The 55,186-nt window shown below is 67.5% G+C and carries 55 protein-coding genes (2 of these 55 running past the window's edge); 31 read left to right on the top strand and 24 right to left on the bottom strand.

Annotated elements, in window-relative coordinates; all coding sequences use genetic code 11:
- From JL37_RS09365 to JL37_RS30370, 7 genes are all read right to left on the bottom strand, one after another.
- Window positions 1-511, bottom strand: partial view of an ABC transporter ATP-binding protein gene (locus JL37_RS09365; protein ID WP_043543549.1) — the 5' portion only. It extends 239 nt beyond the left edge of the window; the window shows 511 of its 750 coding nt (coding positions 1-511); its start codon is at window positions 509-511; its stop codon lies off the left edge, out of view.
- Window positions 512-518: 7 nt separating this feature from the next.
- Window positions 519-1,361, bottom strand: coding sequence for an ABC transporter permease (locus JL37_RS09360; protein WP_081955015.1), 843 nt, complete (start codon window positions 1,359-1,361; stop codon window positions 519-521).
- A 47-nt stretch (window positions 1,362-1,408) separates the two neighbouring features.
- A complete protein-coding gene (locus JL37_RS09355; protein WP_043543548.1) occupies window positions 1,409-2,386 on the bottom strand; it encodes an ABC transporter substrate-binding protein in 978 nt (325 codons plus the stop codon).
- Window positions 2,387-2,466: 80 nt separating this feature from the next.
- Window positions 2,467-3,273 carry an enoyl-CoA hydratase gene (locus tag JL37_RS09350; protein WP_052097011.1) on the bottom strand — a complete coding sequence of 269 codons (807 nt, stop codon included), beginning with the start codon at window positions 3,271-3,273 and terminating at the stop codon, window positions 2,467-2,469.
- An 18-nt stretch (window positions 3,274-3,291) separates the two neighbouring features.
- Window positions 3,292-4,488 (bottom strand): CaiB/BaiF CoA-transferase family protein, encoded by a 1,197-nt coding sequence (locus JL37_RS09345; protein ID WP_043543547.1) that lies wholly within the window; start codon window positions 4,486-4,488, stop codon window positions 3,292-3,294.
- 10 nt (window positions 4,489-4,498) lie between these two features.
- Window positions 4,499-5,875, bottom strand: a complete 1,377-nt coding sequence (locus JL37_RS09340; protein ID WP_052097009.1) for an amidase — start codon at window positions 5,873-5,875, stop codon at window positions 4,499-4,501.
- Window positions 5,872-6,057 carry a hypothetical protein gene (locus JL37_RS30370; RefSeq protein WP_129526210.1) on the bottom strand — a complete coding sequence of 62 codons (186 nt, stop codon included), beginning with the start codon at window positions 6,055-6,057 and terminating at the stop codon, window positions 5,872-5,874. The genes JL37_RS09340 and JL37_RS30370 overlap by 4 nt, the downstream gene beginning before the upstream one ends.
- A gap of 93 nt (window positions 6,058-6,150) precedes the next feature.
- On the opposite strand from JL37_RS30370, the gene JL37_RS09335 reads away from it, so the two are divergent.
- From JL37_RS09335 to JL37_RS09310, 6 genes are all read left to right on the top strand, one after another.
- Window positions 6,151-6,813, top strand: a complete 663-nt coding sequence (locus JL37_RS09335) for a GntR family transcriptional regulator (RefSeq protein WP_043543546.1) — start codon at window positions 6,151-6,153, stop codon at window positions 6,811-6,813.
- 110 nt (window positions 6,814-6,923) lie between these two features.
- Window positions 6,924-7,193, top strand: a complete 270-nt coding sequence (locus JL37_RS09330) for a XapX domain-containing protein (RefSeq protein WP_043543545.1) — start codon at window positions 6,924-6,926, stop codon at window positions 7,191-7,193.
- Window positions 7,194-7,272: 79 nt separating this feature from the next.
- Entirely contained in the window at window positions 7,273-7,965 is a 693-nt protein-coding gene (locus tag JL37_RS09325) for a hydrolase (protein WP_043543542.1), read from the top strand.
- 77 nt (window positions 7,966-8,042) lie between these two features.
- Complete coding sequence (locus JL37_RS09320) at window positions 8,043-9,659, top strand: MFS transporter (protein ID WP_052097007.1); 1,617 nt, start codon at window positions 8,043-8,045, stop codon at window positions 9,657-9,659.
- A gap of 99 nt (window positions 9,660-9,758) precedes the next feature.
- Window positions 9,759-11,630 carry an amidohydrolase gene (locus JL37_RS09315; RefSeq protein ID WP_043543853.1) on the top strand — a complete coding sequence of 624 codons (1,872 nt, stop codon included), beginning with the start codon at window positions 9,759-9,761 and terminating at the stop codon, window positions 11,628-11,630.
- Window positions 11,631-11,640: 10 nt separating this feature from the next.
- Complete coding sequence (locus tag JL37_RS09310; RefSeq protein WP_043543540.1) at window positions 11,641-12,054, top strand: DoxX family protein; 414 nt, start codon at window positions 11,641-11,643, stop codon at window positions 12,052-12,054.
- Window positions 12,055-12,088: 34 nt separating this feature from the next.
- Here the strand turns inward: JL37_RS09310 and JL37_RS09305 are convergent, their stop codons facing one another.
- On the bottom strand, window positions 12,089-12,988 hold the full coding sequence (locus tag JL37_RS09305) for a LysR family transcriptional regulator (protein WP_043543539.1): 900 nt from the start codon (window positions 12,986-12,988) through the stop codon (window positions 12,089-12,091).
- A 167-nt stretch (window positions 12,989-13,155) separates the two neighbouring features.
- Here JL37_RS09305 and JL37_RS09300 point away from each other — a divergent pair, with 167 nt between their 5' ends.
- Together JL37_RS09300 and JL37_RS09295 are read left to right on the top strand one after the other, a co-directional pair.
- On the top strand, window positions 13,156-14,052 hold the full coding sequence (locus tag JL37_RS09300; protein ID WP_052097006.1) for a helix-turn-helix domain-containing protein: 897 nt from the start codon (window positions 13,156-13,158) through the stop codon (window positions 14,050-14,052).
- Between the two features lie 446 nt (window positions 14,053-14,498).
- Complete coding sequence (locus tag JL37_RS09295; protein ID WP_043543538.1) at window positions 14,499-15,224, top strand: META and DUF4377 domain-containing protein; 726 nt, start codon at window positions 14,499-14,501, stop codon at window positions 15,222-15,224.
- Between the two features lie 19 nt (window positions 15,225-15,243).
- Here the strand turns inward: JL37_RS09295 and JL37_RS09290 are convergent, their stop codons facing one another.
- Together JL37_RS09290 and JL37_RS09285 are read right to left on the bottom strand one after the other, a co-directional pair.
- The gene (locus tag JL37_RS09290) at window positions 15,244-15,921 is read right to left on the bottom strand and encodes a DUF1971 domain-containing protein (protein WP_231570320.1); all 678 of its coding nucleotides are present in this window, start codon (window positions 15,919-15,921) and stop codon (window positions 15,244-15,246) included.
- 156 nt (window positions 15,922-16,077) lie between these two features.
- Window positions 16,078-16,797, bottom strand: coding sequence for a Crp/Fnr family transcriptional regulator (locus JL37_RS09285; protein ID WP_043543535.1), 720 nt, complete (start codon window positions 16,795-16,797; stop codon window positions 16,078-16,080).
- A 61-nt stretch (window positions 16,798-16,858) separates the two neighbouring features.
- Between JL37_RS09285 and JL37_RS09280 the strand changes: the two genes are divergently transcribed.
- The 6 genes from JL37_RS09280 to JL37_RS09255 all read left to right on the top strand — a co-directional run bounded on the left by JL37_RS09280 (window position 16,859) and on the right by JL37_RS09255 (window position 22,551).
- Window positions 16,859-17,860, top strand: coding sequence for an ABC transporter substrate-binding protein (locus tag JL37_RS09280; protein ID WP_043543534.1), 1,002 nt, complete (start codon window positions 16,859-16,861; stop codon window positions 17,858-17,860).
- A complete protein-coding gene (locus JL37_RS09275; protein WP_052097005.1) occupies window positions 17,857-18,657 on the top strand; it encodes an ABC transporter permease in 801 nt (266 codons plus the stop codon). Before JL37_RS09280 ends, JL37_RS09275 begins: the two co-directional genes overlap by 4 nt.
- Window positions 18,650-19,339, top strand: coding sequence for an ABC transporter ATP-binding protein (locus JL37_RS09270; RefSeq protein ID WP_043543533.1), 690 nt, complete (start codon window positions 18,650-18,652; stop codon window positions 19,337-19,339). Before JL37_RS09275 ends, JL37_RS09270 begins: the two co-directional genes overlap by 8 nt.
- A 42-nt stretch (window positions 19,340-19,381) precedes the next feature.
- Window positions 19,382-19,825 (top strand): CopD family copper resistance protein, encoded by a 444-nt coding sequence (locus JL37_RS09265; protein WP_043543532.1) that lies wholly within the window; start codon window positions 19,382-19,384, stop codon window positions 19,823-19,825.
- 67 nt (window positions 19,826-19,892) lie between these two features.
- Window positions 19,893-22,022 (top strand): TonB-dependent receptor domain-containing protein, encoded by a 2,130-nt coding sequence (locus JL37_RS09260; protein ID WP_043543530.1) that lies wholly within the window; start codon window positions 19,893-19,895, stop codon window positions 22,020-22,022.
- An 85-nt stretch (window positions 22,023-22,107) separates the two neighbouring features.
- Window positions 22,108-22,551: a CopD family copper resistance protein gene (locus tag JL37_RS09255; protein ID WP_043543529.1), complete on the top strand. Its 444-nt coding sequence runs from the start codon at window positions 22,108-22,110 to the stop codon at window positions 22,549-22,551.
- A gap of 26 nt (window positions 22,552-22,577) precedes the next feature.
- Here JL37_RS09255 and JL37_RS09250 read toward each other — a convergent pair whose 3' ends face one another.
- Window positions 22,578-23,483, bottom strand: a complete 906-nt coding sequence (locus JL37_RS09250) for a LysR family transcriptional regulator (protein WP_043543528.1) — start codon at window positions 23,481-23,483, stop codon at window positions 22,578-22,580.
- 139 nt (window positions 23,484-23,622) lie between these two features.
- Here JL37_RS09250 and JL37_RS09245 point away from each other — a divergent pair, with 139 nt between their 5' ends.
- Together JL37_RS09245 and JL37_RS09240 are read left to right on the top strand one after the other, a co-directional pair.
- On the top strand, window positions 23,623-25,209 hold the full coding sequence (locus JL37_RS09245) for a sulfatase (protein WP_043543527.1): 1,587 nt from the start codon (window positions 23,623-23,625) through the stop codon (window positions 25,207-25,209).
- 20 nt (window positions 25,210-25,229) lie between these two features.
- Window positions 25,230-26,198 carry a tripartite tricarboxylate transporter substrate binding protein gene (locus tag JL37_RS09240; protein ID WP_043543526.1) on the top strand — a complete coding sequence of 323 codons (969 nt, stop codon included), beginning with the start codon at window positions 25,230-25,232 and terminating at the stop codon, window positions 26,196-26,198.
- 69 nt (window positions 26,199-26,267) lie between these two features.
- Here JL37_RS09240 and JL37_RS09235 read toward each other — a convergent pair whose 3' ends face one another.
- On the bottom strand, window positions 26,268-27,764 hold the full coding sequence (locus JL37_RS09235; RefSeq protein ID WP_081955011.1) for a methyl-accepting chemotaxis protein: 1,497 nt from the start codon (window positions 27,762-27,764) through the stop codon (window positions 26,268-26,270).
- Window positions 27,765-28,010: 246 nt separating this feature from the next.
- Here JL37_RS09235 and JL37_RS09230 point away from each other — a divergent pair, with 246 nt between their 5' ends.
- The gene (locus JL37_RS09230; RefSeq protein ID WP_043543525.1) at window positions 28,011-28,439 is read left to right on the top strand and encodes a VOC family protein; all 429 of its coding nucleotides are present in this window, start codon (window positions 28,011-28,013) and stop codon (window positions 28,437-28,439) included.
- 64 nt (window positions 28,440-28,503) lie between these two features.
- Here JL37_RS09230 and JL37_RS09225 read toward each other — a convergent pair whose 3' ends face one another.
- The 5 genes from JL37_RS09225 to JL37_RS09205 all read right to left on the bottom strand — a co-directional run bounded on the left by JL37_RS09225 (window position 28,504) and on the right by JL37_RS09205 (window position 33,613).
- A complete protein-coding gene (locus tag JL37_RS09225; protein ID WP_043543524.1) occupies window positions 28,504-28,794 on the bottom strand; it encodes a DUF4148 domain-containing protein in 291 nt (96 codons plus the stop codon).
- Window positions 28,795-29,019: 225 nt separating this feature from the next.
- The gene (locus JL37_RS09220) at window positions 29,020-30,105 is read right to left on the bottom strand and encodes a LuxR C-terminal-related transcriptional regulator (RefSeq protein WP_043543523.1); all 1,086 of its coding nucleotides are present in this window, start codon (window positions 30,103-30,105) and stop codon (window positions 29,020-29,022) included.
- A gap of 280 nt (window positions 30,106-30,385) precedes the next feature.
- The gene (locus JL37_RS09215) at window positions 30,386-31,516 is read right to left on the bottom strand and encodes an ABC transporter substrate-binding protein (protein ID WP_052097004.1); all 1,131 of its coding nucleotides are present in this window, start codon (window positions 31,514-31,516) and stop codon (window positions 30,386-30,388) included.
- Window positions 31,506-32,915 (bottom strand): sensor histidine kinase, encoded by a 1,410-nt coding sequence (locus JL37_RS09210; protein WP_052097001.1) that lies wholly within the window; start codon window positions 32,913-32,915, stop codon window positions 31,506-31,508. Before JL37_RS09210 ends, JL37_RS09215 begins: the two co-directional genes overlap by 11 nt.
- A gap of 2 nt (window positions 32,916-32,917) precedes the next feature.
- Window positions 32,918-33,613, bottom strand: coding sequence for a response regulator transcription factor (locus JL37_RS09205; protein ID WP_043543519.1), 696 nt, complete (start codon window positions 33,611-33,613; stop codon window positions 32,918-32,920).
- Between the two features lie 182 nt (window positions 33,614-33,795).
- On the opposite strand from JL37_RS09205, the gene JL37_RS09200 reads away from it, so the two are divergent.
- Complete coding sequence (locus tag JL37_RS09200; RefSeq protein ID WP_043543518.1) at window positions 33,796-35,136, top strand: CitMHS family transporter; 1,341 nt, start codon at window positions 33,796-33,798, stop codon at window positions 35,134-35,136.
- Between the two features lie 9 nt (window positions 35,137-35,145).
- A complete protein-coding gene (locus JL37_RS09195) occupies window positions 35,146-35,886 on the top strand; it encodes an SDR family oxidoreductase (protein ID WP_043543515.1) in 741 nt (246 codons plus the stop codon).
- A gap of 45 nt (window positions 35,887-35,931) precedes the next feature.
- On the opposite strand, the gene JL37_RS09190 is transcribed toward JL37_RS09195, so the two are convergent.
- Window positions 35,932-36,897, bottom strand: a complete 966-nt coding sequence (locus tag JL37_RS09190) for a tripartite tricarboxylate transporter substrate-binding protein (RefSeq protein WP_043543514.1) — start codon at window positions 36,895-36,897, stop codon at window positions 35,932-35,934.
- A 44-nt stretch (window positions 36,898-36,941) separates the two neighbouring features.
- On the bottom strand, window positions 36,942-38,273 hold the full coding sequence (locus JL37_RS09185) for an arylsulfatase (RefSeq protein WP_043543512.1): 1,332 nt from the start codon (window positions 38,271-38,273) through the stop codon (window positions 36,942-36,944).
- A 101-nt stretch (window positions 38,274-38,374) separates the two neighbouring features.
- Between JL37_RS09185 and JL37_RS09180 the strand changes: the two genes are divergently transcribed.
- Window positions 38,375-39,283, top strand: a complete 909-nt coding sequence (locus JL37_RS09180) for a LysR family transcriptional regulator (protein ID WP_043543510.1) — start codon at window positions 38,375-38,377, stop codon at window positions 39,281-39,283.
- 11 nt (window positions 39,284-39,294) lie between these two features.
- Here the strand turns inward: JL37_RS09180 and JL37_RS09175 are convergent, their stop codons facing one another.
- From JL37_RS09175 to JL37_RS09160, 4 genes are read right to left on the bottom strand one after another with little or no spacing between them, the layout of a single operon-like run.
- Window positions 39,295-40,089 (bottom strand): ABC transporter permease, encoded by a 795-nt coding sequence (locus JL37_RS09175; protein WP_043543509.1) that lies wholly within the window; start codon window positions 40,087-40,089, stop codon window positions 39,295-39,297.
- Window positions 40,077-40,886, bottom strand: coding sequence for an ABC transporter permease (locus tag JL37_RS09170; RefSeq protein WP_043543508.1), 810 nt, complete (start codon window positions 40,884-40,886; stop codon window positions 40,077-40,079). Before JL37_RS09170 ends, JL37_RS09175 begins: the two co-directional genes overlap by 13 nt.
- Entirely contained in the window at window positions 40,879-41,802 is a 924-nt protein-coding gene (locus JL37_RS09165) for an NAD(P)-dependent oxidoreductase (protein ID WP_043543506.1), read from the bottom strand. The genes JL37_RS09170 and JL37_RS09165 overlap by 8 nt, the downstream gene beginning before the upstream one ends.
- A gap of 19 nt (window positions 41,803-41,821) precedes the next feature.
- A complete protein-coding gene (locus JL37_RS09160; RefSeq protein ID WP_043543505.1) occupies window positions 41,822-42,874 on the bottom strand; it encodes a substrate-binding domain-containing protein in 1,053 nt (350 codons plus the stop codon).
- A 221-nt stretch (window positions 42,875-43,095) separates the two neighbouring features.
- Here JL37_RS09160 and JL37_RS09155 point away from each other — a divergent pair, with 221 nt between their 5' ends.
- The 11 genes from JL37_RS09155 (at window position 43,096) to JL37_RS09105 (ending at window position 55,049) form a co-directional block, all read left to right on the top strand.
- A complete protein-coding gene (locus JL37_RS09155; RefSeq protein WP_043543503.1) occupies window positions 43,096-44,148 on the top strand; it encodes an ABC transporter substrate-binding protein in 1,053 nt (350 codons plus the stop codon).
- A 30-nt stretch (window positions 44,149-44,178) separates the two neighbouring features.
- Window positions 44,179-45,492 carry a histidinol dehydrogenase gene (gene hisD / locus JL37_RS09150; RefSeq protein ID WP_043543502.1) on the top strand — a complete coding sequence of 438 codons (1,314 nt, stop codon included), beginning with the start codon at window positions 44,179-44,181 and terminating at the stop codon, window positions 45,490-45,492.
- A gap of 7 nt (window positions 45,493-45,499) precedes the next feature.
- Complete coding sequence (locus tag JL37_RS09145; protein WP_043543501.1) at window positions 45,500-46,273, top strand: SDR family NAD(P)-dependent oxidoreductase; 774 nt, start codon at window positions 45,500-45,502, stop codon at window positions 46,271-46,273.
- A gap of 24 nt (window positions 46,274-46,297) precedes the next feature.
- Entirely contained in the window at window positions 46,298-47,287 is a 990-nt protein-coding gene (locus JL37_RS09140; protein ID WP_043543500.1) for an alcohol dehydrogenase catalytic domain-containing protein, read from the top strand.
- Between the two features lie 79 nt (window positions 47,288-47,366).
- Window positions 47,367-48,179 carry an ABC transporter permease gene (locus JL37_RS09135; RefSeq protein ID WP_043543847.1) on the top strand — a complete coding sequence of 271 codons (813 nt, stop codon included), beginning with the start codon at window positions 47,367-47,369 and terminating at the stop codon, window positions 48,177-48,179.
- Window positions 48,167-48,985, top strand: a complete 819-nt coding sequence (locus JL37_RS09130; RefSeq protein WP_043543498.1) for an ABC transporter permease — start codon at window positions 48,167-48,169, stop codon at window positions 48,983-48,985. The genes JL37_RS09135 and JL37_RS09130 overlap by 13 nt, the downstream gene beginning before the upstream one ends.
- Window positions 48,986-49,051: 66 nt before the next feature.
- Window positions 49,052-50,134 carry an ABC transporter substrate-binding protein gene (locus tag JL37_RS09125; RefSeq protein WP_043543496.1) on the top strand — a complete coding sequence of 361 codons (1,083 nt, stop codon included), beginning with the start codon at window positions 49,052-49,054 and terminating at the stop codon, window positions 50,132-50,134.
- 36 nt (window positions 50,135-50,170) lie between these two features.
- Window positions 50,171-50,989 (top strand): ABC transporter ATP-binding protein, encoded by an 819-nt coding sequence (locus tag JL37_RS09120; protein ID WP_043543494.1) that lies wholly within the window; start codon window positions 50,171-50,173, stop codon window positions 50,987-50,989.
- An 11-nt stretch (window positions 50,990-51,000) separates the two neighbouring features.
- Window positions 51,001-53,259, top strand: coding sequence for a thiamine pyrophosphate-dependent enzyme (locus JL37_RS09115; protein ID WP_231570319.1), 2,259 nt, complete (start codon window positions 51,001-51,003; stop codon window positions 53,257-53,259).
- A gap of 30 nt (window positions 53,260-53,289) precedes the next feature.
- Window positions 53,290-53,742 carry a VOC family protein gene (locus JL37_RS09110; RefSeq protein ID WP_043543493.1) on the top strand — a complete coding sequence of 151 codons (453 nt, stop codon included), beginning with the start codon at window positions 53,290-53,292 and terminating at the stop codon, window positions 53,740-53,742.
- Window positions 53,739-55,049, top strand: coding sequence for an alpha/beta fold hydrolase (locus JL37_RS09105; protein WP_081955010.1), 1,311 nt, complete (start codon window positions 53,739-53,741; stop codon window positions 55,047-55,049). Before JL37_RS09110 ends, JL37_RS09105 begins: the two co-directional genes overlap by 4 nt.
- Window positions 55,050-55,062: 13 nt before the next feature.
- Here JL37_RS09105 and gcvA read toward each other — a convergent pair whose 3' ends face one another.
- Window positions 55,063-55,186: the final stretch of a transcriptional regulator GcvA gene (gene gcvA / locus JL37_RS09100; protein WP_043543490.1), read on the bottom strand. 788 nt of this gene lie beyond the right edge of the window; 124 of the gene's 912 nt are visible here — the last part of the coding sequence; its start codon lies beyond the right edge, outside the window; it ends in the stop codon at window positions 55,063-55,065.

The raw sequence follows: 55,186 nt of genomic DNA, 5'->3' as shown, positions 1-55,186 counted from the left end.
TGAGCCGCGTTTGCGCGTCCAGGGCGCCGAAGGGCTCGTCCATCAGCAGCACCTTGGATCCCAGGGTGAGCACGCGCGCGATGCCCACGCGCTGGCGCATGCCGCCCGAGAGCTGGATGGGCAGGTGTCGGGTGAACGCCGACAACCCGGTGATGCGCAGCATCTCTTCCGCGCGGCCGGCATATTCGGCCTTGGACTGGCCGGCGATCTTCGGGCCGAAGACCACGTTCTCCCATACGTTCAGCCAGGGGAACAACGCGGCTTCCTGGAATACGACGCCGCGCTCCGGGCCCGGGCGCGTCACCGGCCGGCTGTCGACGGCCAGGCCGCCCGATGTGGGCGACTCGAAGCCGGCGATCAGGTTCAGCAGGGTGGACTTGCCGCAGCCGGAGGGCCCGAGCAGGGCCACGAACTCCCCAGCCTGCACGTGCAGATCGATGCCGTCCAGCGCTTGTACCGGGGTCGCTCCCGGATAGGTCTTGCTCAGGTTGGTGACGGATATGTCGGACATGGCATCCTCAATGATTCTGCAGCATGCGCCAGACCAGGATCCGGCGTTCGATGATGACGATCAGGCGGTCGCTGAGAAAGCCCATCAGGCCGATGGACACCATGTCCGCCAGCACGATGTCCATGCGGCCCACGTAATAGGCGTCCCACAGCACGTAGCCCAGGCCGGATTTCACGGCCACCATTTCAGAGACGATCACGGCCGTCCAGGAAATGCCCAGGCCGATGCGCAGGCCGGTGAAGATGGCGGGCATCGCGGCGGGCAATACGACCCGGCGCAGCAACTGGGCGGAAGACGCGCCCATCATCCGAGCCGCGCGCACCAGGTTGCGGTCGACGTCGCGCGCGCCTTGCGTGGTGTTCACGACGATGGCGTAGAAGCCGCCCAGGAAGATCAGGAAGATCGAGCCCATGTCGCGGATGCCGAACAGGGCGATGGAGAAGGGCAGCCAGGCCGTGATGGGGATCGGCCGCAAGCCTTGTATCAGCGGGTCGAGCGTCTGCGAAACCAGGCGGCTCCAGCCTATGGCCAGGCCCAGGGGTATGCCCAGCAGCATGGCCAGGACGAAGCCCTGGATCACGCGCATGGCCGAGTACTGGACATTGCCCGCCCAGGTGCCCTGGTAGGGATTCAGCCCCATGCCCGGCGGCCCGAAGATCCAGGCATACCAGGCGCGCGCGACCTGGACCGGAGTGGGAACCACGCCCGCCATGTCGGGGGACTGCCCCACCAACTGCCAGACGATAAGAATCAGGACGGGCACGGCAAGCCCCAGCCCCGCCTGGCCGATGGCGCGGCGGGAGCGGCGGGTCGGCGTTGCGCATTTCAGTGTTGAAGCGTTCACCAGCATCTCCTTGGCTCGCGGCGGCCGGCAGGGCCGCCGCGCAAGCCGCGCAATCACATGACTTCCTTGAGGAGCCCTTCATCCCATACCGTGTCGATCTGTCCGCTCACGTCTTTCGGAATGACGCCCAGTTCGTTGAAGGTCTTGGCCTGGCGGCGCAATTGCTCCAGGTCCAATACGCCGCCCAGCTTGATCAGCTTGGCCGATTCGCGGGTGACGTTCAAGGGCAGCCCGGTGTACTTGGAATACGCCTGGGCGAATGCCTCGGAATCCTTGGCGAGCCTTTCCTCTGCGTTCTTGTAGGCCCACAGGAAGCACTTGACCGCCTCGCGCTTGTCGCGCAGCGCGTCGCGCGTGCTGGCGAGCAGGCCCAACTCCGCGCCTACGGCCTTGCTCTGGCTGTACTCCAGGTTCTTGGCGAAAAAGGCGGTGCCGTCGGCGACCAGTTGCGATTCGAACGGTTCCCACAGGGCGACCGCATCCACGTCCCCCCGCTGCAGCGACTGCACGAATGCGGTGCCCCCGCCCTGGATGTTCACCGCGGTGAAGGTGTTGTACGGCACGCCCTTTTCGGCAAGCATGGCCGCCCACTGGAACCAGACGGCCGAGCCCGGCGCGATCCCGATGCGCTTGCCGGCGAGGTCCTTCCAGTCGTCCATCTTGACGCCCTTGCGCGTCACCAGGTATTTGGGCGAGGACGCGACGCCGGACAGGCCCACCAGCTTCTGGCTGCCCTGGGCCAGCGCGATGGCCAGGTCGGCGGGCCCGATGCCGGACACGTCCACCGAGCCCGACAGCAGGGCGGTGCGCGCGTCGGCATAGCGGACGAATTCGACGGGCTTGACCTCCACGTTGCAGGCCTTCAGGTCATCGGCGACGAAGATGATGGGAGAGAGGTGGCCGACCTTGACGTAGCCCACCGTCAGCACCTGCTTCTGGGGCGCCGGCGCCGGACGGGGGCCAACCGCGTGGCTGGCCGAGGCGGCCGCGCACAGCCCGGCGGCCAGGGTCATCCTGTAGAGCGTTTTCATGCATTTTCCCCTTGTTGCTTGATAAACACTGCGAGCGGCGCGGCGGCGCCGCGCCAGGAGGAAATCGAGCCGGACGGCGCTCAGTTTCCGGTGAATACAGGCGGCCGCTTCTCGCGGAAGGCAAGCTGGCCTTCCTGGTAGTCGCGGCTGAAAAAGCAGGCGCGCACGGCGTCGTCCACCTCCTGCGCGGCGGGCGCGGAGGGATCGGCCGCCAGGTGGCGCAAGGCCATCTTCGCGGCGCGCAGGGTGAGCGGCGCATTGCCTGCCACCTCCCCGACGCGCTGCGCCACCAACGCGGTGAATTCCTCGTCGGCGCAGACTTCCTGGACCAGGCCGATACGGGCGGCTTCCGCGCCGTCCACGGTCCTGGCCGTCATGAACAGATCCGCCGTGCGCGCCGTGCCCAGGATCTCGCGCATGCGCTTGAGGCCTTCCATCGAGTAACCCAGCCCGAGCCGGCCCGCCGGCATGCGAAAGCGCGAGCCGCGGGTGCAATAGCGCAGGTCGCAGGCCAGCGCCAGCGCCATGCCTCCGCCCATGCAGATGCCGCGCACCGCGGCGATCACGGGCAAGGGGCAGGCGCCCAAGGCCTGCATGGCGCCCGCGACGGCGGCGTCGTAGCGGGCGATCTGCGCGGGGTCCTTGCGCTGGGAGCCGAATTCGGAGATGTCGGCGCCGGACACGAAGGCGCGGTCTCCGTCGCCCTCCAGCACGATGGCGCGCACGCCTTCCCGGACGCCGGCTTCCCGCACGGCGCGGGCCAATCCTTCCCACATCGCGAGCGACATGGCGTTGTAGCGCGCGGGATTCACGATGCGGATACGCGCGACGCTGCCGTCGAGGGCGACGTCCAGGCGGCCGGGGGCGGGAATAGGGGTCTGGGTCATGGAAAACTCCGCAGTGCGTCAGATGGCGCGGGCGTCGCGCAGCCGTTCGATATCCGCGTCAGCGTAGCCGGCTTCGAGCAGGATTTCCTCGGTATGCTCGCCCCAGCCCGGAGCGGTGCGCGCGATGTCGGCGGGCGTGCGGGCCAGGGTCACGGGCTGCGTGATCAAGGTGCGTTCGCCGCCTTGCCACGCGGGGCAGCTGCGGGCGGCCTGCAGATGCTTTACTTGCGGATCTTCGAACATCTGCGGCACGGAGTAGACGGGCCCGGCCGGTACGCCGGCATCGTTAAGCAACGCCACCCAGTGATCCACCTCCCCATTCAGGAACATGGCCTGGATCTCGCGGTTCAAGCGCTGCCGGTTGGCCACTCGCAGCTTCTCGGTGGCGAATTCCGGGTCCGACTCCCAGTCGCGGCGTTCGAGCGCAGCGCAAAAGCGCTTCCAGTTGCCCTCGCCGGCGGCGCCCAGGTTGAACATGCCGTCCTTGGCATGGAACAGCCCCATGGGACTGCTGGTTGGATGGTCGTTGCCTTCCTGGCGAGGAACGTCGCCGTCGTTCAGGTAGCGGGCCGCCTGGAAATCCATCATGGCGATCTGGGAGTGCAGCAGCGAGGCATGGACCCACTGGCCCTCGCCGGATTCTTCGCGTTCCAGCAGCGCGGTCAGGATGCCCAGCGCGGCATACAGGCCCGTGCTGGAATCCGCGACGGCCAGGCCGGCGCGCACCGGCCCCTGGCCGGGCAGGCCGGTAACCGACATCAGGCCGCCCATGCCCTGGATGATCTGGTCGAAGCCCGGCCGGCGCGCATAGGGGCCGCTCTGGCCGAATCCGGAGATGCTGGCGAGGATCAACCTGGGGTTGATCCGGCGCAGCGATTCGTAGTCCACACCCAGGCGTTGTTTGACGTCCGGGCGCCAGTTCTCGACCACCACGTCGGCGCCGGCCGCGAGACGCTTGAATACCTCCAGGCCCTCCGGCGTCTTCAGGTTCAGGGTGAGCGAACGCTTGTTGCGGTTCAGGTTCTGGAAGTCGCCGCTCCAGCGGTCGGCCGCGAACATCGCCTCGTTGGGGTCGACGCCGGGCGGCGGTTCTATCCGGATCACGTCCGCGCCGAAATCGGCGAGCATGCGCACGCAGGTGGGGCCGGCCCGCACGCGGGAGAGGTCTAGCACACGGAAGCGCCGCAAGGCTGGCGAGGCGGAGAGTTGTGGCATGGTCTCGGCTTCAAGGAGGTGAGGGAAGAAAGGAAGCGGCGTGCGGGCGCGCCTGCTCCACGTGGCGGGCGAACGCCAGCAGCCGGGCTTCCTGTCCGGGGCGGGCGACGGCCTGGACGCTGATGGGCCGCTTGCGCTCATCCAGGCCGATGGGAAAGACGATTGCGGGCAAGTCCAGGTAATTGACGAAAGACATCCAGCAGAACAGGTCCAGCAGGCGGCGCGGTTCGAACGTGCCTTCGCCGGTCAGGACCTGGCGCCAGTCCGGCACGCCGCGCGGCAGGGCGGGCGTCAGCAGCAGGTCGGCGCGGCCCAGCGCCTGAGAGATGAACTGGCGGGTGTGCGCGCTGCGCTGGCGCTGCGCGTCGAGGTACCAGATCGCCGGCAGCGTGGCGCCGGGCAGCGCCACGCCGCGGGTAAGCGGCGTCAGGGCCGGCGCTTCCTGGCGCAGAGCGGCTTGGTGGGTGGCCGCGGTTTCGGCGTGCAGCAAGGTGTCCGCCAGCCGCGTCCAGACCGGCAGGTCCTCGAGCGCCACGGGTGTTTGCCGCGAACCCGATGGCAGGCCGTCCACCAGTTCCTGCAAGGCCCGTCCAATCCCGGCGTCGAGCGATACGGAGGGATTCGGGTGTTCCCAGCAGGTCGCGATTCGCCATGCGACCGTGCCGGACTCGCGCGCCCAGGTGTCCGCGCCTTGCGGAAAGAGCCGCCGCGCCTGCGCGGGGGCAACCAGGGTTTCGAGGATGAGCGCGGCGTCCGCCGCGCTGCGGGCCAGGATGCCCGCGGTATCCAGGCTGGGCGCCAGCGGCGCGATTCCATGGGCGGGCAGCAACCCTCTTGCGGGCTTGAATCCGAGGACGCCGCAGGTGGCGGCCGGAATGCGCACGGAGCCGGCGGTATCCGTTCCCAGCGAGCCATAGCACAGGCCCGCCGCCACCGCGACCGCCGATCCGCTGGAGGAGCCGCCCACGGCGGCCTGCGCGTCAATCGGGTTCACGGGCAAGGGGTAGTGGGGATTTTCGCCGGTCGCCCCGCAGGCATGTTCCGCCATGACCAGGGCCGCCAGCGGCTTGCTGCCGGCGGCTTCAAGGCGGCGGATCAGCGTGGCGGCGCTGCCTGGGCGGGCCTGGGCCGCCGCGGGATCCGTGCCGCGGCCGGGAGCCCGGCCCGGCAGATGGAAGATGTCTTTATGGGCAAGGCCGACGCCGGCCAGCGGCAGCGCGAGATCGGGCAGTTCCGCCGGCGCGTCGAATACGGCGGCGGCGCTGTGCCGGGCGTCCGCGGCGAATGCGGCATGTTGCCGCGACAAGGCGTCCCGCAGGCCGACTTCGCCCTTGCGCAGGGCGGCGCGCAGGTCCGCGATGCCATCGGGCAGGCCGGCCGGGGTCATTGCCGGGGCTCCTGCCGAGGCGCGGGCGGCGCCAGGCGGGCAAGGGTCTTGGCGGCGCCGCGCACTTGCGCCTCGCTTGCCGGGATGCCTTGCAGCGCAAGGAGCTCCCGCAGGCCCAGGGCCAAGGGCGGCAAACCGGCCTTGTCGTCCAGCAACGGTTCAGCTTTGTCCGGAATAGGCATTCCTTCCCCTTGCTTGTATTATTTAACCGAGTATAAATATATTTATAGGACAAGGGATAATTTAGAGCAATAGAATTTTTATACGTGAAAACCATGAAAGTCAGTGAACGCATCCGCCTGGCCGTCGAGGAGGACATCCGCGCCGGCGTTCTGAAGCCCGGGGACGCGATCGACGAGCAGGAGCTCGCCGCGCGCTTCGGCGTGTCGCGCACGCCGGTGCGCGAAGCGTTGATCCAGCTGAAGGTGCAGGGCATGCTCGAAAGCCAGCCGCGCAACGGCATGGAAGTGGCGAGAATGGACGTGCAGGAACTGCTGGCCATCTGGGAGCTGATGGCCGAGATGGAAGGCGTGTGCACGCGCATGGCCTGTCAGCGCATGTCCGACGAAGAGCGGCAGGAGCTGGCGCGCATCCATCGCGAGGCGGCGGCGCTGGTCGAGGCCGATGACGCCGAGGGATGGCGCGAGGCCAATCATGCCTTCCACGAGGTGCTCTACCACGGCTGCCGCAATCCATACCTGCGGCAAGAGCTCCTCAGCCTGCGCGCCCGCACGGGCGCCTACCTGCGCCATGCATTCAGCGCCGTGGGGAGGGTGCGCGCCTCGTACGAGCAGCACGGCGAGTTGCTGGAGGCGATTCTGGCCCACGATCCGGAGCGCGCGCACCAGATGATGATGCGTCACATAAGCCTGGCCCAGGGCGCCAAGGGCCTGGCCGATTTCCTGATCAACCTGCCCCGTTCCATGGTCAAGAACTGAGGGGCCGTCCCCGAGACGGAAATACAAATTCCACGAGACGGCCGTTCTAGCGCCGTCGCGTGAACTGCGGGAAAGTACCCACCGTTGCAACTCACGGTTGGGAGCCCGCCATGTATCTGATATCCCTGGGCGCCGGCGTGCTCGTCGGCGTGATCTACGGGCTCATCAATGTGCGATCGCCCGCGCCGCCAGCCATCGCGCTGGTCGGCCTGCTCGGCATGCTGATTGGCGAGCAGCTCGTCCCCATCGCAAAGCGAGTCGTTCACCGGGAGCCGGTATCCGTCTCCTGGTTCAGCAGCGAATGCGCTCCAAAAATCACCGGACTGCCACCTCGCGCGCAGGGCAAGGACGGCGGCCCGGACAATCCGCCCGCCGCCTGACGGGCCGCCATGGGCAGCCGGGCCAACCCGGCATTCACGGCGATTCCTCGCCACAACCCGCTCGACCAAGGAGCCCTCCATGTCCAACCCGAAACTCGAACTGCTGACGCCGCATAACTGCCAGATCATTTTCATCGACCATCAGCCGCAAATGGCTTTCGGGGTGCAGTCGATAGACCGGCAGGTGCTGAAGAACAACACCGTGGCGCTGGCCAAGGCCGCCAAGGTCTTCGGCATTCCCACGATCATCACGACGGTGGAGACCGAGAGCTTCTCGGGCCATACCTATCCCGAGCTGCTGGACGTATTCCCGGGCCAGAAGCTGCTGGAGCGCACGTCGATGAATTCCTGGGATGACCAGAAGGTGCGCGACGCGCTGAAGGCCGCCGGTCGCAAGAAGGTCGTCGTCGCGGGCCTGTGGACGGAAGTCTGCAACAACAGCTTTGCGCTCGAAGCCATGGACCAGGGCGGCTACGAGATCTACATGGTGGCCGACGCCTCGGGCGGAACGTCCAAGGAAGCGCACGACTACGCCATGCAGCGCATGGTGCAGGCGGGCGTCGTGCCCGTCACCTGGCAGCAGGTGATGCTGGAATGGCAGCGCGACTGGGCGCGCCGCGATTCCTATGACGCGGTCATGCAGATCGTCAAGGAGCACTCGGGCGCCTATGGCATGGGCGTGGACTATGCCTATACGATGGTGCACAAGGCGGCGGAACGCACCGCATCCAAGCACGAAGTCCTGGCGCCGGTCGCCGCCGGCAAGTCCTGATCCCTCGAACCCCGGCCGCGGCGCGCGCGGCGCGGCCCGGCGCCGCGCGCGCCGCGGCGTGCCAAAGCGAGCAAAACATGAACCAGGCAGCCACCGCCCGCCCGCGCGACGAAAAAGGCCCTTCGCCGTTCGCCTCCCGCAATTTCACGGTTCTCTGGATTGCGACCGTGCTGTCCAACATCGGCACCTGGATGCACGACGTGGGGGCCGGATGGCTGATGACGTCCATGTCTCCGTCCCCGATGATGGTCGCCATGGTGCAGACGGCCACGTCCCTGCCCGTGTTCCTTCTTTCCCTGCCCGCGGGCGCCCTGGCGGACATCGTGGACAGGCGCCGCCTGCTGCTGATGGTGCAGGTGGGCCTGTGCGCCGTGGCGGCGGCGCTCGCCTGGCTGGTGTGGGCCGGCCTGGCCACGCCCGTCGCGCTGCTCTTGTTCACGCTCGCGATGGGAACCGGCACCGCGCTGATCGCGCCCGCCTGGCAGGCCATCGTGCCCAGCCTGGTGCCGCGCGAATCGCTGCAGCAGGCGATCGCCATCAACAGCGTGGGCGTGAACATCAGCCGGGCCATCGGCCCCGCGCTGGCCGGCTTCCTGATCACCGCGGTGGGATTGGCGCTGCCATTCGCCGTCAACGCGCTGAGCTTCCTCATCGTTGCCGCGGCGCTGCTGTGGTGGAAGCCGCCTTCGGACCGCAACAAATCGCTGCCTCCGGAACAGCTGTGGGGCGCGATGGCGGCCGGGCTGCGCTATGCGCGCCACAGCAGCGCACTGAAGGCCACCCTGGTGCGCGCGGTGGCGTTTTTCGTATTCGCCAGCGCGTTCTGGGCGCTGCTGCCATTGGTCGTGCGCACCGTGCTGCAGGGCGGTGCGGAGCTGTACGGGATCATGCTGGGCAGCGTCGGCGTGGGGGCGGTGCTGGGCGCGTTCCTGCTGCCGCGGATCCGCAAGGCCTGCGGCGCGGACCGCGTGGTGATGCTGGGCACTTGCGGCATCGCGGTCACGTTGGCCGTCGTGGCGTTGGTGCCGGCGCCGGCCGCGGCGATCGCGGCCAGCCTGCTGGCGGGCGCGTCCTGGATCGCCGTGCTGTCTTCCCTGAATGTCTCCGCGCAAACGGCGCTGCCCGATTGGGTGCGGGCGCGGGGCCTGTCCATTTTCGTGACGGTGTTCTTCGGTTCGATGAGCGCCGGCAGCCTGCTGTGGGGTCAGGCCGCAAGCCTTTTCGGCATTCCCCAGGCCATGCTGGCGGCCGCGGTTTGCGCGCTGCTGGCGATCCCGCTGACCTGGCGCTGGAAACTGCAGTTGGGCGCCCAGCTGGACCTGGCTCCATCCATGCATTGGCCCGCGCCCGTCCTGAGCGCCGACGTGCGCCATGACCGCGGTCCCGTCATGATCACCGTGGAGTACCACGTCGACGCCGCGTCGCGCGATGCCTTTCTTGAAGCGATGGACAAGGTCGGCGAGCAGCGGCGGCGCGACGGCGCCTACGCCTGGGGCATTTTCGAGCACACGGGCGAACCCGCGCATTTCATCGAATATTTCCTGGTGGCGTCCTGGGTGGAACACCTGCGCCAGCACGACCGCGTGACCGTGTCGGACCAGGATCAGCAGGTGTCCGTGCGCCGCTTCCACCAGGGCGAGCAGGCGCCCGCCGTGCGGCACTATCTGGCGCCCGAGCGGGCGCGCAAGGAATGATCCATGCCGCCGCCATTCGACCGCAACCGCAGGGCCACCGTTAAAACGCTGGTCGCGCTGGGCCTGGCGCCCGCCGCGGCCTTGGGAAGGAGCGCATCCATGAAGACCGAACCCGATCTGATCCTCCACGGAGGCAAATTCACGACGCTGGATCCGTCCAGGCCCGAGGCGCAGGCCGTGGCCATCAAGGACGGCCGTTACACCGCGGTGGGGACGGCGGCCGAAATCATGCCGCAGGCGGGCGCGCGTACGCGCGTCATCGACCTGGGCGGCCGCCGCGTCATTCCCGGGCTGATCGACAGCCATACCCACGTGATCCGGGGCGGCTTGAACTACAACATGGAACTGCGCTGGGACGGCGTGCCCAGCCTGGCCGACGCCATGGCCATGCTGAAGCGCCAGGCGCAAGACACGCCGCCGCCGCAGTGGGTCCGCGTGGTGGGCGGCTTCACGCGCCACCAGTTCGCCGAGAAGCGCCTGCCCACCCTGGATGAAATCAATGCGGCGGCGCCGGACACGCCCGTGTTCATCCTGCACCTGTACGACCGCGCGCTCCTGAACCGCGCCGCGCTGCGCGCCGTCGGCTATACCCGCGACACGCCGAACCCGCCGGGCGGCGAGATCCAGCGCGACGCCAATGGCGAGCCGACCGGCCTGCTGATCGCGCAGCCCAACGCGACCATCCTGTACGCTACGCTGGCGAAGGGCCCGAAGCTGGACCCCGACATCCAGCTCAATTCCACCCGGCACTTCATGCGGGAACTGAACCGGCTGGGCGTGACCAGCGTGATCGATGCCGGCGGCGGTTTCCAGAACTATCCCGAGGATTACCAGATCATCGAGAAGCTGCACGCGGATGGCCATCTCACCTTGCGCTTGGCCTACAACCTGTTCACGCAGAAGCCCAAGCAGGAACTCGAGGATTTCCAGAGCTGGGGCAGCCAGGTCCGGCCGGGACAGGGCGACGATCTGTACCGCCACAACGGCGCGGGCGAAATGCTGGTCTATTCCGCCGCGGACTTCGAGGACTTCCGCCAGCCTCGGCCCGAGATGCCGCCCAATATGGAGGCGGACCTGGAGCCCGTGATACGCCAGCTGGTCGCGCAGCGCTGGCCCTGGCGCCTGCATGCCACCTACGACGAGACCATCTCGCGGGCGCTGGACGTGTTCGAGAAGGTCAACGCCGACCAGCCCTTCGAAGGCCTGCACTGGTTCTTCGACCATGCGGAAACGGTCAGTCCGCGCAACATCGACCGCATCGCGGCCTTGGGCGGCGGCATCGCCGTCCAGCACCGGATGATGTATCAGGCGGAGGACTTCGTGGAGCGCTATGGCGCGCCGGCCGCCGAGCAGTCGCCGCCGATATCCAGGATGCTGGAGGCCGGGGTGCCCGTCGGCGCTGGCACCGACGCCACGCGCGTGGCCTCCTACAACCCTTGGGTCTCGCTCAGCTGGCTGGTGACCGGGCGCAGCCTGGGCGGCCTGCGCATGTATCCGGCCGCGCAGCGGCAAAGCCGCGAGACCGCGCTGCGCCTGTGGACCGAAGCCAACACCTGGTTTTCCAACGAGCAAGGGAAGAAGGGCCGCATTGCCGTGGGCCAATTGGCCGACCTGGTGGCGCTGGACCGCGATTACTTCACAGTGCCCGAGGATGAAATCATCGCCATCGAGAGCGACCTGACGTTGCTGGGCGGCAAGGTGGTATGGGGGGCGGGCAGCTTTTCCAAGGATGCGCCGGAGATTCCCCCGCCGGCCCCGGATTGGTCGCCCGTCCGCGCCTTCGGCGGCTATTTCTCGCGCAAGACGGCGGGCCAGAACGGTTACCTGGGCTCGATGGCGGCCCTTTGCGGGTGCGCCAGCGCCTGCGCCGTGCATGGGCACGAGCACATGGGGGCGGCGCGCCGCAGCATGCCCGTTGCCGACGCGGCATCCTTCTGGGGCGCGCTGGGTTGCGCCTGCTGGGCGGTCTAGGAGCGGCGCCATGATGACCCGCCCGGTTGCCGCCTGGCCTTCGTCGCCCCTGCCGGGGCGCCTGGCCCGGCTCGTCCTGACCCTGCCGTTCTGGTGGAGCGGCCTGGGCAAGCTGATGGATTTCCCATCGGCGCTGGAGGAGGTCGCGCATTTCGGCCTGCATCCTCCGATACTGTTCGCGGTGCTGGTGATCGCCGTGCAATTGGGCGGATCCATCCTGCTCGTCGCCGGCGTCTGGCCCTGGCTGGCCGCCGGCGCCTTGGCCGCCTTCACGCTGGCGGCCTCGCTGATGGGCCATGCGTTCTGGAATCTGCCGGACCCGCAGGCCCGGTTTCACGACATGAACGCCTTTCTGGCGAACCTGGGCCTGATCGGCGGCCTGGCGCTGGGGGCCATGAACGCGCGGGCCGCCAGGAAGCGCTAGGACCTGTGCAAGGCTCGATTCAGGGTGAACGGCCCTAGGCTTCCAGGCTTTCCATCATGCGCGCGTAGCGCCCTTCGAGGAATTCGACGAACGCGCAAATGTTCGTCGATTGCTGGCGGTGCTGCGGATAGATCGCGCTGACCGGCAGCGGCTTGGGCACCTGGCTCTCCAGCACCGAGACCAGTTTTCCGCCGCGCAGCGCCTCGCCCACGATGAAGCGGGGCAATAGCGCGATGCCCGCGCCCGCGATGGCGGCGTCGCGCACGATCTCGCCGTTGTTGGAAAGCAAGGGCCCGCGGACCTCGAACGTCTGCTGCTCGCCGTCCACGACGAACGGCCAGCCGTTCCTGGCTTCCCGGCCGTACAGCAGGCAATCATGGCGCTTCAGATCCGCGGGCGACTGGGGCAGGCCGCGCTCCCGCAGATAGGAAGGGCTGCCGCACGCCACCATGCGCAGCTCGCCCAGCCGGCGCGCGATCAGCGTGGAATCGGGCATCGCGCCGATGCGCAGCGCCATGTCGAACGACTCGCCGACCAGGTCCACGTGGCGGTCGTTGAGGATTACCTGGAGCTGCAGGGCGGGGTGATCGAGCAGGAATTCGGCGATCAGCGGAGACAGGTGGCGCAGGCCGAAGGACATGGGCGTGCTGATCCTGAGCGTTCCATGCAGTTCCGTGCGGCGCCGCGCCATGGCCTGTTCCGCCCTGGCGACGTCCTCCAGAATGCGTTGCGCATGGGCGTAGAACTCCCTGCCGGGCTCGGTCACGGTGAGCTTGCGCGTGTTGCGCACCAGCAGCCGCACGCCCAGCGACGCCTCCAGACTCGCGATCCGGCGGCTGACGAACTGTTTCGACAGCAGCAGTTTGCCCGCGGCCGCCGTGAAGCTGCCGGTTTCGACCGCGGCGGCGAAGATACGAACGTCGTCGAATTGCATGGCGCCAACTGGAATCAATGGCCGCCCATTTTACCCAGGGCCGCGCGCCGGCAGGCATGTTTCGTCAACCAGGAACGGACAATGATTCGCGCGCCGCCTACTTGTCACGCAAGTTGGCTAGGGTAGAGTTCCACAGCATTGGAGAGCATCAGCAACGGAGGGAAACCATGCCGCTTACCGGAAAGCCGCCACCCGTTTCGCCCGCGCATCCTCCTCACTGCATCGCGGCCTTGCGCACGCCCCTGTTGACGGCGGCAAGGTTCCGGCACGTGGGCGACCACGCCGACGCGCACGTGCAGCCCATCCCGCAGGCCCATGCCCATTCCGTGATCTTCCAGATGCAGGATTTTGCGTCGCACAAGCTGTGGAAGGACCGGAAGCTCATCCATGCGGGCGGCCACTCCAGCGCCACCATGGCGTTGACCGACCTGACCAGCGCCTACGCATGCCAGCACCTCTCGGACTATGACAACGTGCGGCTGCAGATACGCAACGACGTGCTGGAAGAACTGGGCGGCGAACTGTATGCAGGCAAGGTGCCGGGCCTGCGCCAGCAGCAAGGCGCCGAGGACGAGACCATGCGCCTGCTGGTCCAGGCGCTCCTGCCCAGCCTGATGCGCCGCGAACCGGGCGACGGCATGTTCATTGAGCATCTCACGCTGGCCATGGTCGCGCATCTGCTGCGCAGGTACGGCCAGGCGGGCATGCGGGGCGCGGATGGCAGGGCGGCCGGCAAGCTGGGCGGGCCCCTGCTGGCCAAGGCGGCGGAGTACGTCGAAGCGCATCTGGCGCAGAACATCACGCTGGCCGATATCGCGAAGCACTGCGGCATGTCCCGCGCAACCTTCGCCAGGGCGTTCAAGGCGGCGATGGGCATGACGCCCTTCGAATGGGTGCGCGAGCGCCGGCTGGAGCATGCGATGGGCCTGCTCAGGCGGTCGGACTTGAGCCTGGCCGATATCTCGGCGGAATGCGGCTTTTCCGACCAGAGCCATTTCGCGCGCATTTTCACGCGCAACGTCGGCCTGGCTCCGCGCGCTTGGCGCGCCGAGCAGCGGAAATAGAAAAAAAGCGGCCTTTGCTTCCGCCTGGAGCGGTTCCGGCGCATGCGTGCGAGTTCGGACGGAGGAGGAATGTTGCATGCGGGATGATGGCCCGTTGGCAAGAAATGCATGATTTTGCGGGTATCGTATCGATATGTAATGCCAGGCCGGCCGCCTGCTGCGGCTCGCGCTGACATGCGATTGCCTCCGATGGCCCAGAGCGCGCCGGCCGTTGGGCGGCGGCGGGGCCGCTGTCCGGAGCGGCGGTTTCCTGCAAGATTTGGAAACGGTCTGGATGCCTGCGCGGCCGATTCGTCCATACCCCGGACGTAGAATCCCGCTTTTCATCAGTGCCATCCGGCTGAAAGGACCGAATCATGAAAAAAACCATCCTCCTTGCGTCCGTATGCGCTGCGCTGCTTCAAGCTTGCGCTCCGGCTTCCTCTCCTCGCGAAGGATCGTCCTCCATGCCTACCAACGCCGCCACCTCGCCCGCCAGCTCCGTGACGCTGCCCGCCTATTATTGGCGCCTGGCTTCCGCCACCGATGCCTCGGGCAAATCCATCCCAGCCCTCCAGGCGGGGGTCGAACACCAGTTGCGGCTGTCGTTCGCCAATGACGCCCTGAACATCCGCGGGGGCTGCAATGCGCAGTTCGGCGGCTATACGTACAAGGACGGCGTCCTGCACGTCGCCAACCTTGCCTCCACCATGAAGGCATGCGAACAAAGCCTGATGCAGCTGGACGCGGAGATCGGCCAGCGCATGAAGGGCGATCTGCGCGCCACGCTCAGCGGCGATACCGCGGAGCCCGCGCTGGAACTGGCGGCCAAGGACGGCAGCGTCCTGAAGTTCGTGGGCGAACCCACGCCCGAAACGCTCTACGGCAGCACCGGCCAGATCATGTTCCTGGAAGTCGCCGCCAAGAAGGCGGAGTGCAGTCATCCCATGATTCCCGGCTATCAGTGCCTGATGGTGCGCGAACGCCGCTATAACGAGGCGGGCATTCAGCAGCCCGCCAAGGACAAGTGGCATCCGCTGTACCAGTCCATCGAGGGCTACGAACACCAGGACGGCGTGCGCACCGTGCTGCGCGTGAAGCAGTACGACTGGAAGAACCCGCCCGCCGACGCGCCGTCGAAGGTGTACGTGCTGGACATGGTGGTCGAGCAGGACGCTTCCGGGAAGAAATAGGGCCCTCGGAGCAGGCGCCTCAGGCGCCGGACCGGGCGGGCGGTTCCGCATCGCCGGCCCGGTAGAACGTGATCTGGAAACTGCCCGGCAGTTCGAACGTCACATGGTGCCGCACCTGTGGTTCGATCAGGACCTGCTGCCCCGCCGCCAGCACCACCTCGGTGTGCGGGGGATCATCCAGCGTGTAGCGCAGCACGCCTGCATGCACCTTCAATAGCCCCCATGTCCCGTTCTTGGTCGTATGCGCCGAGCGCAGGGCGGCCGGCAGATTGTCGGGCGTGAACACCGGACTTTCCCGGTAGGGCTGCAAGCCTTCGGGCGGCGCATCCGGCAGGCGCGGCAGCGACTGCCGATGCTGCCATACGCTCCAGAGCTTGGCGGCGATACGTTCGGCCATGGCGTCGGCCTGCGCCTGCAGGGCCGGCCTGCCCAGCCCGGCGGTAACGCCGTGGAACAGGCCCAGCCAGCGCTGGAACAAGGGCCACGACAGATCGGGAATGCGGGCGTGCGCCGGGATCGGCGCGCCCTTGAAGCGGCGCGTGCCCAATAGCAGCGACGACCAGAAGTCGCACAGCATCTCCAGGTGATGGTCCCAATCCGCCACGCGCGCGTTGAAAATGGGCCCCAGAGTTTCGTCTTGCCGCACCTGGGCATAAAAGCGGTGCACCAGCTGCCGGATATCGTCCTCGGTGATCACAGGGGAGTCCGGGGAGGGTGGGGAAGAGGAGGGCTGGGGCATGGCGGAACACGGAGATGATCTGCATGCATTGTCCGCCGCGGCCATCGTTGCGCCGATGACAAAAGTCATGGGAGCCAGCCCGCCCGCGGCGGAGGCGCTCCGGGTGCGCGGAATTCAGAACGGCCGCTTCGCCGTCGTCGCCAGCCGCGCCAGATACGCCGGGTCCTGCACGGCCCATTGGCGGCGTTTGCCGCTGACATAACCCTGGGTCTGCCAATCATTGAGCAGGCGGCTCAGCGTTTCCGCGCGGATGCCCAGATGCGCGGCGAGCTGGCGCTGGCTCAGCGGCAACGTCACCGTGCTGCCCTGGCGCTCGCGTAGCCCCATCAGGTAATTGGCCAGCCGTTCCGGCGCGGAGCTGGACGTCATCCAGTCCACCTTGTTCACCTGGTCGTACAGGTTCTTGCTGAGCGCGGCCAGCAGCTTGAGGGCGAGGTCGGGCCAGCGCCGGCATGCATCGTGCAGCTGATGGCGGCACAAGCGCCAGGCCAGTAGCGGGCTGCGGGCGCGCGCCTGCATGGGGTAGCGGCCGTGGGGCATGAACATGGCCGCTTCGGCGATCAGTTGGCCGGGTTCGAACACGCGGAACACGCGTTCGTCGCCGTTGTAGCCGTAGCGCACGACTTCGGCCTGTCCGCTTTCAACGAGCAGATAGTGGAACGCTTCGTCGCCTTCTCCGAACAGGACCTGCCCCGGCTCGGCGCGCAGGGGGCTGGCGCCGCGCAGCAGGCCGGCAACCACTTCCGGAAGCAATCCCGGCGGCAGGCCTTGCAGAAGCGGGTGCCTGGCCAGCAGGGCGGCCGTGGCCGGCCCGGGCAGATTGATATTTGTCATTCTGGGTCTTTCAACGTGAATGGGAGAATCTTAAACGATAACAATTCTTATTTGAAATTCAATGAATGATTCAGCTATGCGCCGCCGCCTCTGCGCGGCCGCTCTTGGGATGGCCTTGGCGTCCGGCGTGTCGATCGCGCGCGCGGCGCCGCGCCGCCATGCCGTGTTGACGCTGGCCGGCCCGGGGGCCGTGGTCAGCTACCCCTTGATGCATATGGCCGCCACCGGCGCCTTGGCGGAACACGCGGACCGGCTGCGCTTCCGCTTGTGGCAGACCCCCGATCAGCTGCGCACGCTGCTGGTCAACGGAGAGCTCGACTTCAGCGCCGCGCCCTGCACGCTGCCGGCCCTGCTGTACAACCGCGGCATGCCGGTGCGCCTGCTGAACATTTCGGTCTGGGGCATTCTGTGGCTGGTCAGCCGCGATCCGGCCGTGCAGACCTTCGAGGACCTGGCCGGCCGCGAACTGGTGGCGCCGTTCCAGCGCGACCTGCCGGCGGTGCTGCTGGATACCCTGCTCGCGGCGCAGTCCGCCCGGGGCCTGGCGCCGGTGGCGTTGCGTCGCACCCGCGACGGCCAGGACGCGATCGCGCTGATGCTCAACGGCCAGGCGGACCAGGCGCTATTGGTCGAGCCCATGGCCTCGCTGCTGCTGTGGCGGGCCGGACAGACCGAAGGGGCGCCGGCGCTTTTTCGCGGCCAGAGCCTTGAGCAGGCCTGGCGCGCTGCCTTTCCCGCGCAGCCCTCGCTGCCGCAGGCCGGCGTGATGGCCGCTCCCCGCGTGGCGGAGGACGCCGAACTCTGCCGCGCCGTGAACCGGGCGTATGCCGCTTCCGCGCGCTGGTGCGTCGAACATCCCGCCGAGTGCGCGGCGCTGGTGCGCGATCACCTGCCGCATCTGCCCCAGCCCGCCATCGAGACCGCGATACGCGGCACACGCCTGGAGAGCCGCAGCGCCGAGGCCGCCCGCCCCGAGCTGGAGGCGCTGTACCGCCTGCTGGCCGACCGTTATCCGCAGGCCATCGGCGGCAGCCTGCCGCCCGCCGGGTTCTACGCGCCATGAGCGGATCGCGGCTGGGGCAGGGCCCCGTTCTTACCGCGCCGGCGCGCACCTCGCGCGCCTGGAGCGCCGCGGGCGTGCTGCTGATTCTGCTGGCCTGGCACGTGGCCGCGCGGCAGTTCGGTCCGTTGTTGATGGCCACGCCCTGGGACGCATTGCGCGCCATAGGTCCGCTGGTCCGCAGTCCGCAATTCTTCGCCAACGCGGGTGTCAGTCTGATGCGCATCGGGGCGGGTGTGCTGGCGGGCGCGTCCATCGGATTCGCGCTGGGCGTGCTGGCCGGGCACAGCGCCCGGCTGCGCGGATTGATCGAGCCGTTGCGTTGGCTGTTGATGGCCATGCCGCCTGTGGTCGTCGTGGTGCTGGCCATGCTGTGGTTCGGCCTGGGTTCGCCCATGGTGATCTTCATCACCACGCTGATGATGGCGCCCGGCATGTACGTCAATACCGTCAAAGGCATGCTGCACGTGGACCGCAGGTTGATCGAGATGAGCCACGTCTACCGCTACGGCCCCTGGCTGCGCTTGCGCCACCTGTACCTGCCCGCGCTCAGCGCGCCGCTGCTGGCGGCATTGCTGATTGCCGCCTGCGGGGGCGTGCGGCTGGTGGTCATGGCCGAGGTGCTGGGCGCCGAGAATGGCGTGGGCTATGCCCTGGCCAATGCCCGCAGCACCTTCGACACCGCCGAGCTCTTCGCCTGGGTCTTGCTGATCCTGGGCCTGGTGGCCCTGCTGGAATTCGTGTTCCTGCAGCCGCTGCAACGCCGGCTGGGGCGCTGGATGGAGCCCAGCCATGCTTGAGATGCAATCCCTCTCCTTGCGCTATGGCGCCCGGACCGTGCTGCGGGACGTGGACCTGCGCTTGCTGCCCGGCGAGCGGCTGGGCCTGATCGGCCCCAGCGGAGCGGGCAAGAGCAGCCTGCTGCGCCTGGCCGCCGGCCTCGCGCGGCCAGGCGGCGGCGTGCTGCGCAATGCATTCCGGCTTCCCGTGCTGATGTTCCAGGAGCCCCGGCTGCTGCCGTGGCGCCACGCGCTCGACAACGTCGCCCTGCCATTGCGCGGAGCGGGGCATTCCGCCGGCAAGGCGCGAGCGCTGGCCGGGCAGTGGCTGGCCCGGGTCGGCCTGGACGGCGCCATGCTGTCCTGGCCTGGCGAGTTGTCCGGCGGCATGGCGCAGCGCGTGGCCCTGGCCCGCGCGCTGGCCATGGCTCCCGACCTGCTGATGCTGGACGAGCCCTTCAGCGCGCTGGATCCCGCGTTGCGCCGCCAGCTTGCCGCGTGCTGCGGGGAGGAACTGGCCGCGAGCGGCGCGGCCCTGCTGTGCATCAGCCACGATCCGGAAGAGCTGCTGGGGCTGGTCGACCGCTGCGTCATGGTCGACCGTGGCCGCGTGACGCCAATCACGCTGGACGGGCCGAGCGGCGGCAGGGGCGGCGCGGAACGCCTGCGCGAGCTGCTTCTGGCGGCCGGCGGGCCGGCCTGAGGCGTGTCCCGATTTCCTGTTTCCCAATACCGGAGCATCGTCATGAACACATATCCGTTTTTGCTCGTCCTGCATCTGTTCGCCGCCTTTGTCTTCGTCGGCACCGTTACGTTCGAAGTGCTGTTCCTGGAGCCTGTGCAGAAGCGCCTGCCCGCGGACGTGCGCAAGGCGCTGGGCGGCCAGCTCGGTCCGCGGGTGCGCGCCGTGGTGCCTTGGGCCGTCCTGGTTCTCTACCTGGCCGGCCTCGGCATGGCCTGGCAGTACCGGGGCGCGCTCGCCAGCCCGGGCAGTTCGTCCTTCGGCCTGCTGCTGTCGATCAAGATCGCGCTTGCCTCCAGCGTGCTCGTCCACGTGATCGCCGCCATGACGCTGGCGCGGCGCCAGCGCTTGCACAGCGCGCTGCGCAGAAGGGTGCACATCAGTGTGTTCTGTCACATGGTCGGCATCGTGCTGCTGGCCAAGACCATGTTTCATCTGTCCTGGTAAGCCGGCCCGCGCTCCAACGCGCCGGCTCCTGTCCAGCCCTTTTCTCGCTCTACGTGGAAGCATTCCCATGACGTCCCTCGTCCTGCGCCAACTGGCGTCCAGCCTCGCTTTCGGCGCGCTCGGCCTGTCTTCGGCCTACGCCCAGCAAACCGCGCAAGCTCCAGCCCGGCAGGCGGTGCCCTCGCTGGCTCCCGTGGTGGTGTCCGGCGAATCCCTCACGCGTGTCCTGGATCCCGGTCCACAGCAGGCCGAGGCGGAATTGCGGACCGTGCCGGGCGGCACCAACCTGGCCCAGCCCCAGCAGGAAGTGCGCCTGATCACGCTGCGCGACGCGCTGGACTACCAGCCCGGCATCATCGTCCAGGAGTTCTTCGGGGGCCTGGACCAGCCGCGCCTGAACATCCGCGGCTCGGGCATCCAGAGCAACCCCTTGAGCCGCGGCATCCTGCTCATGCAGGACGGCCTGCCGCTCAATGACGCCGATGGATCCTTCATCATCAGCCTGCTGGAACCGCGCAACGCCGGCCTGGTCACCGCGCGCCGCGGCGCCAATGCGCTGTCGCCGGGCGCCAGCACGCTGGGCGGCGAGGTCGACTTCCAATCTCTTACCGGCGTCCAGAACGACGTCATCCGCCTGGGCGGAGGCAGCTTTGGCTCGCGCAGCCTCACGCTGTCGAAGGGCTTCGAAGACGAGCGCCTGGATGGCCGCTTCAGCTTCGGCTACGACAAGTCGGACGGCTACCGCCACCATTCCGCGTCCGAGCGGTCCAGCTTCCAGGGCAACCTGGGCTTTCGCCGCGGCACTTTCGAGAACCGTACCTATCTGTCCTACACGGACCTCAAGTTCGACATTCCCCAGCCCATCCCCAAGGCGCGCATGTACGAGGACCCGCGCAGCGTGCTGGGCGACGGGACCACGCCCCAGGATCTGGCAAACAACGTCTACAAGCGCGATCCCCACCGCGATACCAGCCAGTTCCGCATCGCGAACCGCAGCTACTGGGGCACGGATGCCTTGAATCAGACTGCCGGCATCTACTGGCAGCGCACCAATGACGACTTCACCAATCCCCAGGTGGCCAACGTCACGGACGGCGATACCTATGGCCTGGCATGGCAGTTGGCGGGCAAGGCCGGCAGCGTGGACTACCGCGTGGCCCTGGACTGGCAGCGCAGCGACATGGACCGGGATCTCTACGCCATCCGTCCCGCCGACGGCAGCCGCCTGCAGCGCTTCGGCGCCTACGACCTCAAGGCCGAGAACCGTAGCGCGCTGGTCGGCGCGAACTGGCACGTCACCGAGCAGCTCAGTCTCGTCGGCGACCTGAAATACACCCAGGCCGTGCGCGACGCGCGCGAGCGCAACACCGGCAAGACTCTGGACCAGGATTGGGACTACGCCACGCCGCGCGGAGGCATCATCTGGCAGCCGGCCGCCACGCAGCGCTGGTACGCCAACATCAGCCGCAGCAACGAGGCGCCCACCTTCTGGGAAATCGTCAATGGCGAAGTGCCCGCGCCCATGAACCCCGCCAGCGCCGTCACCTCCATGAGCAAGCTCGACCTGCAGCGCGCGCTCACCTACGAGGTCGGCGGAGACGGCAGCTTCAACGTCGCGGGGCGCGACCTGAACTGGACCGTGTCGCTGTACCGCAGCAATGTCGAAGACGAACTCATGTCCGTCACCAACGCCAACGGCACGCCCGCCGGCACGTACAACTACGCCGGCCGCACGCGCCATCAGGGCATCGAAGCCGGCATCAACGGCAGCCTGCCGTCGCCTGGCGCCGGCCTGTTCGACTACCGCATCGCCTACACCTTCAGCGACTTCCGCTTCCGCAGCGGCGAATACCAGGGCAACCGCATCGCCGGCGTGCCGCGCCATCTGCTCAGCGCCGAAGTCATGTACCGCGTGGGAGGCTGGCGCTTCGGTCCGAACCTGCGCTGGCTGATGAGCGATACCGAGACCAACCATGCGAACGCGCCCGGCACGCAGCAGAACGCCTATGCGCTGCTGGGGTTCAAGGTGGCGTACGAACATGACGCGCATTGGAGCGGATACGTGCAGGCGGACAATCTGACCGACAAGACCTACGCCAGCAGCTATGCCATCCGCAACACGGCCACGCCCGCCATGCCGATCTTCCTGCCCGGCAACGGGCGTTCCTTCAGCGCGGGGGTGGCCTACCGGTTCTAGCGGAACGGCCGGGCGGGCTTGATGTATCTCATTCCCGGCGGTCCGCCCGCAATGAGACAATCAGGTGCAACGGAGCCTTCCAGCCATGAATGCCTATCCCTTGCTGCTCATCCTGCACCTGTTGGCCGCCTTCGTTTTCGTTGGCACCGTGACCTTCGAGGTGCTGTTCCTGGAGCCCGTGCACAGGCGGCTGCCCCCTGACGTGCGCAAGGCGCTGGGCAGCCAGCTCGGCCCGCGGGTGCGTTCGGTGGTTCCCTGGTCAGTGCTGGCGCTTTACCTGGCCGGCCTGGGCCTGGCCTGGCAGCACCGCGGCGCGCTGGCCAGTCCGGGCAGCTCGTCCTTCGGCATCCTGCTGGCCTTGAAGATCGCGCTCGCCCTCAGCGTGCTGGTCCACGTCGTGGCCGCCTTGCTGCTGGCCAGGCGCAAGCGCCTGACCGGCGAGTTGCAGCGGCGGCTGCACATCAGCGTGTTCTGCCATATGGTGGCCATCGTGATTCTGGCGAAGGCGATGTTCTACGTGACGTGGTAGGCGGGCGGCGAGGCCGTGCCGCCGTCTCATCTCGCCAGCCGCAGGCACTCCATGAAGTACGCGGCATGCTCCGACGCCAGCGCCGCATCCCGCCATACCATGCCGGTGATGCCCCGGCTGCGCATCGCAAGTGGCAGCACCCTGATCATGTTCTGCTTCGCGAAATGCCGGGCCAGCCGTTCCGAGATCGGCATCACCAGGTCCGAATCCTCCAGCAACGCCAGGTTGACCAGCACCGACGATGATTCCACCTGCTGCCATGGCGCGGGTTGCCCGGCCAGTGCCAGCTCGTAGTCCATGCGCATCCGCATCGGCGTGGAAGGGCCTGGCGCGATCCAGGGGTAATCCTGCACGTCCTTCCAGGTGACCTTGCGCTTGCCGGCCAGGGGATGCGTGCTGCCTACGGCCAGGCAGATCGGTTCGTCGTAGAGCTCTTCGTAATGCAGGTTGCGCGGCAAGGAGTGTTGCTCAAGGCGGCCTACCAGGACGTCGAACGTCCCTTCCTGCATAAGGGGAAGCAGGTAGTCCAGCGTGTTCTCCGCCAGCCGCAGCAGCACCCGGGGATAGCGTTCGCGGAAGCGCTGGATGCTGGGCGGCAGCAGCACCGGCGCGATATTGGGCGTGACGCCCACGGCCAGCGTCCCGGTGGCGCCGCGGGCCAGTTGCGCCATGGTGTCCTGGGCGCGGCCCAGCTTGCCAAGTATCTCGCGCGCGTGGGTGCGCAGTTCAAGCCCATAGGCCGTGGGTTCGATGCCGCGCGCATGGCGCTCGAAGAGGGGCAGGCCGATGTCCTGCTCCAGGTCCTTCAGCCACTTCGACAGCGCGGGCTGCGTAATGTTGAGTTCCGATGCGACCTGGCTCAGGTTGCGGGTGTCGCACAGGCGCACCAGGATGGCCAGGTGGCGCAGGCGGATTCGATGGGTCCAGTCCATGCGTGTTCGTCCGTCTTCAAGGCATAAATACACGGTTATGGCTCGGTAATATTAATTCATTATCAATTTATGTCTGCTCTCCACATAATGGCCGGACAACAGAGCCAGGCCGGCAGCAAGCCGGCGGCGAGGAGACACGATGCAGCCGAATTTCCTGCTATTCATCACGGATCAGCAGCGCGCGGATCATCTGGGCAGCTATGGCAACGCCATGTTGCGCACGCCCGAGCTAGACGCGCTCGCGAAGCAGGGGTGGTCCGCGGACCGCTTCTACGTCGCATCGCCGATCTGCATGCCCAACCGCGCCACGCTGATGACCGGGCGCATGCCCTCGGTGCATGGGGCGCGCCACAACGGCATCCCGCTGTCGCAACGCGCCACCACGTTCGTCGAACGCCTGCGCTGCGCGGGCTACGCCACCGCGTTGGTCGGCAAAGCGCACCTGCAGAACATGACGGGCAAGGGCCCGGTCTGGCCGCCCGCCGGAGGCGATGGCGCGCAGGGAGAGGCCTGGGCCCCCGAGCCCGGCAACTTCGACCAGGAATGGGGACCGCTGTGGCGCACCGATCCGCGCCATGACCTGGACACGCCGTTCTACGGCTTCGGGCGCGTGGCGCTGGCGGTGGATCACGGCGACCAGGTCTGGGGGCACTACGAGCGCTGGCTGGCCCGGGAACACCCAGAGGTCCGGCGCTTGTGGGGGCCGGAACATGCCTTGCCCGCGCCCGGCTTCGTGCTGACCGAACACCAACAGGCCTGGCGCACTCGCGTGCCGGAGGATTGCTCGACCAACGCCTACATCGGCGACCAGACCATTGCGCTACTGCGTGAGTATGCCGCGGACGGAAAGCCGTTCTTCATCCAGTGTTCCTTTCCCGATCCGCACCATCCCTTCACGCCTCACGGCAAGTATTGGGACATGTACCGCCCCGAAGACGTGACGCTGCCGGAATCCTTCCACGCCAGCGCCGCGCCCGGCCGCGAGCCCCCGCCCCACGTGGCCTGGCTTTATCGGCAGCGCGACGAGCGCAAGGCCGTCAAACATACCCCCGCGATCTTCGCCTGCACCGAACGCGAGGCGCGCGAGGCCATCGCCCTGAACTACGGCTCCATCAGCCACATCGACGCCACGATCGGCCGCGTCATGCAGGCGTTGCGCCAGGCCGGACTGGACGACAACACCGTCGTTATCTTCACCAGCGACCATGGCGATTACTTCGGCGATCATCAACTGTTGCTCAAGGGCCCTGTCCATTACCAAAGCCTCATCCGCACGCCGTTCATCTGGCGCGATCCGCTCGCCGCGCCGGCGGCTCCGCGCAGCCAGGCCCTGTGTTCCACCGCCGATATCGCCGCCACCGTGCTCGCCCGCGCGGGGCTGCCGGCCTATAACGGCATGCAGGGCGCGTCCCTGCTGCCGCTGATGTCGGGCGCCGCCGATACGGTGCGCGATGCGGTTCTCATCGAGGAAGAAGGTCAGCGCACCATGTTCGGCTTCGCGGGCCGCACCCGCATGCGCACGCTGCAAACCCCGCGGCACCGGCTGAGCGTGTACGCCGACGCCGACTGGGCCGAACTCTACGATCTGCAGGAAGACCCCCACGAGCTGCGCAACCTGTGGAGCGATCCGGCCGCCGGCGCGCTGCGCGGAGAACTGCTCATGGAGCTCTCGCGCAGCATGATCCGTCACGCCGAAACCAGCCCGCATCCCTCCGCCATCGCCTGACCCCCACGCAGGAGAAAAGCATGATCAAGTCCTTGCTGCTCTGTGCCGCCTTGCTTGCCGCCGGCAGCGCGGCCGCCGCGCCGTCCGATTACCCCGCGCGGCCGATCCGCCTCGTCGTCAACTTTCCGCCGGCGGGCCCGCTGGATCTCGAGGCCCGGGCCATCGCCCAGCACGCGGGCAAAATCCTGGGCCAGACGGTCATCGTCGAAAACCGTTCGGGCGCCTCCGGCAACATCGGCGCCCAGTCCGTCGCCCAGGCCGCGCCGGACGGCTATACGCTGCTCATGACGCTCGACACCCTGATGACCGTCAACCCCTTCATATTCAAGGGCCTGGACCAGGAAGTCACCCGGCGGCTGGAACCGCTGAGCCTGGCGGGCAGCTTCGGTTTGGCGCTGGCCGTGCGGCCCGAACTCGGCATAGGCACGCTGGACGAATTCCTGGGATACGCCAAATCGCACCCCATCACCTACGCCTCCGCCGGCTACGGCAGCCCCGGCAACCTGGCTTTCGAGAAGCTGCGACTGGCCGCAGGCATGGAGGTCGCGCACGTTCCCTATCGCGGCAACGCCCCGGCGGTCAACGCCTTGCTGGGGGACCAGATCCAGGCCGCCTTCCTCGCGGTGCCCGGCGTCCTGCCGCACGTGAAGGCGGGCAAGCTGCGGGCGATTGCGGTATCGGGCAAGGAGCGCGACGCGGACCTGCCCGACGTGCCGACGGCAGCGCAGTCGGGCGTGGCAGGCCTGAAGGACTACGACGTGGCCTTCGCGTTCCTGGTGATGGCTCCCAAGGGGACGCCCGGGTCGATTGCGCGGGTATGGGAGAAAACGCTTGCCCAGGTGTATGCCTTGCCGGAGTTCCAGCAGAGCATGGCGGCGCTGGGGATGCGCGGGCCATTCGCGGGGCGGGACGAGGCTCAGGCGTGGGTGCGCAGGGAAGCCCTGGGCTGGAAGGGCGTGATCGAAAAGGCCGGCATCAAGGGAGAATAGCGGGGCCGCCGCGCCATCCCCACAGCGGCAGGAAATCCCATCTCAGCAAGCGAGCGCAGCCGCCTGTCGTCAGATTCCATCCAGCGCCAGCGTGGCGGGCCGGGAGCGGGCAAGCTGCCTGGGCTCGGCGGATTCCTCGACCAGCTCGCCGCCCTGCAGGCGGAATACTCCGACGGCCTGCAGCAGCTGGGCGGCCTGGGATTGCAGGGCCGTCGACGCGTTCGCGGCTTCCGCTACGCGGGCCGCGGTCTGCCGGGTCAGTTCGTCCATCTTGGCGACTGCCTGGTTGACCTCTTCGATGTCCGTGCTTTGCGCCCGGCCCGCATCGCCGATCTGGCCCACGATGCCCGCAACCCGGTCTATGCTGGACACGACCTCGCGTATCACGCCGGAGGCGGCGTCCGCCTGACGGAAGCCGTTGCTGGTCTTTTCCAGCGAGCCGTCGATAAGGACACGGATCTCGCGCGCGGCGCCGGCGCTGCGCTGAGCCAGCGCGCGGACCTCGGTCGCCACGACGGCGAAGCCTCGGCCGCTCTCGCCCGCGCGGGCCGCTTCCACCGCCGCGTTCAAGGCCAGGATGTTCGTCTGGAACGCGATGCTGTCTATCAGTCCGGTGATTTCGGAGATTTTCTGCGCTTCCTGCTGGATTTCCCCCATGACGGTCGCGACGCCGGCAACCGCCGTGCTGCCGGTGCCGACGATCTGGCGCGCCTGGTCGGTCAGTTGCCGGGCCTGTTGCGCATGGGCGGCGTTGTCGTGGACATTGGCGGCCAGGTCACGCATGGACGTTGCGGTCTGCGCCAGCGATTCGGCCTGCGTGCGCGAGCGCTCTTCGAGTTGCAGGTTGCCCTGCATCATTTCGTGGGAGGCGGCCGAGAGGGCCGATGCCGTGGTGCGCACGTCGCTCATGGTCCGGTGCACGGCGTCCATGGTGGTCTTGAAGCTGCGGGCCAGGCCGCTGTTCATGCTCAGGCCGCCGAACCGCAGGTCGAACACCCCGGGCTCGCGCCCGATATGCGCGCTGAGCCGGGCCAGTTCTTCGGCGGCGATGCCGGCGCGTTCCATCTTCCAGGCCAGCCAGCCCAGCGCGGCGGCCTGCACTACCACATAGGAGGCATGCAGCAGCACCATGCCCAGGCTGGGTTCGGTAAAACAGAGCGCGCCATATCCCCATTGCTGAAGATAGTTGAAGGACAGGTGATGCACCGCGATCACCAGGGCTCCGCACAGGATGGTCCGCCAGTCACGGTATGCGAGGAGCAGGGAGAGCAGCACGAAGATGCCGAAGTGGATTTCGGTCTGGCCCGACATCAGGTGGATATGTAGAGCGGCCAGGACCATCAATCCACAGGCGACGGCAAGACGGGTGGTCAAAGCGCCAGGGCGCCAGAGGATCAACAGCGTGGGAATTCCCGCCGCCAGCATGCCCGCCGTGACGGCGACGGCCCATCGGCCGTATTGCGGCGCCATGCACAGGCCCACGATGAACAGCAACCAGAGCAACGGCAGCATGGCGCGGTCGGTCCGGCGATACGAGTCTTCCAGCAAGCGGCTTGCGGTGCGCATGGGCAGGTCCTCGGGCAGGGGAAGCGCGAAGAGCCGCGCACGCTAGATTTTGATAGACGAATAGCAATTTGTGAACATTTATTCCAAAATATTTTGTCGATTTGTTGCGGCCATCCCTCAGCGGGCATGCCTCGCCGCCCGGGATGCCGGACCGGGGCGCGCCTCGGCCTGGCTCCGGATCGCGCCACGACCATGCCCGGCATGACCAGCGTTATATTCAAAAGCTCCCCCTCACAGGAGCGTCTCATGCAGACCCATGAAATCCATCGCGGCCGGCTGCTCGACCACATTCAACTGGTGGTGCGGGACCTGGCCGCCAGCCGGCGGTTCTACCAGGCGGTATTCGATGCCCTGGAGGTGCCGATGGGAGGCTCGGGCGACGATTACTTCTGGGCGGACGAACTGTTCGTGTCCACGGCGGACAGCAAGGCGGCGCTGGGGCAGTTGACGGGCCGCCATCATCTGGCGTTCCAGGCGCGCGACCAGGCAATGGTGAATGCGTTCTACCAGGCCGCGATGGCCAACGGCGGCAAGGACAATGGCGCGCCCGGCTTTCGGGACTACCACCCGGGCTATTACGGCGCCTTTGTGCTGGATCCGGACGGCAACAACATCGAAGCGGTGTTCCACGGCGAGGCCCGGCGCAGCGCGCCGTCGGTCAAGGTGACCTTTTGACGGCGCGGGAACGGGTCTGCGCCCATTCCCGCGCGCTGCGCATCGGCGCCCGCCTGGGATCTCGTCACTGGGTCCGAACCGGGGGGGCGGCAGCGGGTTTCACCGTGTCCACGTATTTCTTGTAGCTGGCGAGATACTCCGGACTGTTGATGTCCGGCGTGTTTTCGCTGTTCCAGTTGTTTTCCAGGCCGGCCTGTTTCCAGGCGGCCAGGTCGCGCATGACGTCCTCGCGGGTGACCGTGGTGTTGGTGTCGGGCGAGCTGGTGGACATTTGCGCGCTTGCCGGGGTGGACAGCAGCGCGGCGGCCGCAAGGGCGGCGGGCGCGGCGGCGCGGAACAATAGGGCGGTCTTCATGAAGTGCTCCTCGATGGCAAGAATGAGCGCAGCATTGGGGCCCGGTGTCCTTGGGCTCACGGCAAGGCAGCCTTGGGCAAGGACAGCTGCGCGACCGGCATGGCCTCCCCCTGGCTTCATGCCTTCGGATCCATCGTAGGGCGGAGCCGGCTGGCGGCGCATACTAAAATGAAGTACGCCGCCGCCTTCGAGGAGGACGCTTGCCATGGCGGGGAAGCCGGCCGGCTACAGCAAAGAGGCCAATCTGACCAGTTCGGATTGGCGGCTGCACTCCATCTTGTGGAGCAGGGATGCGACCTGTTTGCGCACCGTCAGCACAGAGGCGTGGCGCAGCATGGCGACCTCATCCACGCTGTGGCCGGTGGCCAGCCCCGCCAGCACGGCCGCTTCCGCGTGGGTGATGGCGAACACCGATTCCAGCCTGTCTACATCCGGCGGCGCGAACGCGCTCTTGCGCCGCATGCGCACCAGCAGCATGCGTCCGCCGATCAGGTTGAGCGCGTCGGGCGCCATGCTGATGTCGATCCAGAACAGTTCGCCCCAGCCCGAAGCAGAAGCCAGGGAGCGCGCCTGGCCGTCCCGCGCGACGGCCAGGCAGTGGGACTCGAACAGCGCCTGCAGCTTGCCGTCGGCATGGCGCAGCCGTCCGCCACGCACGTTCCATCCATGCCCGTCGTCCACGTAGCGCGCGGCGAGGGTGGACATCTTGTCGACCATGGCGTCCTTGCTGATCAGCAGGACTGCCTCGCCGACGTCGGTAAACGCGCTTTCGATGGCTCTCCATCCGATGGCGAGCATGCTTTCGCGTCGCGCCAGCTGGCTGCGCAGCATGCGGAAGTAGCCGGCGAATGCGCCGGACTGGAGCCGGTCGCAGGCCTTGGCGTCCACGGTCGAGCGCTGGAAGCCGACGGCGGCGCGCATCACGGCGTTCGATTCGACGACCAGCGACAGGATCTGCGCCATGCGGTGCTTGACCATGAAATCCGTATAGAACTCGGTGCGCTGAAGTTGTCCTCGCGGATACATCCTCGCGGTGTCCAGCCACGTTCCGCAGGGCGACAGCCGGGAGTCCCGTTCGAGGACGTCGCAGCGGTAGTAGTGATTCTGATAGTCCGCGGCGCAGGTTTTCGAGAAACCGATGGCGGACAGGTTCAGCAGATTGTGCCGCGCGTCGAAAACGATGAGCGTGCCGCTGTCGGCGCCCACCATGTCGCGCGCGGTGCGCAGGATGTCTTGCCACGGCGGATCGGGGTCGACAAGGTGGCTGACGGCCTCGGTGGCCCGCCGGACCGCAATCGGGTGCTGGGGCATTTGGTGCCTCCGGCTCTGGTTCAGGCAGCGGCCGCTGCCGCGCATCGCAGATTGTTGTGGACGGCTCCGGCCTCGTCAGGGGGGAGCGGCGCGCGGCGATGGTTCGTCCGCGCGGCGGGGCAGGGCAGTCCGGCGCGGGTGATTGCCGGCCGCCGCGGATCCCATTGGAAATTATCCTCGCAAATCCGTGCCGCGGAAGAAAATCGTGGGCCCGGAGAGCCTGGGCAGGCGCTGCTTGCCGGCCACAGGCGTCGATCTGGTGCGCCCGTACCGGGTTGTTTCAATCAACCATGCCGCCGGGGCCGGGGCCGCCCGGGGCCGGGGGGGCGGCTACATCCTTGGCGGCTGGCTGGATCGCCGCGCGCCACAGGTCCAGGAAGTGTTTTTTCTTCAGCGGATCCAGATAGACCAGCAGGCCTACGCCCAGGCCGACGGGGCGCACCCCGGCGGCGGGGATGACCGAGGCGCTGACTGGCCGCATGCCGGACTGTTTCGAGACCATCTCCTGCCCCCGTGGAGACAGCAGGTAGTCGAGAAACAGCGCGCCCAGGTCCGCGCGCGGCGCCTGCCGCGGAATGATGGCGGAACGCGACAGCATCAGCGTGTAGTCCTGGGGATAGACGATGGCCAGCGGGGCGCCGCGGTCGATGCGGTGCTGCGTATAGGATTCCAGCAGGTTGTAGGCCAGGGTGATTTCGCCGCGTTCGAGCCGGTCCAGGGCGTGCTCCGTCGATTCATGGACCGTAACGCCGTTGCGCCCGAGGGCGGCCAGAAGCGCGCCCGCCATGCTGTCCAGGCGGGTGTCCTGGGTGGCGGCCAGATAGCCGATGCCGCTGCCTTCGACGTCATAGGTGGAGATGCCGCCGGCCAGCGGCTGGTCGGGCGCCTGGAGCAAGGACAGCAGTTCGCGCCGGGTGTGCGGCGCGCGCTCCGCAGCGAGCTTGTCCGTGTTGTAGACCATGACGATGGGATCGGTGCCGATGCTGAAGACTTCGTCGCGCCAGTTGGCCCAGCCGGGCAGGGCGAGGGTAGCGGGCGAGACGTGCGCCTGCGCATAGCCGTCGTTGACCAGCTTGGTCTGCAGGTCCATGGCGCTGCTGATGACGATGTCAGGGCCGGTCTTGGCGGCGGGCGCCTGCCACGCGCGAGCCACCGCCTGCGCGTACAGATCCTGCGTGGACAGCTCGGTGTATTCCAGGCGGATGGCGGGGTTCAGCCTGCTGAAATCCTCCAGCACGCCGCGGAAAACCTGCACGCTGTTGGAAGCATGCACGACCAGCACGTTCCTGCTGTCGGCGGGGCCCAGCGCGAGCCCGGCGCCGCTGGTTTCGGCGGACTGGCCGGCCATGGGCAGCAGCAGCGCGGCCGCGACGGCGAGCCGGCGCAGGGTGGCGATGGCCTTACGCACCATGCGGGATCCCCGGCAGCGTGATCACGGCCTCCAGGCCGCCGCCCACGCGGTTGCTCAGGGCGAGCCGGCCCTGATGGATGTCGACGACCCGCTTGATGATCGACAGCCCCAGGCCGGCTCCCGGCGCGCGCGGGTTGGGTCCGCGGGCGAAGCGCTCGAAGGCCGTGTTGGCCAGTGCCGGCGCAATGCCGGGGCCCTGGTCGGACACGGTGATGCGCCAGCCCCGGCCTTCCGGTTCCAGCCGCACGTCGATGTGGCCGTCTTCCGTAGCGCCGTGGCGCAGGGCGTTGTCGATGAGGTTCTTGAAGGCTTCGCGCAGCATCAGGCTGTCGCCCATGACGCGCGGCGCGTTCGCGGCGCCGGCGTCGGGCAGGCGCAGGCGGACGTCCGGCTGGGGATCGGCCTGTGGAACGGTGTCGTACAGCGCCTGGCCGAGCAGCTCGGCCAGATCGACCGGCTGGAACTGCCTGACGTTGCTGCGGTGGATGACGCTGGCGTCGCTGAGCAGCTGGTTGACCAGGCGCGAAAGCTTCTCGGCGTTGCGCAATACCGCCAGCAGGCTGCGGCGCTGCTCGGAGGGGTCTTCCTCGTCCAGCGCCACCTCCATCTGGGCATGCAAAGCGGCCAGCGGCGTGCGCAGCTGGTGGGCGGCTTCGGCGATGAAGAGGCGCAGCGTGTCCAGGTTCTCCGAGAGCCGGGACATGAAGCCGTCGAGCGCGTGCACCAGGGTGTCGAGTTCCTCGGGTACGGGCGCGGCAATGGGATGCAGGTCGGATGCGCTGCGGCTGGCCAGCTCGCGCTCGATGCGCTGGATGGGCGAGAGCGAGCGGCGCAGGCCCCAGTAGGCCAGCGCCAGCGCCGCGGCGGCGAAGCCGATCAGGGCCAGCGTGCCTTTCCAGAGTATCCCTTGCGCCAGCGCGTTGCGGGCCTCGCGGGTCTGGGCGACCTCGATGATGGCGGTTTCGGCGTCGCGCGGGCCGGCGATCTTGCGTTCCATCCAGGCAATGCGCACCGGCTGGTCCTGGTAATGGGCTTCGAACAGACGCGGCGTATCCGCGGCGCCCGCGCTGCCGCGTCCGGGAGGGGAGGGCAGGTCCGCATAACCCGAGATCAGTTCGCCGCCGGCGGCGGTGACGCGATAGAACACGCGGTCGCGCGGCGCCTGCTCCAGGAGCGCCAGCGACGCGTACGGCATGTCCATCCTCCATTCGCCCTGCACCAGCTGCAGGCTGTCCGCGATCGACAGCACGGAGGCGCGCAGGAGTTGGTCGTAGGTGATGTCGGCGGTCTGGTGGGCATAGCCGCGGATCAGCAGGTAGAGCGCCGCCAGCGCGACCGCGAACAGGGCCAGCAGCGTGGCCAGCAGGCGGCGGCGGACGGAAATGCGGCCGTGCTGCACGATCAGGGCGTATCGGAGCGCTCGGCCGCGTCGCCGGCGGCCGTGAGCAGGTAACCGGTGCCGCGCTGCGTCTCGATGCGCAGGGGCGAGCCTTCCAGTTTGCGGCGCAGCCGCGCGATGTAGACCTCGATGGCGTTGGGGGCGGCGTCGTCGTCGAAGGCGAACAGCTTGCTGGCGATTTCAGCCTTGCTGACGGCGCGGTTCATGCCTGCCAGCAGGATTTCCAGCAGGCTGTATTCGCGCTTGGGGAGATCGATGCGCTGGCCGGCCAGCGTCACCTGGCGCGCGGCGCTGTCGATGACAAGTTCGCCGAAGCGCAGCACTCCCGTGGCCTGGGCGCTCGGCCGGCGCAGCAGGGCGCGGCAGCGGGCTTCCAGTTCGCGGAAATCGAAAGGCTTGGCGAGGTAGTCGTCCGCCCCGGTATCCAGGGCGTGGACGCGGTCTTCGATGTCGATGCGGGCGGTCAGCGCCAGCACCGGCGTCTTGCTGCCGCGGTCGCGCAGGCGATGCAGGATGTCGAAGCCCGACATGCGCGGCAGGCCGATGTCCAGGATGACGAGGTCGAAGGTTTCGTACTGCAGGACGCCGTCGGCGCCGAGGCCGTCGTTCTGGGCGTCCACGGCATGGCCGAGCCGGCGCAGCCGGCGCACGATGGCGTCGGCCAGGTCCTCGTCGTCCTCGATCACCAGTATCCGCATGCCGGGAATTGTCGCATGGGGCGCGGTGGGGGAGGAGGTGGTGGCCCCCACGCCGCGCTCGCTACGCTCGCTTGCTGCTGGAAAAAAACGACAGGTTGTCGACAGCTTTTGTTTCTAGTCTTGCGGTCCTGCTTCCCCCGCCGGAGGCATCGCATAACAACGACGAGTCGGAGATAACCCTCATGCTATTGACCCTGCTTGGCTTCGGCATGGTGATCACGTTCATGACGCTGATCATGACCAAGCGGCTGTCGCCCCTGGTGGCGCTCATCCTTGTCCCCATTATTTTTGCCCTGCTGGGCGGATTCGGGGCGGGCATCGACAAGATGATGCTGGACGGCATCCGCAAGATCGCGCCGACGGGCGTGATGCTGATGTTCGCGATCCTGTATTTCGGGGTCATGATCGACGCCGGCCTGTTCGATCCGATAGTGGGCCGCATCCTGCGGGCGGTGAAGGGCGATCCGCTGAAGATCGTGGTGGGCACGACCGTGCTGGCGCTGGTGATCTCCCTGGACGGCGACGGCTCGACGACCTACATGATCGTGGTGGCGTCGATGCTGCCGCTGTACCGCCGCCTGAAGATGAATGCCTTGTCCATGACCTGCCTGGCGATGCTGGCCAGCGGCGTCATGAACCTGACGCCGTGGGGCGGGCCCACGGCGCGCGCCGCCAGCGCGCTGCACGTGGACGCGGGCGATATCTTCGTGCCGCTGGTTCCGGTGATGGGCGTGGCGATCGCGGCGATCCTGGCGCTGGCGTTCTTCCTGGGGCTGCGCGAACGCCGCCGCCTGGGCGTGCTGTCGCTGCCGGGCGGCGCGTCGCTGCACGCGGGCTACGACGAGGAGGGCCCCAAGACGTTGCCCGAAATCGAGGTCGACCAGGACCTGCGCCGGCCCAGGCTGCTGTGGGTGAACGCCGGGCTGACGCTGGCGCTCATGGTGAGCCTGATGCTGGGCGTGTTGCCGCTGCCGGTGCTGTTCATGATCGCCTTCGCGATCGCGCTGGTCATCAATTACCCCGATCTGGCCGAGCAGCGCCGCCGTGTGACGCAGCACGCCGGCAACGTGCTGTCCGTGGTGTCGCTGATTTTCGCGGCGGGCATCTTCACCGGGATCCTGTCGGGGACGGGCATGGTCGAGGCCATGTCGCGCAGCCTGCTGGCGGTGATCCCCGACGCGATGGGCCCGTACATGGCCGGCATTACCGCGCTGGTCAGCCTGCCTTTCACCTTCTTCATGTCCAATGACGCTTTTTATTTCGGGGTGCTGCCCATCCTGAGCGAGGCGGCGCAGGGCTATGGCATTTCCGCGGTCGAGATGGCGCGGGCGTCGCTCGTGGGGCAGCCGGTGCATCTGCTGAGCCCGCTGGTGCCGTCCACCTACCTGCTGGTGGGCCTGGCCGGCGTCGATTTCGGCGACCATCAGCGCTATGCCCTGAAGTGGGCCACGATGGTCTGCCTTGTGATGCTCGCCGCGGCGCTTGCGTTCGGCCTTTTCCCGCTTGTCGGGCAAACCTCCTGAGGACCATTCATGGCATTGCGCATTGCTTATGTGACCAGCGGGATGGGCCATACCGGCACCGCGATCTGCCAGGCGCTGCACCTTGCGGGGCACCGGGTGGTGGCGGGCTGCGGACCGCGCTCCTCGCGCAAGACCCATTGGCTCAAGGAGCAGAAATCCTTGGGCTACGACTTCATCGCGTCCGAAGGCGACGCCACGGACTGGGCGTCGACCGAAGCGGCCTTCGACCAGGTGCGCCGCGAAGTCGGCGAGATCGACGTGCTGGTCAACAATGCCGGCGCGATGCTCGATATGCGATTCCGGCAGATGAGCCACGCCGACTGGTCGGCCGTGCTGCGCAGCAACCTGGACACGCTCTTCAACAGCACCAAACAGGTCGTGGACAGCATGGCGGACCGGGGCTGGGGCCGCATCGTCAACATCGGTTCCGTCGCCGCGGAGAAAGGCCAGATCGGCCAGATCAACTACGCCACGGCCAAGGGCGCGGTCATCGGCTTCACCCGCTCGCTGGCGCAGGAAGTGGCGGCGCGCGGGGTGACCGTGAACCTGGTGTCGCCGGGCTTCATCGCCGACGACACCGTGAAGGCCTTTCCGCCGGCGTTGCTGGACCGCATCGTGGAGAGCGTGCCCGTGGGCCGGCTGGGCACCGCCCAGGACCTGGCCGGGCTATGCGCCTGGCTGGCGTCCGACGAGGCCGCCTTCGTTACGGGCGCCAATTATGCGATCAACGGCGGCGTCTACATGAGCTAGGGCCCGTGCAAGGCTCGATTCGGTGTGAACAGGCCCTAGCCGGGCTCAGTTCTCCAGCTTGACCGCGCCGCTGTCCAGCAGCTTCTTCCACTTGGTGTTGTCCGCCTGGATGAAGGCCTGCAGGTCTGCGGGGGAACCACCGCCCGCGATCATGCCCGCGTTGTCGAGGGCGGCCTTGAATTCCGGCGCGCGGATGGCCGCCTGCAACGCCTTGTTCACCTGCTCCAGCTGCGCGGCGGGAATGGCGTTGCCGGCCGCGACCGAGAACCATTGGGTGGCCGCATAGCCCTTGAATCCGGATTCCTCCACCGTCGGCACGCCGGGCAGGCTGTCCAGGCGGTAGGGCGTGGTGACGGCGTAGGCTTTCAGCGTGCCGGCCTTGATCTGCGGCATGACCGGCGCCGAGCCCAGGATCGCGAGAGGAATCTGCCCGCCGGCCACGTCCGCCACCGCTTGCCCGCCGCCTTTGTAGGGCACGTGGACGATGCGCGTGCCGGCGTACTGGTTCAATAGCTCGCCGGCCAGGTTCTGCGAAGTGCCGTTGCCGGAACTGCCGTAGCTCCAGGCCTCGGGGCGCTGCTTCGCGTCTTCCAGCACCGCCTGCAGCGAGGCGCGCGCCTCTTTGGCTGGACCGACGATCACCATCGGACCTTCGGCCATCAGGATCACGGGCGACAGCTCCCGGCCGATCTCGGGCTGGGGTGTGGGATAGATCAGCGGCCCCGGCACGGTCAGCAGGTAGCCGTCGCCGGCCTTGCTGCGCGCCACCAGCTGCAGGGCGATGGCGCCCGCGGCGCCGGGACGGTTCTCCACGACGACGTTCAGACCGCTTTGCCGGGCCAGTTCCTGGGCGGCGATGCGGGTCAGGACGTCCGCGGTGCCGCCCGGCACGAAGCCGACCACCCAGGTAATCTGCTTGGCGGGCCAGTCCAGACTGGCGTCCGCCGCGCCGGCGGATGCGGTTAGCGCGGCGCCCAGCAGCATCGCGCCACAACGGATAACGAACTTCATTTCTTTCCCCTGGTGTTTTTTATGCCGGTCGGTCCGCCTGGGCGTCAGCTGGGATCCAGCTTGCCCGGCGGGGTATTCGGGTGCGCGATACACGATTGGTTGAAGGCCTGCACCATTTTCAGGATGGGGCCCAGCACCCAGGTATTGAAGATCAGGATGTCGCTTTCTTCCTTGGGATCCTGCTTCAGGTTGAACAGGTAGGGGGATTCGAGCTTGCCCTTGCCTTCGTTGACCTCGGGTTCCCAATAGAAGTGCAGCTTCCAGTCCCGCCATTTGACCGCGCGCAGATCGTTCTTGATGTAGAACAGGAAGCCCTCGCGCTGCGAAGCCGGGCTGGCGCCCGTGAAAAAATCGGTCTGGTCGATGCCGTCGATGGGGCGATCCTGCGGGATGGACGCGCCGCCGATCCGCGACAGCGTGGTGTAGAGGTCGGTGACGTGGACGATCTCGTTGGAGACCTGGCCCGGCTTCACCTTGCCGGGCCACCGGATGATGAAGGGCACGCGCAGGCTGCCTTCCATGGCGGTATGGTAGGTGCCGCTCCAGGGGCCGGCCGTGCCGCGGTAGGGCTTGCGGAACTCGGGGCCGTTGTCGCTGCAGAAGATGAACACCGTATCGTCGCGCAGGCCCAGTTCGTCCACGGCCTGGGATATCTGTCCGACTCGGTGGTCCATTTCCACCATGGAATCCGCGAAGTCCCCGGCGCCGGTGCGCCCCGCGAAATCGGGATGCGGCAGGGTCGGGAAGTGCAGGTGCACCAGGGGCAGGTACAGGAAAAAAGGCCGGCTCGCCTGCGCGTGTTTGCGCATGAAGCCGATGGAGCGGTCCACGAGTTCGGCGTCGATGCCGCGGCGGGTGTCCAGGTCGTATACCTTGACGTTCTCCGAGGGCGAGCCGGCCTGGCCCTGCATGATGTGCGGGATGTCGGCGACGGAGGGATCGAAGCCGATCGACGACGTGAACTGGCTTTCGTCGGTCGTGCGCGGAATGCCGTACCACTCGTCGAATCCGCGGTCCGACGGATAGCGTCCGGGGATGTCGCCCAGGTGCCACTTGCCATAGTGCGCGGTGGCGTAGCCCTGGGACGACAGTTGCTGCGCCAGGGTGATCTCGTCGCGCGCCAGCCCTTGCGGCAGCCCGGGCGGGACGGATTGCAGGCAGCCGGTGCGGATGGGGTGGCGGCCGCTCATCAGGGCGGAGCGCGTGGGCACGCAGTCGCTTTCCACGTTGAAGTTCTGCAGCAGCAGTCCTTCCGTGGCGAGATGGTCGATATGGGGCGTGGGGGCGCCGCGCAGGGCGCCGCCGCCGTAGCAGCCCAGTTCCCCCCATCCCAGGTTGTCGGCCACGATCAGTACGATGTTGGGCTTCTTGTCCATGCGCTGCGCCTCGTATGTTTCTTCGGGTTTATGCCGGGGATTCTAGGGGGGCGTTTACAGCGTAATATTCCTGAAAGTATGGATAGCCATAAATTTCGTTCATGAATCTATCGCTGCGCGACATCGAATATTTCCTGGCCGCAGTCGAGCACGGCAATCTGGGGCGCGCCGCGGCTGCCTGTGATGTCAGCCAGCCGGCCATGTCCAAGTCCCTGCAGCGGCTGGAGGCCGACACGGGCCTGGCGCTGCTGGACCGCAGCGGGCGCGGCCTGCGGTTGACGTCGGCGGGCCTGGTGTTCCTGGAGCACGCCAGGAAGCTTTGGGCCGAGTACCGGGACGCGGTCAGGCACGCGATGGAACTGCGGGTGGGCGAGGCGGGGCTGCTGCGTGTGGGCGCGACGGGCGCCACGGTGGACAGTTTCGTGATGCCGGCATTGCGGCTACTCTTGCCGCGCAGGCCGGCCCTGCGTATCCAGCTGACGCAGGGGCTGTCCGACGACCTGAACGAACAGGTGGCCAGTGGCAAGCTGGACCTCGCGGTGACTCCCCTCTATGCCGACGTGCCCGCCACGTTGCAGCAGGAACCCATACTCGAAGACCGCTTGTGCGTGGCCGCGAGCCGCGGGCATCCACTGGCCGCGCGCCGGAAATTGTCGCTGCACGACCTGCAAGGGCAGCGCTGGATACTGCCCGCGCTCACCTCCGTGGCGCGCAAGGCGCTGGATGCGCGCTATGCGGAGGCCGGCCTGGAGTTGCCGACGGCCGCGCTGGAGGTCGAGCATTTCTCCAAAGGCACGCTGGAGCTCCTGGCGCGTTCGGATCTGTTGGCCGTCGCGCCGCAGAGCGCGTTGGGCGCGGACCGGAATATTGCGGTGCTGCCGGTCGTGCTGGGCAAGCCTTTACAGCGCCATATTGCGCTGATTTCCCGCCATGCCACCACCTGGTCGCCCTTGATGAAGGAGTTCCGCGGCGCGATCCTGGACAGCGCCGGGCTGGCCATTCCACGCTAGGATTTGCAGTGTCAGCGTCCCCACCGCGCTTTCAAGCGCTGTTCAAACGTGCGCAGCGCCACGTCGATGCAGATGCCTACGATGCCGATGGCGATCATGCCAGCCATGACGATGTTGGTGGCGATGTTGAGCTGACCCTGCACCATCATGTAGCCGATGCCGTTGCCCACGACGATCAGTTCCGCGCCTACCAGCGACTGCCAGCCGATCCCGGCGCTGACTCGCAGGCCAGCCAGGATGGACGGCAGCGAGGCGGGCAGCAGCACCTCGGCCACGATGCGGGGGCCGCTGGCGCCGAGAGTGCGGGACGCTTCCAGCAGCCGGGTGTCCACGAACTTGGCGCCACGGTAGGCGCTGATGAGGCAGGGCGGGAAGGCGCCGGCGAAGATGATCAGGGTCGGGCCGCCGATACCCGTGCCGAACCACAGGCCAGCGAACGGCACCCAGGCGATGGGCGCCACAAAGCGCAGCGCGTCGAAGAACGGGCTGACGACGTCGTCCAGCCAGCGATACCAGCCCATCAGCAGACCCAGCGGAATGCCGATGGCGGCGGCCAGCAGGAAGCCGCAGGCGAAGCGGTACAGGCTTGCGCCCAGATGCGTCCACAGCGTGGCGCCGGAATAGGGTTCGGCGCTGAACTGCACGATCGTCCGCAGCACGGCCAGCGGGCCGGGCAGGTAATTGGGCGGGAACACGCCGCTGACACTGAGCAGGTGCCAGGCAAGGAAGAAGCCGGCCAGGCCCAGGCAGGACAGGCCGAGATTGATGGCGGGCGAGTCGCCCGCGATGCGCGTCAGCGTAGCCATGGCAAGGCCCTCTTTTCGATCCATTCCAATCCGCGCGTCATCACCGCGCCCAGCAGGCCGACCCAGACCATGGCGTACAGGATCATGCCGGGCCGGATGTCCAGGGCGGCGGTGTCCAGCACCTTGCCCAGGCCGATGAAGGCGCCGATGAGCTCGGCCGCAACCAGGGTCATCCAGGCCGTCTGCAGAGATAGGCGCAAGCCGGTGAAGATCATGGGCAAAGAGCCGGGGATCAGCACTTCGCGCAGCATGCGCAGCGGACCGCCCGCGCCATGCACCCGCGCCGCTTCGATCAGCGTGGGATCGATATTGCGCACGCCCGCATAGGTGTTGATCACCGCCGGTGTAAACGAGGAAACCCAGATCAGGAAGATCTTCGCCGGATCGCCCAGCCCCAGCCACAGGATTGCCAGCGGGATCCAGGCCAGCGGCGGAATCGGGCGCAGCAGCGAGAAGACCGGACCGATCAGGGCGTCGAAACGCTTGCTGAAGCCCATGAGCAGGCCCAGCGGCACCCCTGTGGAAATGGCCACCAGAAAGCCCAGGAACACCAGGCGCAGGCTGTGTCCGATGTGCTGGAACAGCGTGCCGCCGGCATAGCCGGAGTCGCGCGACAGCTGTACCGCGGCCTGCCAGGTAGTAAGTGGGGTGGGGAAGCGCGCGCCGTTGACCAAGCCAAGCGCCGACACGATCCACCAGGCGGCGAAGGCGGCGGCAACGGCGGCCACGCCGACGGTGACGCGGCGGCGAGATACGCGCGGCCGCCGCGCGGGCAGGGTTGCGATATGTTCACTCATGGCCGGACCTCGCGGCCTGGCGGTCCAGGTGGGCCACGTCTTCCAGCAGCAGCAGCATGGCGGTGCAGTCCTGCTCCTGCCGGCCCCAGGACCTGGCCAGCGCGAACATCTCGCGGGCATAGCCGCCCAGTCCCAAGGGCGCGCCCACCGACGCGGCCAGGTTCATGGCCAGGTTGATGTCCTTGTAGCCCATGCGCAGGGGGAAGTCGGGGCTGATGTCGCCCGCCAGCACCTTGCCGGGGAAATTCGTCAGGAGCTGCCCGCGCCCCGCCGTAGTGTTGGACAGCACCTTGACGACGGTGGCGCGGTCCAGGCCCAGCTTGGCGGCAAACATCAGGGCCTCGCTCGTCAGCACCATGCCAACCATGGACATGTAGTTGTTGACGAGCTTGAGCCGGATGCCCGAACCGAAAGGTCCCACGTGCACGATCTCATCCGCCATGGCGGCGAAGATGGGGGCGGCCTGGTCGAAGTCGGCCTGCGCACCGCCGGCCATGATCAGCGCCTTGCCCTGCGCCGCTTCGCGCGGCGTGCGCCCGACGGGGGCGTCGATGCAGCGCAGGCTCAGGGCCGCCAGGTCGGCGGCGATGCGGTCGGTCTCGACGGCGTCGCCCGTGCTCATTTCGATGACCAGAGCGCCGGGGTTCAAGCCCGCGGCCGCGCCATCGGCGCCGAACAGCGCGTCGCGGACATGCGAGGAGGTGGGCAGCATGGTGATCGCCACGTCGCAGCCGCGCGCGGCGTCCAGCGGCGTGGCGGCCCGACGGAAACCGGTGTCCGCCAGCCGCTCCATGGCCGCGGGCATGACGTCGTAGCCTGATACGGCATACCCCTGCGCGGTCAGGTTGCGCAGCATCGCGCTCCCCATGACGCCCAGGCCCAGGAATGCGATGCGGGGTGATTCGGTGTGTTCCATGGGGCTTGCTCCGGTGTGGTCAGCTGCCTAGCCGCGCACTGGTGCTGCTGCGTGGCGGGGCGGTGGTGTCGCGGACGATCAGTTCCAGTTCAATGCAGACATTCTCGGGCGGCGTATCGGCGTCGGCGGCCAGCAGGATGTTGGCGGCGCGCTGGCCCAGCTCGAAGGCAGGCACGTTCAGGGTCGTGATGCCCGGACGGCAGTGGGCGGCCATTTCGATGTTGTCGAATCCCGTGATCGAAATCTGTTCGGGCACGCGCAGGTTCTGCCACAGGCATTCCTGCAGCGCGCCATAGGCCAGGATGTCGTTGCCGCACATGACCGCCGTAGGAGGTTCGGGCAAGCGCAGCAGCGTGGCCATGGCGCGGCGGGCTTCGGGCACGGTGTAGGGTTTTTCGATGACGTACTGCGGCGGCAGGTCGATGCCTCGGCGCGTGAGCGCGCGCGTGAAACCGGCCACGCGGTCGGCGGCTCGGTCATTGTCCTTGGAGATGCCGGCGATCACGCCGAGGCGGCGGTGCCCGATGTCCAGCAGATAGTCGGCGATGCGCTGCGCCGCAGCGGCGTTGTCCCATCCCACCATCGGCCAGGGATCGGCGTCGTCGTAGTGGCAGGTAGTGACGAAGGGAATGCCTTTGGAATGCAGCAATTCGTAGAGTTCGGGGTCGCGGCTGCGCCCGACCAGCATCATTGCGTCGACGCCGCGTTCGATCAGCGCGCGCACTTCGCCCGCTTCGCGCGCGGGGCTGTAGTTGGTGCTGGCCAGCAATAGCTGGTAGCCATGCTCATGGATTGCCTGCTGCATGCCGTCGACCAGCTTGGCGAACAGCGCGCTATCCACCGTGGGAATGATGGCGCCCATAGTGCGGGTCTTGCGCGAGGCCAGCGAGCGGGCTGCGCCGTGCGGCACATAGCCGGCCTCGGCAAGCAGCGCCATGGCGCGGGCCCGCAGGTCGGGCCGGACTTTTTCGGGGTGGTTCAGCACCCGCGACAAGGTGGCCGACGAGATGCCGCCGGCGGCGGCGATCGACTTCAGGGTGTCCCCGGGTAGGGGCGCAGACTTTCGCTTCATATTTGAAAGCGCTTTCAGAAACTTGATGGTGTGAATATACAGTTATTGAAACGCTGTGGTCTATCTCTAGGGTTTTCTCGGGGTTGAACGGGATTCTTGCGCGCTTATTCTTTGTATGCGCTTTCAAAAAACCGAGCCCAAACGCAGATCTGGGCCTGCTATCCGGGGAATGCCGCGGCAGCTCGCGCATGCAGACCGGAATCCACTAAAGGAGACGAAGCATGTCGAGAATCCCCCGCATCCTGGGTTTGTGCCTGGCGCCGCTGGGCGCCTTGTTGTTGAGCCCGTCGGCATCGGCCCAGGCGCCGACCCCCATCAAAGTCAGCTATCAGATCGCCTATTGGGCGCTGCCGATCTACATCGCCACGGAAAAGAACTGGTGGGCCGAAGCCGGCCTGAAGCCGGAGTTCGTGGTGTACCCCGCAGGCGCGCAGCAGATCGCGGGCGCCGCGTCCAAGTCGTGGGACGTGGGCGGCACGGGCTCGCCGCCGGCGGTGCTGGGCGCGCAGCGCTACGGCATCGTGACGCTGGGCGTCACCAATGACGAATCGACCGCCAATGGCGTGATGGCGCGCAAGGAGAACGCCGCGGCCGTGCGCAGCAACGCGGCCAAGGAAGTGAAGGGCAAGCAGATACTGCTCAGCCCGAACTCCACGGGAGAATACGCGACCATGGCCTGCCTGAAGAAATGGGGCATGCAGCGCAGCGACGTCAGCGTGGTGACGCTGGCTCCCGCCCAGCTGGTGTCCGCGTTTATCGGCGGCAATGGCATGTTGGCCGGCACCTGGGCGCCCAATTTCTATACGCTGAACGAGCAGAGCGGCGCGGAAGTCGTATGCAGCGGCAAGGACGCGGGCGTGATGATCCCGGGGGCGTTGGTGGCGCGGGGTGAATTCGCCCAGCAGAATCCGGAAGCGGTCGCCAAGTTCCTGGCGGTCTACCTGCGGGCCGTCAGCTTCGAGAAGAACAACAAGGCGGAAGCCATGGGCTACCTGCGAAAACTGTTCCAGGCCAACGGCATCAAGCTCAACGACGGCTACCTGGGGCAGGAGCTGGAACGGCCGATCTTCACGCTGGACGAACAGCTCAAGCTGATGTCGCGCGCCGGCGGCAAGTCCACGCTGGACAACGCGTACGAGGCATTGTCCGGCTACCTGAAAAGCGTGGGCACGCTTACCGAGGTGCCCGATCCCAAGGCCTACATCACGGACGACTACATGAAGCGCGTCGACCAGACCCCCGCGCTCAAGACCTTCGCCAACAAGGCCAACTGAGCTTCATCCCTAATTCCGCGAGGCCATACCATGGCAGTAAGCAAGCTCAAGTCCGCGTCGAAACAGCCCCAGGGCAACGAGGCCGCGGCGCGCGAGGTCGCCGCCGAGATGCTGGCGAACATCAAGTCGGGAGGCGAAGCCGCGGTGCGCGACTACGCCAGGCGGTTGGACAAATGGGAGGGGGATATTCTGGTCAGCGCCGCCGAGATCGAGCGGCGCACGGCGTCCATCCCTGGCGGCATCAAACGCGACATCGAATTCGCCGCCGGCCAGGTGCGCAAATTCGCACAGGCGCAGATGGCTTCGGTGCGCGAATTCGAGCTGGAGCTTGCGCCCGGCCTGGTCGCGGGGCAGCGGCTGATACCCGTCAACGTGGCGGGCTGCTACGTGCCCACCGGGCGCTATGCGCACATCGCCTCGGCCTACATGAGCATCGCTACCGCCAAGGCGGCCGGCGTGCCCACCGTCATCGCCTGCTCCACGCCTTACCGAGGCGAGGGCATACACCCTCAGGTGCTCTACGCCATGCAAGTCGCCGGCGTGGACGCCGTGATGACTCTGGGGGGCGTGCAGGCGATCGCCGCCATGGCCTACGGCCTGTTCACCGGCAAGCCGGCCGACATCATCGTCGGCCCGGGAAACAAGTTCGTGGCGGAAGCCAAGCGTATGTTGTTCGGCAGCGTGGGCATCGACGTCTTCGCAGGCCCATCCGAGGTCTGCATCATCGCCGACGCTTCTGCGGATCCGGCCATCGTCGCTTCGGACCTTGTCGGACAGGCCGAGCACGGCCACGAGTCGCCCGCGTGGCTGATCACGACCGACCGCGCCCTGGCCGAAACTGTGCTTGGACGAGTGCCGGAACTGATTGCCGCCCTGCCGCCCACCGCGCGGGATGCCGCGGGCGCCGCGTGGCGCGACTATGGCGAGGTAGTGCTTTGCGATACGCGCGAAGAGGCCGTGGAGGTTTCCGACCGCTACGCCAGCGAACACCTGGAGGTCCATTGCGAGGACCTGGACTGGTGGTTCAGGCGCCTGACCTGCTACGGCTCGCTCTTTCTGGGCGAGGAAACCACGGTGGCTTTCGGCGACAAGGCCAGCGGCACCAACCACATCCTGCCCACCAAGGGCGCGGCGCGCTATTCGGGCGGCCTGTCGGTGCACAAGTTCATCAAGACCGTGACCTGGCAGCGCATGACGCGGCAGGCCAGCCGCGATACCGCCCAGGTGACCGCGCGGATTTCCCGCCTGGAGGGCATGGAGGCGCACGCGCGCACGGCGGACGATCGCCTGGCCAAGTATTTTCCGCAGGAATCCTTCGAACTGGGCGAACCCGTGCGGGAGTGAAGCCATCATGCAGAACGACATGTTCCGCCTGTTCGACCTGGACGGCCGCGTTGCGCTGGTTAGCGGCGGCAGTTCCGGCATCGGCAAGACCATCGGCCTGGCGCTGGCGCGGGCAGGCGCCAGCGTGGTCCTGGTAGCGCGGCGCGCCCAGGAACTCGCTTCCGCTGCGAGCGAGTTCGAGGCGGCGGGCCTGCGCGCGCGGCCCTTGCCCTGCGACCTGGCCGACCGCGAGGCGCTGCGCGGCCTTGCGGCCCGCGCGGCCGAGCCTTTCGGCGCGCCCGACATCCTGGTCAACGCCTCGGGCATCAATGTGCGCAAGCCCTTCGAGGACACCGCCGACGAGGACTGGGACCGTTCTCTGGCGATCAACCTTACCGCGCCCTTCCTGCTGACCCGCGCGCTTGCGCCGGCCATGCGCGAGCGGGGCTGGGGCCGCATCATCAACATCACCTCGCTGCAATGCGTGCGCGCCTTTCCGGACAGCGCGCCCTATGGCGCTTCCAAGGGCGGCCTGATGCAGCTGACCCGCGCCATTGCCGAGTACTGGTCGCGCTATGGGGTCACCTGCAATGCGATCGCGCCTGGCTTTTTCGAGACCCCGCTGACCGCGCCTGTGATGGGCGATCCGGATCGCGTGCGGGCGCTGGCGGCGAGCACCATGATCGGGCGCAACGGCCAGCTCGACGACCTGCACGGCGCAGCCGTCTTCCTGGCAAGCGAAGCCTCGGCCTACATCACCGGGCAGACCCTGTTCATAGACGGCGGCTTTTCGGCCCGCTGACCGGCATCTCCGTGGAGTCCAGCCATGAAAGCCCTTGTCTACACCGAGCCCAACCAGCTGATATACCGGGAGGAACCCGATCCCGTGCCGGGGAACGGCGACGCGCTGCTGCGCATCGAGGCGGTGGGCATCTGTGGCTCGGATATGCACGCTTATCATGGGCATGATCCGCGCCGCAATCCGCCGCTGATCCTGGGCCATGAGTTCGTCGGCACGCTGGTGGGCGGCAGCCGCGCCGGCCAACGCGTCACCGGAAATCCGCTGATCCATTGCGGCCGGTGCGATTTCTGCGTGCAGGGCCGCAACAACCTGTGCAACGACCGCGGCATGGTGGGCATGACGCGCCCCGGCGCATTCGCCGAATTCATGGCCATTCCCGAGCGTTGTCTGATTCCGGTGCCGCAGGACATGCCGGCCGCCGCGGCCGCGCTGACCGAGCCGGCGGCCACCGCCTTGCACGGCCTGGCGCTGGCGCAGCGGGCGCTCTTCCGTCCGTTGGCCGAAGCCCGCGCGCTGGTCGTGGGCGGCGGCGCCATTGGCCTGCTCACGGCGCTGTTGCTGCGCAGCCAGGGGTGCCGCGTCAGTCTGGCCGAAACCAATCCGTTGCGACGCGCCTCGGCAGAGCGGCACGCGGGCTGCACGGCGTTCGATCCGCGCGAGACGGCGCCCGCGCCGGGCGCGTACGAGCTGGTGGTGGACGCGGTGGGCGGCAGGCTCACGCGGCCGGCCGCGCTGACTGCGGTGCAGCCGGGAGGCGTCATGCTGCACATCGGCCTGCAGGACTGGGCCAGCGAAATCGACATGCGGCGGTTGACGCTGGACGAGATTACCTTGATTGGCGCCTACACCTACACCAGCGCGGATCTGCGTGCGACCGTGGAGGCATTGCATCGCGGCGTTTTCGGCGATCTGTCCTGGATCGAGCAGCGTGAACTGGGCGCGGGCGCGCAGGCCTTCTCCGACCTGGACGGCGGGCGCGCCGCATCGGCCAAGATCGTGCTGAGGACGCATTGACATGGCGCGCCATCCGCTGTCCCCCCGCGCCATAGCCGCCGCCCGCGCCGCCTTGGCTCTGCTCGAGCGGAGCGCTGTCATGACCGTTGCCAGGCCTCCCGCCTATCCCCCTGTGCCGGCACGCCGCCGCCTTTCGTTGCGCTGGCTGGTCAGCGGCGCATCGGTCGCGGCGCTGTTATTGGCCTGGTACGTGGCCACCGGCCCGCTGGAGCTGTTGAGCGCGGTTCAGCTGCCGTCGCCCGCCGATGCCTGGGAGGCCTTGCTGGAGATCGCCGGCGAGGGCTATGCCGACGGCACATTGCTGCAACACGTCGCGGCCAGCAGCGCGCTGGTGCTGTACGGTTTCGCGGCGGCGGCGCTGACGGGCGTGCCGTTGGGCATCCTGATGGGACAAAGCCGGCTGGTCGAAGCCTACGTCAATCCGGTGTTCCAGATCATTCGTCCGATCGCTCCCATTGCCTGGATTCCGCTGACGATACTGTGGTTCGGGCTGGGCACCAGCGCCAAGGTCTTCGTCATCTGGCTGGCGGCCTTCGCGCCCACGGTGATAAACACCTATACCGGCGTGCGCAATATCGACGAAACGCTGGTCGAGGCGGCGCGCGCCAATGGCGCGGCCGGCCGGCTGATGCTGCTGGACGTCATCGTGCCCGGCGCGCTGCCGGCGATCTTCACCGGCCTGCGGACCTCGCTGCAGGCATGCTGGATGGTGCTGGTGGCGGCCGAGCTGGTTGGATCCTTCGTGGGGCTGGGCCATGTGCTGATCATCGCTACCCGGGACCTGAACTCGGGAATGATCCTGGTAGCCATGGCTGCGGTGGCGGCGATGGGCATGCTGATGTCCGCGCTGCTCGCGCAAGTGGAACGTAGGATGATGCCATGGAAGGCCTGAACGACGCTCGCCTGGCCCGCGGACGCGCCGCCGTGTCGCGCCGTGTGGCGGAACGCTGGCTGATGCCGGCCCTCGGAATCGTCACCTTATTCGGCGGCTGGGCGCTGCTGTCCGGCCTGGGCCTGGTATCGCCCGCTTTCCTGCCGGGACCGCTGACCGTGCTGCGCAGCATGGCCGAACACACGCGCGAGCCTTATGCGGGTTCGGTTCTGCAGATGCATCTGCTGGCCAGCCTGGAGAAATTCCTGATCAGCTTTTCCATCGCCGTCTTGCTGGGCGTGCCGCTGGGTTTGTTCATGGGGCGCTTCAAAGCGCTGGACTGGGCGGTGGCGCCGGTGTTCGAGGCGTTTCGCTTCATTCCCCCGATTGCCTGGGTGCCGTTTGCGATCTTCTGGTTCGGCACCGGCTTCCTGTCGCCCACGCTGGTGATATTCGCCGGAGCCTTCGCGCCCTGCGTGTTGAACGCTTATCGCGGCGCCAAGCAGATCGACCGCACGCTGATCGAGGCCGGCCAGATGCTGGGCGCCGGCCGATGGGCCACGCTGACGGAAATTCTACTGCCGGCCTCGCTGGCGCACATCGTGGCCGGCATCCGGGTCGGCGCGGGGTTCGGCTGGCAGTCGCTGATCGGCGCGGAGCTGATCGTGGGGTCGACCGGGCTGGGCTACATGATCGTGCAGGGCGGCAGCAATCTGGAACCCGCCATCGTGATAAGCGGAATGATCACCATAGGGTTGATAGGCGCGGGCATCGACTACGCCATGCGCGCCTTGCAACGGCGGGTGCAGCGCGGCTGGTCGCGCTGACCGGGACGAAAAGGAGGGGGAACGGGCGGGCAGTGTGTAGCGGCATTCCATATTGGAGAGAGACAGATGAAACAATACAAAGGCCTCAAGGTCTTGGCGGCGATCGTGATCGGGTGCTGGCTGGGGGGACCCGAACAGGCGGAAGCCCAGGCCGCGCCGGCGGGCACGGAACTGTTCACCATCCGCATCGGGCAGCAGCCGCAGCGGTGGGCGCTGGAGTGGTACATCGCAAGCGAGAAGGGCTGGTGGCAAGAGGTGGGCCTGAAGCCCGAGATATCTACCTTCGCCTCCGGCGCGGTGGAAATCGCGGCGGGCGCCTCGGGGTCCTGGGACGTGGGCGGGGCGGGCAACATCCCTTCGCTGCTCGGGGCGTCGAAGTACGGCTTGCAGACTATCGGCATTGCGGACGGCGAGGCCGCCATCATCACATTGATGGCCACCAAGGACCGGGCGGACGAATATCTCAAGAATCCGGCGCTGCTCAAGGGCAAGACCATACCCGTTACCAGTAACTCCACAGGCCAGTGGGGCGCCGCCGAATGCCTGTCGAAGAAATTCGGGCTCAAGCCAGATGACTACCGCTTCGTCAACCTGTCCCCGCCCGATATCAACGCCGCGGTGATGAGCGGCAAGTACGACATCTCTTCCGTATGGGCGCCCAACACCTACATCCTGGAGGAGGCCATCGGCGCCAAGGTGATCTGCACGGGCGCCGAGCTGAAGATGCCAATCCACAGCTACCTGTTCACGACGCCGGCATTCGCCAAGCAGCACCCCGACAAGGTGGCCCGCTTCCTGGCGGTCTATTTGCGCGCGGTGGCCTGGCAGCGGGCGCATCCCGAAGAGGCCAGGGCATATCTGAAGGCATTCTTCGGCAGCGTGGGCGTGAAGTTTCCCGACAAGTACCTGGAGCAGGAGCTGCGCGACCGGCCCGCTTTCGACCTGGCCGAGCAGACCAAACTGTTCGCGCCCGGTCCCGGCGGCGCCTCGGAGATCGTGGGGTGGTGGAACAGCGTTGGGGAATTCATGGTGTCCGTGGGCGTGGTCAAGAAGATTCCCGATCCCAAGACCATGGTCACGGGCAAGTATCTGCAGATGATCCAGGACGATCCCAAGCTCAGGGCCTTCGTCGCCAATGTCGCAAAGTAGGCCGGCGGCCGCGGCTTTCAACAAAGGAACGCAAGCATGAGTCAGATCACTTTCGAACGGGTGCAGCGCACCTTCAGCCGGGGCGGCGAGCGCTTCCTGGCGCTGGACGACGTCAGCTTCGAGGTGGGGGAAAGGGAGTTCGTCTCCATCGTCGGGCCCTCGGGTTGCGGCAAGACCACCTTGATGAGGATGGCGGCGGGCCTGGAGTTTCCCTCGGCGGGCAGCGTGCGCGTCGGCGGCAGAGAGGTGGAGCAGCCCGGGCCCGACCGCGCCGTCGTATTCCAGCAGTTCGCGCTCTTCCCCTGGAAGACCGTGACCGAGAACATCGGCTTCGGCCTGAAGTGCAAGGGAGCCTCGCGCGAGGCGCGAGCGGCAACGGTGGCGCGCTATATCGAGCTGATGGGCTTGGCGGGTTACGAGCAGGCCTATCCACACCAGTTGTCGGGCGGCATGCAGCAGCGCGTGGCGATCGCGCGCAGCTATGCGCTGGACCCCGACGTGCTGCTGATGGACGAGCCGTTCGGCGCGCTGGATGCGCAGACGCGGGTCGTCATGCAGGAAGAGCTGGTCAAGCTGTCGCGGCTCAATCCGCGCACGGTGCTGTTCATCACGCACAGCGTGGAGGAAGCGGTCTACCTGTCGGACCGGGTGGTGGTGCTGACGGGGCGGCCCGGACAGATCAAAGAGATCATCAACGTCTCCGATGTGCGCAAGCGCGAGGACTGGGACAGCATGGAACGGATCGAGGACGTGATGGACATGGAGGCGTTCGTGCACCTGCGCACGCATATCTGGAAGCTGCTCCGGGCGCAGGAGACGGAGCCCCTGGACACCGCCCTGGCCACGGCCCATTGAAGGAACGCAACATGAAGCATATCGAAGATGGCGCCGCGCCGGCGTCCGGCCGGAAAGACCGGTCTGGAGACGAAACGATGAGTTCCCGGCTTGCCGCTCTGAAGACCGAGACCCCATGGTGGCGGCTCAAGGTTACGGAGGACGACGCGCGAGGCATTGAGCCCCGGCAGATGACAGTCATGCTGGAGCAGTTGATATTGATACGTCGCTTCGAGGAAAAACTCCTGAAGCTGAGCGTGGCCGGCATTCTGCATGGCCCCGCGCATTCCAGCATCGGGCAGGACGGAGCTGCGGTGGGAGCCATGTCGGTGCTGGAGTCGGCGGACAAGATCAATGGCACGCACCGCATGCACCATCAATTCCTGGCCAAGGCCCTGAACCACGCCACGCCCGCGGACTACGCGCCGCAGGCCTCGGAGACGCTGGCTGCGCACCGCGAGGTGGTGTACCGGACCTACGCCGAGATCCTGGGCCTGACGCCCGGCTATTGCGGCGGCCGGGGCGGTTCCATGCACCTGCGCTATCCCGAAGCCGGCGTCTACGGTTCGAACGCCATCGTGGGCGGCAACCCATCGCACGCCGTGGGCTACGCCTTCGCCGACAAGCTGCGCGGGCGCGAGCACGTGTCCGTGGCCTTTTTCGGCGACGGCGCCATGCAGAGCGGCGCGGCCTACGAGGCCATGAACCTGGCGGCGCTCTACAGTACGCCCACGATTTTTTTCGTGGAAAACAATCTGTACGCAGTGTCCACGCACGTCTCCGAACAGACCCGCGAGACCCGGCTGTCGGCGCGCGGCCTGTCGCTGGGCGTGCCGGCCATCGAGTTCGACGGCATGGACGTCGTGGCCGCGCGCCTGGCCATGCAGGAAGCGCGCGCCATCATTCGCCGGGACGGCGGACCGGTGCTGCTGGAGGCGCAGACCTACCGCTATCTGCACCAGTCCGGCGCCCTGAAAGGCAGCGCGTTCCGCTACCGCGAAAAAGAGGAAGAGGAAGCCTGGCAGGCGCGCGATCCCATCGTGACGTTCCCGGCCCAGTTGAAGACGCTGGGCGTGATCGACGATGCCGGCATCGCGGCGCTCGAACGCCGGGCGGACGAACTGATCGACGGCGCGCTGGAGCGGCTGCTGGAGCACTATGGCGACGAGAAATCGCAGCGCATCCGGCCCGAGCTGTGGCCCGATCCGGCGAGCGTGGACACGGGCATCCGGGGCGATCTGAGCGAGCTGGCGGGCCAGCGCGTGGCGGAACTGGAAGACCAGCCGTCCGCCGGCCTCGCGGACGCGAAGTTCCAGGACGTGATCTCGCGGGCGATGCTGCTGAACATGCAGCGCGACGACGGCATCTTCATCCTGGGCGAGGACGTGCATCGCCTGAAGGGCGGCACCGCTGGCGCCACCAAGGATATCGGGGACCATTTCCCCGAGCGGCTCATCGGCACGCCAATCTGCGAGAACGGCTTCACCGGCCTGGCGCTGGGAGCGGCCTTGAACGGCATGCGCCCGGTGGTGGAAATCATGTACCCGGATTTCGCGCTGGTCGCGGCGGACCAGCTGTTCAACCAGATCGCCAAGGTGCGGCATATGTTCGGCGGCAAGTTCGCCGTGCCCGTGGTGGTGCGCAGCCGCGTCACGGCCGGCACCGGCTACGGTTCGCAGCATTCGATGGACGCCAGCGGTCTGTTCGCGCAGTACCCCGGATGGCGCATCCTGGCGCCGTCGCGCCCCTACGATTACATCGGGCTGCTCAATGCCGCGCTGCGCTGCGACGACCCGGTGCTGATCGTGGAATACAACGATCTCTTCAAGAAGGTGGACAAGGTGCCGGAGGCGGACTGGGACTACATCGTTCCCATCGGCCGCGCCCGCGTCGCACGGCAGGGCTCGCGCTGCACCATCCTGACATATGGGGTCATGGTCGAGACCTGCTGCCAGGTTGCGGAACGCAGCGGGATCGATGCGCAGGTGATCGACCTGCGCACGCTGGATCCGCTGGGCATCGATTGGGAAACCATCGAAGCGGGCGTCAGGCGCACGCAGGCGCTGATGATCGTGGAGCAGACCACCCGAGGCACCTCGATCGGGTCTCGGGTGGCCAGCGACGCGCAGTCGCGCCTATTCGACTGGCTGGACCACGAGATCGTCCATGTCACCGGATCCAATTCCTCGCCGGTGGTTTCCAAGGTGCTGGAGCGGGCCGCGCTGGCGGACGCGCAGGCCGTGGAGGCGGCGCTCCGTTCCCTGGACAGCCGCCGCGGCGGTTCCCGTTGATGCCGGCGTCCGCGCCCGGGAGATAGACCAATGCTGAAAGATAGATTGCTTGCCACGCACCATACCGCCATCTGTGTCAACGATTTCGAGCGGGCCCGGAATTTCTACACGGATTTCCTGGGCTTCGAGCTGGAAGGAGAGATGGACCACCGCTCGGAACCCGCATTGGGCGAGGTGGTGGGACTGCCCGGGGCGACCATACGCTGGGCGATGCTGCGCCATGGCACGCACCGGATCGAATTATTCAAGTACTACGCGCCGGACGGCGACAAGCGGCCGCGCCGGCAATGCGACTTCGGCTACAGCCACATGGCGTTCGAGGTCGAGGATGTGGACGCGGTGTTCGAGCAGGCTAGCCGCGCGGGATATGAAAGCGTGTCGTCCCCGCGCGTGATGCGGCAGGGGCGCACCAAGGTGTTCTATCTGATGGAGCCTGAAGGCGCCATTACGGAGTTCATCCAGTTCATGAAGGAAACAGCATGACCAGAATGCTAGACATGGTCGTCCCGCCGACGGGGGAGGCGCTGGACGCCGCCCGCCTGGTCGCCTGGATCGTGCCGCCGGGCCAAGCGTTCAAGTCGGGCGACGTGCTGGTCGAAATCGAGACCGACAAGTCCATCATCGAGGTGCCCGCGCACGAAGACGGCGTCATGGTCGAGCACGTGGTGGCAGTCGACGGTATCGTGAACGCGGATACGGTCATCGCCAGGATACGGGTGGAGGGCGAAGCGCCTGCCCAGGAAAGCAAGGCCGCGCCGCCCACTGCTTCCGCGGGCCGAGCCGAGGCGGCTCCCGCGCCGGCGTCCCGGCCGCCGCAAGCCGCCCCGGCAGCGCCTGCGGGCGAGCGCAAATTCGCCACGCCCGCGGCGCGGCGCGTGGCGGCCGAACGCGGCATCGCGCTGGACGCGGTCCAGGGGTCCGGTCCGAACGGCCGGGTGACCGTGTCCGACATCGGGCAGGCACGGCCGCTGGCCCGCGACGGCGGACAGGCGAATGTGCGCGAAGCCTGGGCGGCGACGCGCCACGGGGACGTGCGGCTGAGCCTATGGGAGGCGGAGGCTCGTCCCGGCGGCCCGACAGCCGTGCTCGTCCACGGCATGTTCGGTGACCGAGATACCTGGGCCAGCCTGGCGCATGCGCTCAGCAGGGCCGGCCTGCGCGTGCTGGCGATGGACCTGCCTTGCCACGGCCAGACGCGTTCGCAGGCTACGGGCTTCGAGGACGTCGTCGACACGGTGGCTGACGCCATCGCATCCCATTGCGCCGGGCCGGTGACGCTGGTGGGCCATTCATTCGGGGCGGCGGTCGCGGCCAGGGTGGCGTCGCGGCCTGGCGTCGGCGTGGAAGCCCTGGTGTTGATCGCGCCGCTGGGGCTGGGCACCGAGATCGACCAGAGTTTCCTCACGGGCATGACGCACGCCTCCACCAATGAGGCCGTGCAGCGCGAACTGGCGAAGCTCACCGTCTCGGGCATGACGCCATCGGCGGCTTTCATCGACGCGCTGCGCCAGGGCACGCAGGCTCGCCGCGAGGCCCTGGTCGAGCTGTGCCGGTCGGCCGGCTGGAACGGCGTGCAGCAGCTGCACATAGGTCCGGACCTGGTAGGCGCGCCGTGCCGCTGCACCATCATCCACGGCCGGAGGGACACGATCATTCCATGGCGGCACGCCTTGAACGCGCCGCCCCGGACGGCGCTGCACCTGCTGCCCGATGCGGGCCACATGCCGCAATGGGAGGCCGGCAAGCTGGTCGCGGATATCGTGCTGGAGAGCATGCCGACGCGGCGCTGAGGCGCGGGCCGGGTCATCTTCCCGGCACCAGCGTTTCCATATGCTTGTTGAAACGCTCGCCCTCGACCATCAGCCAGTCGCAGAACGTCTTCAGCAGGGGATCGTGGCGCCGCTCTTCGCGGATGATGATGAAGTAG

Source organism: Achromobacter sp. RTa, assembly GCF_000757485.1.
GTDB lineage: Bacteria > Pseudomonadota > Gammaproteobacteria > Burkholderiales > Burkholderiaceae_B > Achromobacter.
This window is presented reverse-complemented; position numbering and strand designations above follow the sequence as displayed.

Excerpts from the sequence above, each read along its gene's own strand:
- JL37_RS09260 (WP_043543530.1), top strand. The coding sequence starts at position 19,893 with ATGACGTCCCTCGTCCTGCGCCAACTGGCGTCCAGCCTCGCTTTCGGC.
- JL37_RS09165 (WP_043543506.1), bottom strand. The coding sequence starts at position 41,802 with ATGGAACACACCGAATCACCCCGCATCGCATTCCTGGGCCTGGGCGTC.
- JL37_RS09240 (WP_043543526.1), top strand. The coding sequence starts at position 25,230 with ATGATCAAGTCCTTGCTGCTCTGTGCCGCCTTGCTTGCCGCCGGCAGC.
- JL37_RS09280 (WP_043543534.1), top strand. The coding sequence starts at position 16,859 with ATGAATGATTCAGCTATGCGCCGCCGCCTCTGCGCGGCCGCTCTTGGG.
- JL37_RS09175 (WP_043543509.1), bottom strand. The coding sequence starts at position 40,089 with ATGGCTACGCTGACGCGCATCGCGGGCGACTCGCCCGCCATCAATCTC.
- JL37_RS09255 (WP_043543529.1), top strand. The coding sequence starts at position 22,108 with ATGAATGCCTATCCCTTGCTGCTCATCCTGCACCTGTTGGCCGCCTTC.
- JL37_RS09170 (WP_043543508.1), bottom strand. The coding sequence starts at position 40,886 with ATGAGTGAACATATCGCAACCCTGCCCGCGCGGCGGCCGCGCGTATCT.
- JL37_RS09220 (WP_043543523.1), bottom strand. The coding sequence starts at position 30,105 with ATGCCCCAGCACCCGATTGCGGTCCGGCGGGCCACCGAGGCCGTCAGC.
- JL37_RS09245 (WP_043543527.1), top strand. The coding sequence starts at position 23,623 with ATGCAGCCGAATTTCCTGCTATTCATCACGGATCAGCAGCGCGCGGAT.
- JL37_RS09125 (WP_043543496.1), top strand. The coding sequence starts at position 49,052 with ATGAAACAATACAAAGGCCTCAAGGTCTTGGCGGCGATCGTGATCGGG.
- JL37_RS09270 (WP_043543533.1), top strand. The coding sequence starts at position 18,650 with ATGCTTGAGATGCAATCCCTCTCCTTGCGCTATGGCGCCCGGACCGTG.
- JL37_RS09315 (WP_043543853.1), top strand. The coding sequence starts at position 9,759 with ATGAAGACCGAACCCGATCTGATCCTCCACGGAGGCAAATTCACGACG.
- JL37_RS09140 (WP_043543500.1), top strand. The coding sequence starts at position 46,298 with ATGAAAGCCCTTGTCTACACCGAGCCCAACCAGCTGATATACCGGGAG.
- JL37_RS09295 (WP_043543538.1), top strand. The coding sequence starts at position 14,499 with ATGCCTACCAACGCCGCCACCTCGCCCGCCAGCTCCGTGACGCTGCCC.
- JL37_RS09335 (WP_043543546.1), top strand. The coding sequence starts at position 6,151 with ATGAAAGTCAGTGAACGCATCCGCCTGGCCGTCGAGGAGGACATCCGC.
- JL37_RS09145 (WP_043543501.1), top strand. The coding sequence starts at position 45,500 with ATGCAGAACGACATGTTCCGCCTGTTCGACCTGGACGGCCGCGTTGCG.
- JL37_RS09195 (WP_043543515.1), top strand. The coding sequence starts at position 35,146 with ATGGCATTGCGCATTGCTTATGTGACCAGCGGGATGGGCCATACCGGC.
- JL37_RS09205 (WP_043543519.1), bottom strand. The coding sequence starts at position 33,613 with ATGCGGATACTGGTGATCGAGGACGACGAGGACCTGGCCGACGCCATC.
- JL37_RS09275 (WP_052097005.1), top strand. The coding sequence starts at position 17,857 with ATGAGCGGATCGCGGCTGGGGCAGGGCCCCGTTCTTACCGCGCCGGCG.
- JL37_RS09310 (WP_043543540.1), top strand. The coding sequence starts at position 11,641 with ATGATGACCCGCCCGGTTGCCGCCTGGCCTTCGTCGCCCCTGCCGGGG.
- JL37_RS09360 (WP_081955015.1), bottom strand. The coding sequence starts at position 1,361 with ATGCTGGTGAACGCTTCAACACTGAAATGCGCAACGCCGACCCGCCGC.
- JL37_RS09305 (WP_043543539.1), bottom strand. The coding sequence starts at position 12,988 with ATGCAATTCGACGACGTTCGTATCTTCGCCGCCGCGGTCGAAACCGGC.
- JL37_RS09325 (WP_043543542.1), top strand. The coding sequence starts at position 7,273 with ATGTCCAACCCGAAACTCGAACTGCTGACGCCGCATAACTGCCAGATC.
- JL37_RS09180 (WP_043543510.1), top strand. The coding sequence starts at position 38,375 with ATGAATCTATCGCTGCGCGACATCGAATATTTCCTGGCCGCAGTCGAG.
- JL37_RS09235 (WP_081955011.1), bottom strand. The coding sequence starts at position 27,764 with ATGCGCACCGCAAGCCGCTTGCTGGAAGACTCGTATCGCCGGACCGAC.
- JL37_RS09345 (WP_043543547.1), bottom strand. The coding sequence starts at position 4,488 with ATGCCACAACTCTCCGCCTCGCCAGCCTTGCGGCGCTTCCGTGTGCTA.
- JL37_RS30370 (WP_129526210.1), bottom strand. The coding sequence starts at position 6,057 with ATGCCTATTCCGGACAAAGCTGAACCGTTGCTGGACGACAAGGCCGGT.
- JL37_RS09120 (WP_043543494.1), top strand. The coding sequence starts at position 50,171 with ATGAGTCAGATCACTTTCGAACGGGTGCAGCGCACCTTCAGCCGGGGC.
- JL37_RS09160 (WP_043543505.1), bottom strand. The coding sequence starts at position 42,874 with ATGAAGCGAAAGTCTGCGCCCCTACCCGGGGACACCCTGAAGTCGATC.
- JL37_RS09200 (WP_043543518.1), top strand. The coding sequence starts at position 33,796 with ATGCTATTGACCCTGCTTGGCTTCGGCATGGTGATCACGTTCATGACG.
- JL37_RS09285 (WP_043543535.1), bottom strand. The coding sequence starts at position 16,797 with ATGACAAATATCAATCTGCCCGGGCCGGCCACGGCCGCCCTGCTGGCC.
- JL37_RS09225 (WP_043543524.1), bottom strand. The coding sequence starts at position 28,794 with ATGAAGACCGCCCTATTGTTCCGCGCCGCCGCGCCCGCCGCCCTTGCG.
- JL37_RS09300 (WP_052097006.1), top strand. The coding sequence starts at position 13,156 with ATGCCGCTTACCGGAAAGCCGCCACCCGTTTCGCCCGCGCATCCTCCT.
- JL37_RS09105 (WP_081955010.1), top strand. The coding sequence starts at position 53,739 with ATGACCAGAATGCTAGACATGGTCGTCCCGCCGACGGGGGAGGCGCTG.
- JL37_RS09350 (WP_052097011.1), bottom strand. The coding sequence starts at position 3,273 with ATGACCCAGACCCCTATTCCCGCCCCCGGCCGCCTGGACGTCGCCCTC.
- JL37_RS09155 (WP_043543503.1), top strand. The coding sequence starts at position 43,096 with ATGTCGAGAATCCCCCGCATCCTGGGTTTGTGCCTGGCGCCGCTGGGC.
- JL37_RS09190 (WP_043543514.1), bottom strand. The coding sequence starts at position 36,897 with ATGAAGTTCGTTATCCGTTGTGGCGCGATGCTGCTGGGCGCCGCGCTA.
- JL37_RS09340 (WP_052097009.1), bottom strand. The coding sequence starts at position 5,875 with ATGACCCCGGCCGGCCTGCCCGATGGCATCGCGGACCTGCGCGCCGCC.
- JL37_RS09130 (WP_043543498.1), top strand. The coding sequence starts at position 48,167 with ATGGAAGGCCTGAACGACGCTCGCCTGGCCCGCGGACGCGCCGCCGTG.
- JL37_RS09185 (WP_043543512.1), bottom strand. The coding sequence starts at position 38,273 with ATGGACAAGAAGCCCAACATCGTACTGATCGTGGCCGACAACCTGGGA.
- JL37_RS09135 (WP_043543847.1), top strand. The coding sequence starts at position 47,367 with ATGACCGTTGCCAGGCCTCCCGCCTATCCCCCTGTGCCGGCACGCCGC.
- JL37_RS09215 (WP_052097004.1), bottom strand. The coding sequence starts at position 31,516 with ATGGTGCGTAAGGCCATCGCCACCCTGCGCCGGCTCGCCGTCGCGGCC.
- JL37_RS09265 (WP_043543532.1), top strand. The coding sequence starts at position 19,382 with ATGAACACATATCCGTTTTTGCTCGTCCTGCATCTGTTCGCCGCCTTT.
- JL37_RS09230 (WP_043543525.1), top strand. The coding sequence starts at position 28,011 with ATGCAGACCCATGAAATCCATCGCGGCCGGCTGCTCGACCACATTCAA.
- hisD (WP_043543502.1), top strand. The coding sequence starts at position 44,179 with ATGGCAGTAAGCAAGCTCAAGTCCGCGTCGAAACAGCCCCAGGGCAAC.
- JL37_RS09250 (WP_043543528.1), bottom strand. The coding sequence starts at position 23,483 with ATGGACTGGACCCATCGAATCCGCCTGCGCCACCTGGCCATCCTGGTG.
- JL37_RS09355 (WP_043543548.1), bottom strand. The coding sequence starts at position 2,386 with ATGAAAACGCTCTACAGGATGACCCTGGCCGCCGGGCTGTGCGCGGCC.
- JL37_RS09115 (WP_231570319.1), top strand. The coding sequence starts at position 51,001 with ATGAAGCATATCGAAGATGGCGCCGCGCCGGCGTCCGGCCGGAAAGAC.
- JL37_RS09110 (WP_043543493.1), top strand. The coding sequence starts at position 53,290 with ATGCTGAAAGATAGATTGCTTGCCACGCACCATACCGCCATCTGTGTC.
- JL37_RS09320 (WP_052097007.1), top strand. The coding sequence starts at position 8,043 with ATGAACCAGGCAGCCACCGCCCGCCCGCGCGACGAAAAAGGCCCTTCG.
- JL37_RS09330 (WP_043543545.1), top strand. The coding sequence starts at position 6,924 with ATGTATCTGATATCCCTGGGCGCCGGCGTGCTCGTCGGCGTGATCTAC.